This window comes from Cohnella xylanilytica (assembly GCF_014212175.1).
Lineage (GTDB): Bacteria > Bacillota > Bacilli > Paenibacillales > Paenibacillaceae > Cohnella > Cohnella xylanilytica.
Genome location: NZ_JACJVR010000088.1, coordinates 1 through 48,277, shown reverse-complemented (window position 1 = coordinate 48,277; position 48,277 = coordinate 1). Strand labels below are relative to the sequence as shown.

Annotated in this window: 50 protein-coding genes; 34 read left to right on the top strand and 16 right to left on the bottom strand. The window is 62.9% G+C overall.

Features of this window, described 5'->3' with window-relative positions; genetic code table 11:
* The first annotated feature begins 635 nt into the window (after nt 1-635).
* From H7B90_RS23140 to H7B90_RS23130, 3 genes are all read left to right on the top strand, one after another.
* Nucleotides 636-1,589: a ring-cleaving dioxygenase gene (locus tag H7B90_RS23140; protein WP_185138264.1), complete on the top strand. Its 954-nt coding sequence runs from the start codon at nt 636-638 to the stop codon at nt 1,587-1,589.
* Nucleotides 1,586-2,197, top strand: a complete 612-nt coding sequence (locus H7B90_RS23135) for an alpha/beta hydrolase (RefSeq protein ID WP_185138263.1) — start codon at nt 1,586-1,588, stop codon at nt 2,195-2,197. The genes H7B90_RS23140 and H7B90_RS23135 overlap by 4 nt, the downstream gene beginning before the upstream one ends.
* Nucleotides 2,198-2,371: 174 nt before the next feature.
* A complete protein-coding gene (locus tag H7B90_RS23130) occupies nt 2,372-4,198 on the top strand; it encodes a peptidoglycan D,D-transpeptidase FtsI family protein (RefSeq protein WP_246578648.1) in 1,827 nt (608 codons plus the stop codon).
* A 33-nt stretch (nt 4,199-4,231) separates the two neighbouring features.
* Here the strand turns inward: H7B90_RS23130 and ytvI are convergent, their stop codons facing one another.
* Nucleotides 4,232-5,413, bottom strand: a complete 1,182-nt coding sequence (gene ytvI, locus H7B90_RS23125) for a sporulation integral membrane protein YtvI (RefSeq protein WP_185138262.1) — start codon at nt 5,411-5,413, stop codon at nt 4,232-4,234.
* Between the two features lie 174 nt (nt 5,414-5,587).
* Between ytvI and H7B90_RS23120 the strand changes: the two genes are divergently transcribed.
* Nucleotides 5,588-7,138: a polysaccharide deacetylase family protein gene (locus H7B90_RS23120; protein ID WP_185138261.1), complete on the top strand. Its 1,551-nt coding sequence runs from the start codon at nt 5,588-5,590 to the stop codon at nt 7,136-7,138.
* Nucleotides 7,139-7,386: 248 nt separating this feature from the next.
* Here the strand turns inward: H7B90_RS23120 and ilvD are convergent, their stop codons facing one another.
* A complete protein-coding gene (gene ilvD / locus H7B90_RS23115) occupies nt 7,387-9,072 on the bottom strand; it encodes a dihydroxy-acid dehydratase (RefSeq protein ID WP_185138260.1) in 1,686 nt (561 codons plus the stop codon).
* An 88-nt stretch (nt 9,073-9,160) separates the two neighbouring features.
* Nucleotides 9,161-10,528 (bottom strand): polysaccharide deacetylase family protein, encoded by a 1,368-nt coding sequence (locus H7B90_RS23110; protein WP_185138259.1) that lies wholly within the window; start codon nt 10,526-10,528, stop codon nt 9,161-9,163.
* 216 nt (nt 10,529-10,744) lie between these two features.
* On the opposite strand from H7B90_RS23110, the gene H7B90_RS23105 reads away from it, so the two are divergent.
* The 6 genes from H7B90_RS23105 to H7B90_RS23085 are packed head-to-tail and all read left to right on the top strand — an operon-like array spanning nt 10,745 to nt 15,539.
* On the top strand, nt 10,745-11,047 hold the full coding sequence (locus tag H7B90_RS23105; protein WP_185138258.1) for an urease subunit gamma: 303 nt from the start codon (nt 10,745-10,747) through the stop codon (nt 11,045-11,047).
* Between the two features lie 21 nt (nt 11,048-11,068).
* Nucleotides 11,069-11,446 (top strand): urease subunit beta, encoded by a 378-nt coding sequence (locus H7B90_RS33130; RefSeq protein WP_246578647.1) that lies wholly within the window; start codon nt 11,069-11,071, stop codon nt 11,444-11,446.
* A gap of 6 nt (nt 11,447-11,452) precedes the next feature.
* Nucleotides 11,453-13,159: an urease subunit alpha gene (gene ureC, locus H7B90_RS23100; protein ID WP_376701750.1), complete on the top strand. Its 1,707-nt coding sequence runs from the start codon at nt 11,453-11,455 to the stop codon at nt 13,157-13,159.
* A 19-nt stretch (nt 13,160-13,178) separates the two neighbouring features.
* Entirely contained in the window at nt 13,179-13,874 is a 696-nt protein-coding gene (locus H7B90_RS23095; RefSeq protein WP_246578645.1) for an urease accessory protein UreF, read from the top strand.
* 56 nt (nt 13,875-13,930) lie between these two features.
* The gene (gene ureG, locus H7B90_RS23090; protein ID WP_185138256.1) at nt 13,931-14,677 is read left to right on the top strand and encodes an urease accessory protein UreG; all 747 of its coding nucleotides are present in this window, start codon (nt 13,931-13,933) and stop codon (nt 14,675-14,677) included.
* Entirely contained in the window at nt 14,661-15,539 is an 879-nt protein-coding gene (locus H7B90_RS23085) for an urease accessory protein UreD (protein ID WP_185138255.1), read from the top strand. The genes ureG and H7B90_RS23085 overlap by 17 nt, the downstream gene beginning before the upstream one ends.
* A 118-nt stretch (nt 15,540-15,657) precedes the next feature.
* Here H7B90_RS23085 and H7B90_RS23080 read toward each other — a convergent pair whose 3' ends face one another.
* The gene (locus H7B90_RS23080) at nt 15,658-16,335 is read right to left on the bottom strand and encodes a 3'-5' exonuclease (RefSeq protein ID WP_246578644.1); all 678 of its coding nucleotides are present in this window, start codon (nt 16,333-16,335) and stop codon (nt 15,658-15,660) included.
* A 194-nt stretch (nt 16,336-16,529) separates the two neighbouring features.
* Between H7B90_RS23080 and H7B90_RS23075 the strand changes: the two genes are divergently transcribed.
* Nucleotides 16,530-17,111, top strand: coding sequence for a helix-turn-helix domain-containing protein (locus tag H7B90_RS23075; RefSeq protein ID WP_185138253.1), 582 nt, complete (start codon nt 16,530-16,532; stop codon nt 17,109-17,111).
* Entirely contained in the window at nt 17,095-17,799 is a 705-nt protein-coding gene (locus H7B90_RS23070; protein WP_185138252.1) for a YhfC family glutamic-type intramembrane protease, read from the top strand. The genes H7B90_RS23075 and H7B90_RS23070 overlap by 17 nt, the downstream gene beginning before the upstream one ends.
* A gap of 77 nt (nt 17,800-17,876) precedes the next feature.
* Here the strand turns inward: H7B90_RS23070 and H7B90_RS23065 are convergent, their stop codons facing one another.
* Both H7B90_RS23065 and H7B90_RS23060 read right to left on the bottom strand, forming a co-directional pair.
* Nucleotides 17,877-19,064 carry an MFS transporter gene (locus tag H7B90_RS23065; protein ID WP_185138251.1) on the bottom strand — a complete coding sequence of 396 codons (1,188 nt, stop codon included), beginning with the start codon at nt 19,062-19,064 and terminating at the stop codon, nt 17,877-17,879.
* A 1-nt stretch (nt 19,065) separates the two neighbouring features.
* Entirely contained in the window at nt 19,066-19,290 is a 225-nt protein-coding gene (locus H7B90_RS23060; protein ID WP_185138250.1) for a tautomerase family protein, read from the bottom strand.
* Nucleotides 19,291-19,457: 167 nt separating this feature from the next.
* On the opposite strand from H7B90_RS23060, the gene H7B90_RS23055 reads away from it, so the two are divergent.
* Complete coding sequence (locus H7B90_RS23055; protein ID WP_185138249.1) at nt 19,458-19,790, top strand: MerR family transcriptional regulator; 333 nt, start codon at nt 19,458-19,460, stop codon at nt 19,788-19,790.
* Nucleotides 19,791-19,933: 143 nt separating this feature from the next.
* On the top strand, nt 19,934-21,412 hold the full coding sequence (gene zwf, locus H7B90_RS23050; protein WP_185138248.1) for a glucose-6-phosphate dehydrogenase: 1,479 nt from the start codon (nt 19,934-19,936) through the stop codon (nt 21,410-21,412).
* Nucleotides 21,413-21,452: 40 nt separating this feature from the next.
* On the opposite strand, the gene H7B90_RS23045 is transcribed toward zwf, so the two are convergent.
* The 3 genes from H7B90_RS23045 to H7B90_RS23035 are packed head-to-tail and all read right to left on the bottom strand — an operon-like array spanning nt 21,453 to nt 23,455.
* Complete coding sequence (locus H7B90_RS23045; protein ID WP_185138247.1) at nt 21,453-22,112, bottom strand: DedA family protein; 660 nt, start codon at nt 22,110-22,112, stop codon at nt 21,453-21,455.
* A 39-nt stretch (nt 22,113-22,151) separates the two neighbouring features.
* On the bottom strand, nt 22,152-22,814 hold the full coding sequence (locus tag H7B90_RS23040) for a YqaA family protein (RefSeq protein WP_185138267.1): 663 nt from the start codon (nt 22,812-22,814) through the stop codon (nt 22,152-22,154).
* Nucleotides 22,815-22,825: 11 nt separating this feature from the next.
* The gene (locus tag H7B90_RS23035) at nt 22,826-23,455 is read right to left on the bottom strand and encodes a C40 family peptidase (RefSeq protein WP_185138246.1); all 630 of its coding nucleotides are present in this window, start codon (nt 23,453-23,455) and stop codon (nt 22,826-22,828) included.
* Between the two features lie 244 nt (nt 23,456-23,699).
* Between H7B90_RS23035 and H7B90_RS23030 the strand changes: the two genes are divergently transcribed.
* Nucleotides 23,700-24,245, top strand: a complete 546-nt coding sequence (locus H7B90_RS23030; RefSeq protein ID WP_185138245.1) for an HD domain-containing protein — start codon at nt 23,700-23,702, stop codon at nt 24,243-24,245.
* 155 nt (nt 24,246-24,400) lie between these two features.
* Here the strand turns inward: H7B90_RS23030 and sigK are convergent, their stop codons facing one another.
* The 5 genes from sigK to H7B90_RS23005 all read right to left on the bottom strand — a co-directional run bounded on the left by sigK (nt 24,401) and on the right by H7B90_RS23005 (nt 29,323).
* Nucleotides 24,401-25,102, bottom strand: a complete 702-nt coding sequence (sigK, locus tag H7B90_RS23025) for an RNA polymerase sporulation sigma factor SigK (RefSeq protein WP_185138244.1) — start codon at nt 25,100-25,102, stop codon at nt 24,401-24,403.
* Between the two features lie 133 nt (nt 25,103-25,235).
* Entirely contained in the window at nt 25,236-26,357 is a 1,122-nt protein-coding gene (locus tag H7B90_RS23020) for a Ger(x)C family spore germination protein (protein ID WP_185138243.1), read from the bottom strand.
* On the bottom strand, nt 26,354-27,466 hold the full coding sequence (locus tag H7B90_RS23015) for a GerAB/ArcD/ProY family transporter (protein ID WP_185138242.1): 1,113 nt from the start codon (nt 27,464-27,466) through the stop codon (nt 26,354-26,356). The genes H7B90_RS23020 and H7B90_RS23015 overlap by 4 nt, the downstream gene beginning before the upstream one ends.
* On the bottom strand, nt 27,463-29,007 hold the full coding sequence (locus H7B90_RS23010; protein ID WP_185138241.1) for a spore germination protein: 1,545 nt from the start codon (nt 29,005-29,007) through the stop codon (nt 27,463-27,465). Before H7B90_RS23010 ends, H7B90_RS23015 begins: the two co-directional genes overlap by 4 nt.
* Before the next feature lie 79 nt (nt 29,008-29,086).
* The gene (locus H7B90_RS23005) at nt 29,087-29,323 is read right to left on the bottom strand and encodes a hypothetical protein (protein WP_185138240.1); all 237 of its coding nucleotides are present in this window, start codon (nt 29,321-29,323) and stop codon (nt 29,087-29,089) included.
* Nucleotides 29,324-29,458: 135 nt separating this feature from the next.
* Between H7B90_RS23005 and spoVAC the strand changes: the two genes are divergently transcribed.
* The 16 genes from spoVAC to H7B90_RS33740 all read left to right on the top strand — a co-directional run bounded on the left by spoVAC (nt 29,459) and on the right by H7B90_RS33740 (nt 44,305).
* Entirely contained in the window at nt 29,459-29,947 is a 489-nt protein-coding gene (spoVAC, locus tag H7B90_RS23000; RefSeq protein ID WP_185138239.1) for a stage V sporulation protein AC, read from the top strand.
* Nucleotides 29,948-29,951: 4 nt separating this feature from the next.
* Nucleotides 29,952-30,983, top strand: coding sequence for a stage V sporulation protein AD (gene spoVAD / locus H7B90_RS22995; RefSeq protein ID WP_185138238.1), 1,032 nt, complete (start codon nt 29,952-29,954; stop codon nt 30,981-30,983).
* A gap of 7 nt (nt 30,984-30,990) precedes the next feature.
* Nucleotides 30,991-31,341 carry a stage V sporulation protein AE gene (gene spoVAE / locus H7B90_RS22990; protein ID WP_185138237.1) on the top strand — a complete coding sequence of 117 codons (351 nt, stop codon included), beginning with the start codon at nt 30,991-30,993 and terminating at the stop codon, nt 31,339-31,341.
* Between the two features lie 193 nt (nt 31,342-31,534).
* A complete protein-coding gene (locus H7B90_RS22985; protein ID WP_185138236.1) occupies nt 31,535-32,488 on the top strand; it encodes an AAA family ATPase in 954 nt (317 codons plus the stop codon).
* Nucleotides 32,489-32,490: 2 nt separating this feature from the next.
* Nucleotides 32,491-33,738 (top strand): DUF58 domain-containing protein, encoded by a 1,248-nt coding sequence (locus H7B90_RS22980; RefSeq protein WP_185138235.1) that lies wholly within the window; start codon nt 32,491-32,493, stop codon nt 33,736-33,738.
* Nucleotides 33,735-35,984 (top strand): transglutaminase TgpA family protein, encoded by a 2,250-nt coding sequence (locus tag H7B90_RS22975; protein ID WP_185138234.1) that lies wholly within the window; start codon nt 33,735-33,737, stop codon nt 35,982-35,984. Before H7B90_RS22980 ends, H7B90_RS22975 begins: the two co-directional genes overlap by 4 nt.
* Nucleotides 35,985-36,350: 366 nt before the next feature.
* Nucleotides 36,351-36,875, top strand: coding sequence for a YqeG family HAD IIIA-type phosphatase (locus H7B90_RS22970; RefSeq protein WP_185138233.1), 525 nt, complete (start codon nt 36,351-36,353; stop codon nt 36,873-36,875).
* A 17-nt stretch (nt 36,876-36,892) separates the two neighbouring features.
* On the top strand, nt 36,893-37,999 hold the full coding sequence (gene yqeH / locus H7B90_RS22965; protein ID WP_185138266.1) for a ribosome biogenesis GTPase YqeH: 1,107 nt from the start codon (nt 36,893-36,895) through the stop codon (nt 37,997-37,999).
* Between the two features lie 101 nt (nt 38,000-38,100).
* Nucleotides 38,101-38,961: a shikimate dehydrogenase gene (locus H7B90_RS22960; RefSeq protein WP_185138232.1), complete on the top strand. Its 861-nt coding sequence runs from the start codon at nt 38,101-38,103 to the stop codon at nt 38,959-38,961.
* Between the two features lie 17 nt (nt 38,962-38,978).
* On the top strand, nt 38,979-39,272 hold the full coding sequence (gene yhbY, locus H7B90_RS22955) for a ribosome assembly RNA-binding protein YhbY (RefSeq protein WP_185138231.1): 294 nt from the start codon (nt 38,979-38,981) through the stop codon (nt 39,270-39,272).
* Nucleotides 39,273-39,387: 115 nt separating this feature from the next.
* Entirely contained in the window at nt 39,388-39,975 is a 588-nt protein-coding gene (gene nadD / locus H7B90_RS22950; RefSeq protein WP_185138265.1) for a nicotinate-nucleotide adenylyltransferase, read from the top strand.
* Nucleotides 39,965-40,549, top strand: a complete 585-nt coding sequence (yqeK, locus tag H7B90_RS22945) for a bis(5'-nucleosyl)-tetraphosphatase (symmetrical) YqeK (RefSeq protein WP_185138230.1) — start codon at nt 39,965-39,967, stop codon at nt 40,547-40,549. Before nadD ends, yqeK begins: the two co-directional genes overlap by 11 nt.
* Before the next feature lie 18 nt (nt 40,550-40,567).
* A complete protein-coding gene (gene rsfS / locus H7B90_RS22940) occupies nt 40,568-40,912 on the top strand; it encodes a ribosome silencing factor (protein ID WP_185138229.1) in 345 nt (114 codons plus the stop codon).
* Nucleotides 40,909-41,865, top strand: coding sequence for a CvfB family protein (locus tag H7B90_RS22935; RefSeq protein ID WP_185138228.1), 957 nt, complete (start codon nt 40,909-40,911; stop codon nt 41,863-41,865). Before rsfS ends, H7B90_RS22935 begins: the two co-directional genes overlap by 4 nt.
* Nucleotides 41,866-42,029: 164 nt before the next feature.
* Nucleotides 42,030-42,824: a class I SAM-dependent DNA methyltransferase gene (locus tag H7B90_RS22930; protein WP_185138227.1), complete on the top strand. Its 795-nt coding sequence runs from the start codon at nt 42,030-42,032 to the stop codon at nt 42,822-42,824.
* Nucleotides 42,825-43,051: 227 nt separating this feature from the next.
* Nucleotides 43,052-44,305 carry a cupin domain-containing protein gene (locus H7B90_RS33740; protein WP_185138226.1) on the top strand — a complete coding sequence of 418 codons (1,254 nt, stop codon included), beginning with the start codon at nt 43,052-43,054 and terminating at the stop codon, nt 44,303-44,305.
* A 125-nt stretch (nt 44,306-44,430) separates the two neighbouring features.
* Here H7B90_RS33740 and H7B90_RS22920 read toward each other — a convergent pair whose 3' ends face one another.
* The gene (locus H7B90_RS22920; RefSeq protein WP_185138225.1) at nt 44,431-45,672 is read right to left on the bottom strand and encodes an MFS transporter; all 1,242 of its coding nucleotides are present in this window, start codon (nt 45,670-45,672) and stop codon (nt 44,431-44,433) included.
* A 198-nt stretch (nt 45,673-45,870) separates the two neighbouring features.
* Between H7B90_RS22920 and H7B90_RS22915 the strand changes: the two genes are divergently transcribed.
* Together H7B90_RS22915 and H7B90_RS22910 are read left to right on the top strand one after the other, a co-directional pair.
* Nucleotides 45,871-46,263, top strand: a complete 393-nt coding sequence (locus H7B90_RS22915) for a VOC family protein (RefSeq protein ID WP_185138224.1) — start codon at nt 45,871-45,873, stop codon at nt 46,261-46,263.
* A 3-nt stretch (nt 46,264-46,266) separates the two neighbouring features.
* Nucleotides 46,267-47,022: a class I SAM-dependent methyltransferase gene (locus H7B90_RS22910; protein ID WP_185138223.1), complete on the top strand. Its 756-nt coding sequence runs from the start codon at nt 46,267-46,269 to the stop codon at nt 47,020-47,022.
* 86 nt (nt 47,023-47,108) lie between these two features.
* Here H7B90_RS22910 and H7B90_RS22905 read toward each other — a convergent pair whose 3' ends face one another.
* Entirely contained in the window at nt 47,109-47,693 is a 585-nt protein-coding gene (locus tag H7B90_RS22905) for an NAD(P)H oxidoreductase (RefSeq protein WP_185138222.1), read from the bottom strand.
* Between the two features lie 171 nt (nt 47,694-47,864).
* On the opposite strand from H7B90_RS22905, the gene H7B90_RS22900 reads away from it, so the two are divergent.
* Nucleotides 47,865-48,221, top strand: a complete 357-nt coding sequence (locus H7B90_RS22900) for a winged helix-turn-helix transcriptional regulator (RefSeq protein WP_185138221.1) — start codon at nt 47,865-47,867, stop codon at nt 48,219-48,221.
* Nucleotides 48,222-48,277: the final 56 nt, after the last annotated feature.

Genomic DNA, 48,277 nt, shown 5'->3' with positions numbered 1-48,277 from the left:
CGGAATTAGGGGGCCGAACCGGATCACAAAAAAACAAGTAATTTGGCACAATAGCGTCGGCTGGATTCGTTAGAGTTTTTGGCCGGTGGAAGACGGCCGCCAACTCGGTCCATCGGGATAAGCTGAGACATGCCGCTATCCCATCCGGTCAGGTCAGAGCAGAGGAGTACCATTATCACACCCGGTCAGGAAGAACAAGAGGCGTATCATTATCCCACTCGGTAAGGAAGAGCGATACGTGACTCAATCTCATCCGGTCAGGAAGAGCGGAGACAACATGCCGCTATCCCATCCGGTCAGGTCAGAGCAGAGGTGTAAAGAAGAGCGGAGACGTGCTGCATTTCTCAGCCTCGGCGGACGACGACGTGGGGGAGCCTGAGGCAAGGGGATAGTGGCAGGGCCCGGCGGATTCGAGAATGCGACCCGTGGCTGCGGCCCGTGAAGAGGCTGAAAATTGCTTAAGCAGGGCATTTACGGGGAATATAAAATAGGGGCTTGCGCAATTTGACCGAAGGGTGTATGATTATCTCAAGTTAAAGATATTAAATTTTAAGACGTCAGCTTCAAACCGGCATCGACCGCAAGAAACCTGGCTCTAAAATCTCAAATTAAAGACAATATGGAGGCGATTGATTATGACTCAACGCACGGCTGGCATTCACCACATCACTTCTTTCGTTCGCAACCCTCAGGATAACGTGGACTTCTACGCGGGAGTGCTCGGTCTTCGGCTCGTGAAGAAGACGATCAACTTCGACGCTCCGGAAGTGTACCACCTGTACTTCGGCAACGAGATGGGCAGCCCCGGAACGGCGGTCACGTTCTTCCCTTCGCCCGGAAGCCGCGTCGGCCGGGTAGGCGGCGGCCAGGTCGGCTACACGACGTTCGCGGTACCGGCCGGCGCGCTGCCGTTCTGGGAGCGGCGGCTCGAGAAGCTGGGCGTAGCGTTCGAGAAGACCGAACGGTTCGGCGAGACGTACTTGCGGCTAGCCGACCGGGACGGCTTGCAACTGGAGATCGTGGAGCGGGATGAAGGCGAGAGGAGCCAATGGTCGTTCGGCGGCGTTCCCGCGGAATACGCGATCAAGGGCTTCGGCGGCGCGGTGCTGAACAGCATCGCCCCGGACAAGACGATGGACGTTCTGCAGAACGTGCTCGGCTTGACGAGAGTCGCGGAGGAAGGCGGGCTCGTCCGGTTCCGCTCGGAAGGCGACATCGGCAACGTCATCGACATCAACGCCGAGCCGATGCCTTGGGGCGCGGGCGGCGCGGGCACGGTGCACCACATCGCCTGGAGGGCGAAGGACGACGAGGACCACGTCCGCTGGCGGGAGCTCGTCGACAGCCGAGGCCTGAGACCGACGCCGATCGTCGACCGCCAATACTTCCATGCCGTATACTTCCGCGAAGCGGGCGGCATCCTGTTCGAGATCGCGACCGACACGCCGGGATTCGACGTGGACGAACCGTTCGAATCTCTCGGCGAGAAGCTGATGCTGCCGTCCTGGTTCGAGCCGCATCGCGAGCTGATCGAGAGCAACCTGCTGCCGATCCGGGTGCGCAGCCTCGACGAGGAGGGATCGCGATGAAGCATCTGTTCAAGCAAGGCGCGAACGCATCGGCTCCGACGCTGCTCCTCCTGCACGGAACGGGCGGCACGGAGAGGGATCTGATTCCGCTCGCGGAGGCCATCGCCCCGGACGCCTCCTACCTGAGCGTTCGCGGCAACGTGTCGGAGAACGGGATGCCCCGGTTTTTCCGGCGCATCGCGGAAGGGGTATTCGACGAGGAGGACCTCATCTTCCGGACGGAGGAGCTGAACCGCTTCCTGGACGAAGCCGCCGGGCAATACGGCTTCGACCGGCGCCGCGTGCTGGCCGTCGGCTATTCCAACGGAGCGAACATCGCCGGGAGCTTGCTTTTCCACTATAAGGACGCCTTAAGCGGAGCGATTCTCCACCACCCGATGGTTCCCCGCCGCGGGATCGAGCTGCCCGACTTGACCGGCTTGCCGGTATTCGTCGGCGCGGGCACGAACGATCCGATCTGCTCCGCCGGGGAGACCGAGGAGCTGCGGGCGTTGCTGGAAGGGGCCGGAGCCTCGGTCGCGGTTCATTGGGAATCGTACGGACACCGGCTGACGGCCGGAGAAGTCGAGGCGGCCGCGGCTTGGTACCGGAGCCGGTACGGAGCTTGACCGAGGGATCGAACGCAACCCGATCCTGCGCAATCCGATCCTATATGAAGGAGATGCTCGTCATTCGCTCGAATGGCGGGCTTTTTTTCTTGCGGGGACGAAGCGTTGAGAAGCCCGAATCGTGGCTAAACTGATACATATTGAAGCAGAGCAAAGGAAAGGGAGTATCGAATCGTGAGCGGCAGGAATCGAATCCGGCTGTTGCGCGCGGCGATCGTGCTGGCCATCGCGTTCGTCATCGCGATCGTCCGCCTGGCCTGGGTGCAGCTGATCGGCGGCGGGGGAGCCAAGGAAGCGGCCGCGCTCGGAGAGCGCGCGGTAATGCAGCGGTCCGACCGGCTCGTCCTCGACAGCGGAAGGGGCCAGTTCCTGGACCGGAACGGGCGGAAGCTGACGGGAGAGACGGTATGGGCGCTGGCGGCATTCCCCGAGCCCGGCGTTCCGCGCGGGACGGAGGAATCGATGTCCCGGCTCGCGGCCGTTCTGCGGACGGAACCGGAGCGGCTGGTCAAGTGGCTGTCGGAGCTTCGGGCGGCGGACGTCTGGAAGGACCCCGGACGGGACGAAGCCAGAGGGTTGACGGACGAGGAGGCCGAGGAGGTGCGCCGGATGGACTTGACGGGCATCGCGGTGCTTCCGTATCGCAACCGGTATCCGCTGAACCTTCCCGTCTCCCCGCTGCACGCGATCGGATACGTCTCCCAGAACCCGGAACGGCTGCGGCGGCTCTACGGCGAGGAGCTGGCGGCTCGCTCGATGAGAGTGACGGACCGGATCGGCGGCGCCGGACTGGAGCTGTCCCTCGACCGTCTTCTCAAGGGGATCGGCCGGACGGAAGCGATTCAAGTGACCGACGCGGCGAGAAGACCGCTGCAAGGGTTGGGGCTGAGAGTGACGGCGCCGGACAATCCCCATTATCCGCTGCAGGTGAAGACGACGCTCGACCTCGACGTGCAGAGGAAGGTCGAGCAGGCGCTCGCCAAGCATGGAGTCGAACAGGGAGCCGTTGTCGTGCTAGACGCGGCGAACGCCGACATTCTCGCGATGGCGTCGCTGCCCGCGTTCCACCCGGACCGGATCGGGGAAGACGCGACCGACGAGAGGAATCATGCCTTGATCGCGATCCCCCCCGGCTCCGTGTTCAAGACCGTCACGCTGGCGGCCGCGCTGGAAGCGGGCGTGACGGACGAGGACGAGCGGTTCCGTTGCCAGGGAGAGTACGGCCGCTACGGCCTGCACTGCTGGCGCCGCGAGGGGCACGGCGTGCTTACGCTGGAGCAGGCGTACGCCGAATCGTGCAACGTCGTGTTCGCGGCGCTCGCCGAACGCCTTCATCCGGAGGCGCTGCGGAAGACGGCGGACAAGCTGGGCATCGGCCGGCAGATCGGCTGGCATTCCGGTTCGTTCGCCGACGGGAAGCCGCTGAGACTGCTCGAAGAAGAGGAAGCCGGAGCGGTGTTCCTGGACGCGAAGAACGGGCTGGACGGCGGCGTGCGGACGGGAACCGGAATCGGCCAGAGAGACGTGAAAATAACGCCGCTGCAAGCGGCGAATCTGGCCGTCACGCTGCTGCACGGCGGCCGGGTGTTCGCCCCGCGGATCTCAAGCGAGATCCGCTACGCCGACGGCGGCCTTCTGGCGAAGCTGCCGACGCAAGCTTCGCCTTCGGTCTACGGCGCCATCCGGCCGGAGACGGCCGCCGCGCTGCGCCGTGCGATGAAGGCGGTCGCGGCCGAAGGGACGGCCGCCCAGTCGCTGGCCGACGCGAAGCACGCGCTAGCCGGCAAATCGGGGACCGCCGAGGTGGGCGTCGGGAAGACGAGAAGCAACGCCCATTGGTTCGTCGGCTACGGTCCCGCGGACGGCACGGCCCGCTACGCGGTCGCGGTGCTGATCGAGCGCCAGCCGATCGGCCTGCGCAACCGCGCCGCCGCCTTATTCGGGGACCTGATGGAGTCTCTGCTTCCAACGGTCGACAAAAAGCCCGCCTCAGGCAAGTAGAGGCGGGCTTTTTTTGCATGCTTTTCAACCTGTTCAATCCGTGTCTCTCGTATCCTTCGTCTCCGGCCGGATCTGCTCGAGCGATTCGACGAACGGCCCGCTCTCCATCGGCGAGGGTCCCAGAGGCGAGACGGCGAACTCCTCCTTGGGCAGCCGGATCCACCGCTGAAGGTAGCCTTGGTCGTACAGCGCCTTGAGCAGAATCATCAGAATCGGCGCGAGAATGAGGCCCGCCACTCCGAAGAAGGACAGCGACACCATCATGAACGCGAGCATCGTGAACGCCGACACGCCGACCGTCTGGCCGGTAATGCGCGGCTCGAGGAATTGCCGGGTCAACGTAACGGCGACGAGCAGCGCGGTCAGCCAGATCGCCAGCACCGTGTCCCCTACGATGAACAGGTAGATGATCCAAGGGATGAACAGCGTGCTGACGCCGAGAAGCGGCAGGACGTCGAACACCCCGGCCAGCAGCGCGATCGCGAAGGCGTTGTTCACCCCAAGCAGAAGCAAGGCGATGAAGATGACGATGAACGTGACGGTGACGAGCTTCGCCTGCGCCTTGAAGTAAGCGCCGATGCCCTTGAACACGTTGGCTCGCAGGAAGTCGAACGCGGCCTTGATCGTCTTCGGAGAACGGTCGTTGGCGAGCCTTCGCCACATGTCGATCTCGACGCTCAGGAAGTAGGCGAGGATGATGGCGATCGAGAAGTTGAGAATAAACGACGAGAACGACTTGATGAACGAGATTAGCCAGGTCAAGAACGAGGTCGCGAGATCGGTTCCGAACTTGGTGACCTTGTCGACCGCATCCTTCGCCCTCTCCGTGAAGTCGGCGGGGAGCTTGTCCGAATGCTTCTTGAGCTCCTCCGTGATCTCGGCGACCTGGTTCGTAAGCGACCTCTGGTACTCCGGCAGCTTCTGGCTGAGCTGATCGATCTGCGAGTAGAAGATCAAGCCGAGCCCGGCGAGGATGGCGAGAACGACGAGAAGGAAGACGAGAACGCTGATTCCGGACGCGATCGACTTGCGGAGTCCGATTCGGTTCAGTCTCTTGGCGAGAGGTTCGATGCATAGGAAAATGAGAAAAGACAAAAATACCGGCGTCGCGATCTTGTACAGATAGCTGATGATGAACATGGTCAGCCATACTGTCAAGGCGATGACGCCGATGTCGAACGCGGTTCTCCAGTACTTCTGATAAAGCGAGAACATATCCGGCAGTTCACTCCTACGGAATAGATATTTTGCCTATATCCTCCTTATTGTACACGATTCCAAAAAAGAATGCCTGCAAACATGCCTATTTTTCGGATGCGTATGATAAAATAGTACGTGCACGTTAAGCGGCGCGATCCCAAATACAGCATGAAAAATGGTGAGGAAGGCATGGACAGAATCCTTTGGTGGATTTTTTATTTTTTGACTTTTTACGCGTTCATTCCGGGATTCGTCAGCCGCGTGTTCGGATTCCGCGTCTTCCGCCGCGGGCTCGCGAAGCGGGAGATCGCCCTGACGTTCGACGACGGCCCGGATCCGGAGTATACGCCCCGGCTGCTCGACCTGCTCAAGAGCTACGGGGCCAAGGCCACGTTCTTCGTCGTCGGCTCCCATGCGGAGAAGAACCCGGAGCTTATCCGCAGAATGCACGAGGAAGGCCATACGCTGGGCATCCATAACTACGTTCACCGGAGCAACTGGATCATGAGCCCGAGGACGGTCAAGCGTCAGGTTCGGCGGACGTCGGACATTATCGAGAGCATTACGGGCGAGCGTCCCGTCTATTACCGGCCGCCCTGGGGAATCGTCAACGTCTTCGACTTCGCGCAGCTTCGGCATATGCAGATCGTCCTCTGGACCTCGATGTTCGGCGATTGGAAGGAGAAGGTCGGGGCCGAGAACCTGTATCGGAAAATGAGAGAGAAGCTGGCGCCGGGCCAGGTGTTCCTGCTGCATGACCGCGGCGACACGTTCGGCGCGGATCCGGGAGCGCCGGCTCAAACGATCGCGGCGCTGGAGCGCATTCTGAAGGACGGGCGCGAGCTCGGTCTGCGCTTCGTCGGAATCGGGGAGCTGATCGCCGTCAGCGACCGCCAGCGCGCGGCCCGGAAGGCGGCGAAGCCTTCCGGCCCTACGGAAGCGGAGGAGGCGTCGGCGGCAAGCGCGAGCGCGAGCGCGGGGACGAGAGCCGAATCCGTCCGGAAGACGGGGCCTCTCAAGCGGATGGTCGTGGCGGCATGGATGGTGTGGGAGAAGGTGTTCCACGTCCTGTTCCGGGTTCGGCCGTTCGGCGACGGCTCCTTCATGAATTACCGGCTCGTCCGCTACAACGGGCGGGAGCTGACGCTGCGGGACGGATCCCGGCTCGTCCGCGGGGACTTGGTCGTCGAGATGCACTTCGATAACGAGAGAATGTACGAGATCGGGATGAAGTCGAAGTCCGGCGTCCACGTCGCGATCCGGCTCATCCGTGAAGTCGAGCGGGCGCTGCCGGACATCGCCCGGGAAGTCGAATCGCTGCCGCAAGCCGGCAAGATCAAGGCGCTGTACGGCGTCTCGATGATCAACCGCGGCTCCGAAGGCCTCGGCTTCGACACATTCGAGCTGCCGCGGGGAATGTTCTCCGCTTTGACGAACGTCTACTTAAAGCTGCTGATGCGCGTCATTCATCCCGACGGCGGGAAGAAGATCAGCGAACACGGCGGGAAGCTGGAGCCGCGCATCATCGTGATGAGCCGGGCAGCCTTGTCCTTCTGGAACGGGACGGACTCCTCCGAGGAAGCGCGCAAGGCCATTCGCCGGATGGGGAGCGACGCTTGCTCCGCGGATAGGCCGGAGGCGGCCGAATCGGCCGGGACGTCGAATAGATCCAAGGAGGCCGGCGCTTCCTCCGACGCCTCCGAGCTTCGCGAAGAGATCGCGCTCGAACCGCTATCGTAATCGTCATCCTAATGTATGGATTTATGGATCGATGGGATTTATGGCTCAATGGGAATTACGGATCTATGGGAATTACGGATCGAAGCCGCATCCGGCCCGCTTCTTCGCGATCGAAGGAGCGGGCCGATTGTCTTATCGGCGGCGGATAAGAAGCAACCCCCGACGGAGAACCGTCGGGGGTTGTTGTCGCGATTGTCGGACGCTGCCTCGGGAGCGAGGTCCGACGAATCGTTCGGCGCGTATTCGGATCAGAGCTTCATGACGCCGCCTTGGGAAGCGTTCGTGACCATGGCCGAGTAGCGGGCGAGGTAGCCGCGCTTGATCTTCGGCTCGAAGCCCTTCCAGTTGGCGCGGCGGCGTTCCAGCTCTTCGTCGCTCACTTCGAGCGTGATCGTGCGGTTGTTCATGTCCAGCTCGATCATGTCGCCGTCCTCGACGAACGCGATCGGGCCGCCTTCGGCCGCTTCCGGAGAGATGTGGCCGATCGCGATGCCGCGCGAAGCGCCGGAGAAGCGGCCGTCGGTGATGAGACCGACCTTGGTGCCCAGGCCCATGCCGACGATCTGCGACGTCGGAGCGAGCATCTCCGGCATGCCGGGGCCGCCCTTCGGACCTTCGTAGCGGATGACGACGACGTGGCCTTCCTTGACCTTGCCTTCCGCCAAGCCGCGCAGCACGTCGTCCTGCGAGTCGAAGCAGATGGCCGGGCCGCGGTGGTAGCCGCCGACCGACTTGTCGACCGCGCCGACCTTGATGATCGAGCCGCCCGGAGCCAGGTTGCCGAACAGGACGGACAGGCCGCCTTCCTTGGAATGCGGGTCGTCGATCGGACGGATGACGCTGTGATCCTTGATCTCGCAGCCGGCGACGTTCTCGCGCAGCGTCTTGCCGGATACCGTCAGGACGTCGCCCTTCAAGGCGCCTTCCTTCTTGAACAGCTCGTTGATGATGGCGCTGACGCCGCCCGCCGTGTGCAGGTCTTCGATATGGTGGTCGGAGGCCGGAGCGAGCTTGGACAGGTACGGAACGCGCTTCGCCACTTCGTTGATGCGCTCGATCGGGTATTCGATGTCCGCTTCGTGCGCGAGGGCGAGCGTATGCAGAACCGTGTTCGTCGAGCCGCCCATCGCCATGTCGAGCGCGAACGCGTTGTCGATCGAATCCTTCGTGACGATGTCGCGCGGCTTGAGGTCCATCTTGATCAGTTCCATCAGCTGCTTGGCCGATTGCTTGACGAATTCCTTGCGCGCCGGGTCGACGGCGAGAATCGTTCCGTTGCCCGGGAGCGCGAGGCCGAGCACCTCGGCGAGGCAGTTCATCGAGTTGGCCGTGAACATGCCGGAGCAGGAGCCGCAAGTCGGACAGCCGTATTGCTCGAGCTCGGTCAGGCTCTGCTCGTCGATCTTGCCGGTCATGTAGGCGCCGACGCCTTCGAAGACGGAGGTCAGCGAGATGGCGCGGCCGTCCTTCGTGCGTCCGGCCTTCATCGGGCCGCCGCTGACGAAGATCGTCGGGATGTTGATCCGCAGCGCGGCCATCATCATCCCCGGGGTGATCTTATCGCAGTTCGGGATGCAGACCATGCCGTCGAACCAGTGGGCGTTCACCATCGTCTCGACGGAGTCGGCGATGATCTCGCGGCTGGCGAGCGAGTAGCGCATGCCGATGTGGCCCATCGCGATGCCGTCGTCGACGCCGATCGTGTTGAACTCGAACGGAACGCCGCCGGCTTCGCGGATCGCTTCCTTGACGATCTTGCCGAATTCCTGCAGGTGGACGTGACCGGGAACGATGTCCAGGTAAGAGTTGCACACCGCGATGAACGGCTTGCCGAAGTCCTCTTCCTTGACGCCCGCCGCGCGCAGCAGACTGCGGTGCGGGGCGCGGTCGAACCCTTTCTTGATCATATCGGAGCGCATTTTGTGTGCGGCCATAGATGACCCTCCATTTCTTGATGAGACGCTATTCATATAAGCATAAGTCTATCATAAACGATGCCCTATTCGCTAGAAAAGTTGTTGCCTATTGCTGTAAGCCCTCCGCCTTGGCGTCCCGGGCCGGATCGAGCAGGTCGGCGTCCCCGAACAGGGGCTCGAGCCTCTTCGCCTGGGTACGGAGGGCGACGCCGTCGATATGCCGGCGGTCCATCTGCAGAGTGCCGTTCCTGTATATCTTGTACGGCGCGGGGCCAACCGAGCAGAAGACGTCGAAGCCCTGGGAGCGCAAGTAGGCGAACTTCGGATCCTTGTCGTCGACCCGGCTGCCGTACGGATAGATGAAGATATCGGTCGGCCCGACGAGCGGCTCGACTTCCTTCTTCCATCTCTCGGTATCCTGCTTCAGGCGAGCCAAGGATACTTTGTTCGCGTCCACGTGGCCCCAGCTGTGCGAAGCGAACAGCCAGCCGGAATCGCGCAGCCGGGCGATAACGTCCAGCGCCTCCGCCTTCTCCTTCTCATAATTCGGACTGTCCAATTCGTTCGTCCGGTAGCCGAACACGCCTTCGTAGCCGGTCAAGGCCAGCACGCCCTTCGCGCCTTCCCAGGAGAAGTCGGGATGCGCCTTGACGAAGTCGTCGACGATCGGCACGAGCTCCCAATCGCGGTCCGTCCGCTCCTCGCCGCCGGGCGTCCGGGCCCAGGCGGTGACGCTGCCGTCCGAGTCCGGCACGAGCTTCCACGCGTTCCCGTTCTGGCGCATATAGTCGTAATAGTTGATGTCGTCCACCGATAGAATAAGAGGCTTCTTGCCGGCGGGCAGCCTCAGCTTCTTCGCCTCGGCCGAGGGAAGGCCGTCGACGGTCTTCGTCTCGTAGAGCGAGGAGATGGAGACGAGCATATAATCGCGCTTGTACAGCTCCTCGAGCATCTTCTTGAATTCGGGCACGGTCACGAACCAATCGTCGTACCCCTTCGAGATGCGGTCTCCGTCGAAGGCGAGCTCGGGGAAGGCGACGAGCGGGTGGAAGAAAAGATGCTCCACCGGCCCCTTGTACTCGACCGTCTCTGCCGGCGCGGAGGGAGAAGGGGAACCGGAGGGCGACGCGGTACCGGGCGCGCCGGAAGAAGCTCCCGGGGCTCCTTCCGCAGGCGCGCCGGCAGAAGACCCGGGCGACGGAGCGTTGCCGGAATTGCCCGAAGGCTCGGCCTGGCCGTCCGAGCCGGGGTTGGCCGGGGGCGTCGCGCCCGATTCCGAACCGGACGGCGACCCTGGCTGCGAAGCCGATTCGCCCGGGGTCGCGGCCGTTCCTCCCGGCGCGTTCGTCCCCGCGTCCGTCTGCCCGGCTCCAGCCGGGGCGGAGGGCGAGGCCCCTTCGTTCGACGCGCACCCGGCCAGAAGGACTAGCGCCGTCGCAATGGCGAAGACAGATCTTAATGCTTGAGCCCTCATCCGATGATTCCCCTCTCCTGGAAGTACCTATGAAGTACCTATGAAGTACCTATGAAGTACCTATATAGACGAAGGGAACGAGGGGCAGGTTGTATCGATCGCCGTCGAATCTCGCCTTGTTAAAAGTCGATAAAATGTTATCAAACATAACACATACTCATTTACTAATGGGAGGCGATTTCCTATAATGAAGGAAAGTAGGGAAGGAGATATGACATGAACCTTACGGAGCGGGAGAAGGAGAAGCTGCTTATCACGGTGGCGGCCGATCTGGCTCGGAGAAGGCTCGAACGCGGCGTGAAGCTGAATTACCCCGAGTGCGTGGCTCTGATTACCTCCGCGATCCTGGAAGGAGCCCGCGACGGAAGGACGGTCGCCGAGCTGATGGCGTACGGCACGACTCTGCTGACGCGAGAGCAGGTCATGGAGGGCGTGCCGGAGATGATTCACGAGGTGCAGGTGGAAGCGACGTTCCCGGACGGCACGAAGCTGGTGACGGTTCACCGGCCGATCCCGTAACGGGCGAAGGGGGAGCGAAGGATGATTCCAGGAGAGATCCGGGCAGCCGCCGGGTATGTGGAGCTGAACGCGGGCCGGCGGACGATCGAATTGATCGTCGCCAACTCGGGCGACCGGCCGATCCAGGTCGGCTCTCATTTTCATTTTTTCGAAGCGAATCGGGCGTTGAAGTTCCCTCGCGAGTCGGCGTTCGGCATGCGGCTCGACATCCCGGCGGGCACGGCGGTGCGGTTCGAGCCCGGCGAAGAGAAGCCGGTGCGGCTCACGGAGCTGGGCGGGGCGCGAAGATCGTACGGCTTGAACGGCTTGACCGAGGGGCTCGCCGTCCCCGGCCCGCTGCCTGCCGAAGCGGCGGAGCGTCTGCGGGCCTGGCTGGCCCTCGAAGGAGGCGAGCGCTAGATGCGCATGGAACGCGGCAGCTACGCCGGCATGTTCGGCCCGACGACGGGCGACGCCGTCCGTCTCGCGGATACGGAGCTGTGGGCCGTCGTCGAGAAGGATTACACGGCGTACGGCGACGAGAACAAGTTCGGCGGCGGCAAGGTCGTCCGCGACGGCATGGGCCAATCGAGCCGAGCCGTCCGCGCCGAAGGAGTGCTCGACACGCTGATCACGAACGCGCTGATCATCGACCATTCGGGCATCGTGAAGGCCGACATCGGCATCAAGGACGGGTTCATCGTCGGCATCGGCAAGGCGGGCAACCCCGACATCATGGACGAGGTCGAGCCGAACCTGATCGTCGGCGCGAGCACGGAGATCATCGCCGGGGAAGGGAAGATCGTGACGGCCGGCGGCATCGACACGCACATCCATTACATCGCGCCGCAGCAAATCGAGACGGCGCTGTCGTCGGGCGTGACGACGATGATCGGCGGCGGCACGGGACCGGCGACGGGCACGAACGCGACGACGTGCACGCCGGGCGCCTGGCACCTGCGGCGGATGCTGGAGGCGGCCGAGGCGTTCCCGATGAACCTCGGCTTCCTCGGCAAGGGCAACGCTTCGGCGCTGCCGCCGCTCGCCGAGCAGATCGAAGCGGGCGCGATCGGCCTCAAGCTGCACGAGGACTGGGGGACGACGCCGGCGGCGATCGACGCCTGTCTGACGGTCGCGGACCAGTACGACGTCCAGGTCGCGATCCATACCGACACGCTGAACGAAGCCGGCTTCGTCGAGGATACGCTGCGGGCCATCGGAGGCCGCACGATTCATACGTACCACACGGAGGGAGCGGGCGGCGGACACGCGCCGGACATCATCCGCGCGGCGGCGGAGCCGAACGTCATCCCGTCCTCGACGAACCCGACGCGGCCATTCACGGTGAACACGATCGAAGAGCATCTCGACATGCTGATGGTGTGCCACCACCTGGACAGCCGGATTCCCGAGGACGTGGCGTTCGCGGATTCTCGCATCCGTCCCGAGACGATAGCGGCGGAAGACATTCTGCACGACCTCGGAGCGTTCAGCATCATCAGCTCGGATTCCCAGGCGATGGGCCGGGTCGGCGAAGTGATCCTCCGCACGTGGCAGACGGCGGACAAGATGAAGCGGCAGCGCGGACCGCTCGACGGGGACGGCGAATACCGGGACAACGCGCGGATCAAGCGGTACGTGGCCAAATACACGATCAACCCGGCGATCGCGCACGGCATCTCGCACCTGGTCGGGTCGCTGGAGGTCGGCAAGTGGGCCGACCTGACGGTATGGACGCCCGCGTTCTTCGGCGTGAAGCCGGATCTCGTGCTGAAGGGCGGCAGCATCGCGTTCGCCCAGATGGGCGACCCGAACGCGTCGATCCCGACGCCGCAGCCGGTATTCGGCCGGCCGATGTTCGCGTCGTTCGGCTTGTCGCTCGCGCGCAGCTCGATCACGTTCGTCTCCCAAGCGGCCTACGACGCGGGCATCGCGGAGCGGCTCGGCCTTCGGAAGCGGGTGGAGCCGGTCCGCAACTGCCGGGGCATCGGCAAGAAGGACATGGTCTACAACGATGCGACGCCCGCGATCGAAGTCGATCCGGAGACGTACCGCGTCACGGTCGACGGGGAGCTCGCGGTCTGCGAGCCGGCGGACGTCCTGCCGATGGCGCAGCGCTATTTTCTTTTCTAGAAGCAATGGGGGGGCCGCCGTGGAACGTTACTCCTGGCTGAACTTGCAGCTTCTGCTCGATTCCGCGCTTCCCGTCGGCAGCTTCGCCCATTCGTACGGGCTCGAGACTCTCGTCCAGGAAGGAGCGGTGGCGACCGGCGAGCAGCTGCGTCTGTACCTGGAGGCGATGCTGCGGCAGAGCTGGTCGACGTCCGACCTGATGGCCGTCAAGGCGGTTTACGAAGGGCCGCCGGACGAAGAAGCCGCCAAGGAGTACGCCTATCGCGTCGAGCGGATCGTTCACTTCCAGCGGCTCGGGGCGGAGACCCGGGACGGCGTCGAGAAAACGGGAAGGCGGCTGCTCCGGCTCGCCCCGTCGCTGTTCCCGTCCCTGCCGCTGGGCGATCTGTCCGCGGACATCCGGGAGGGGAAGGCGCTCGGTACGCATCCGCTCGTCTTCGGCGCCCTGTGCCGCAGGCTCGGCGTGCCGCTGGACCAGGCCGCGGAAGGGTACTTGTACGCGTGCGCGTCTACGTGCGTGAATGCCGCGCTGCGGCTGATGTCCATCGGGCAGAACGAGGCGCAGCGGCTGCTCGCCGGCACGTTCCCGGTTATCGCGGAGGCGTGGAACGACGTGCGCGGCATGGAGCCCGAGGACGCTTACGGGGCGATGCCGCTCGCGGAGCTGGCCATGATCCGCCACGAGAAGCTGTATTCGAGATTGTTCATGTCTTGATTCGAATTTCTATTTCTTTCGTCACCCTATCACGATCAATGGGAGGTTTTATGGATATGAACAGAAGAGAAGGCCATGCGCATCATCGTCGGTACGGGGGCTTCGAAGGCGAACGGGTCGCCGTCCGTTACCATCGGCTCGATCACGACCACGAGCATCCGGAGTGGGAGACCCCCGCGTTCGAAGGCGGGCGCCCGCTGCGCATCGGCATCGGCGGACCGGTCGGCTCGGGCAAGACGAAGCTCGTCGAGCGGCTGTCGTCCGCGCTGAAGGACCGGATCGACCTGGCGGTCATCACGAACGATATTTATACGAAGGAGGACGCGCGCATTCTGTCCGACTCCGGCTGCCTGCCCGTCGAACGGATTATCGGAGTCGAGACGGGGGGCTGCCCGCATACGGCCATCCGCGAAGACGCATCGATGAACTTCGAAGCGGTCGAGGAGCTGGAGGAGCGGTTCCCGAACCTGGAGCTGATCCTGATCGAGAGCGGGGGAGATAACCTGGCGGCCGCGTTCAGCCCCGAGCTGGCCGACCGCTTCATCTACATTATCGACGTCGCCCAAGGCGAGAAAATACCGCGCAAGGGAGGCCCGGGCATCAGCCGGTCCGACCTGCTCGTCATCAACAAGATCGACTTGGCCCCGTTCGTCGGGGCGAGCCTGCAGGTGATGGAGGAAGACTCCCGGCGCATGCGCGGCGACAAGCCGTTCGTGTTCACGAACCTGTTCGGCGGCGAAGGGCTGGACGAGGTCGTCCGCTGGGTCGAGCAGCAAGCGGGCCGCCATGCCGCCGCAGGCTGACTCGCAGGCCGCCGCGCTCCCGGGAGTCCGGGCGGAGCTGAAGGCCCGCGCCTCGCTCGCCGGGGGGCGGCCGGCGTTGACGGAGCGCTACCATACGGCTCCGCTCAAGATCGCGAAGTCGTTCGATCTCGCAAGTCCGGGCGGGGAACCGCAGCTGGCGGTCGTGCAGATGGACGTATCCCCGGGACTGCTGGACGGAGACCGGTACCTGTACGATTGGACCGTCGGAGCGGGCGTCCGGCTCTATGCGACCAACCAGGCCTACACGAGGGTCCATCCGTGTCCGTCTTCGGACGCCTGCGTCGAGACGCGGCTTCGAATCGAACGGGACGCGGCGTTGGAGTGGATGCCGGAGCCGATCTTGCTGTTCAAGGAAGCGAAGTACGCGGGCTCGACCGAGATCGAGCTGGAGTCCGGGGCGGTCGCGATCGTCTCCGATCTCGTCTGTCCGGGAAGGCTGGCGAGAGGGGAATCGTTCGAATATGCCTCCTACGACGCGAAGCTGGCCGTCCGGCTCGAGGGCGAATTGATCCATTATCAGCGGCAGCGCTGGATTCCCGCGGAGCTGCCGCTTCGGTCGCCCGGCTGCTTCGGGGATTGCACCCATATCGCCTCCCTGTCGGCGTTCTCCGACCGGATCGAGCCGTCGATGGCCGATGAGGTCGCGGGCAGGCTGGAGCGCGAGGACGTCCCGCCCGACGTTCGCTGGGCCGTCGCGCGGACGGCGCGCCACGGGCTCGTCGTCCAGATGGCGGGCAACCGGACGTGGCCGCTCCAGAGGCTTACGCGGCAAGCATGGGGAGCGATTCGCGGTCTGCTGCTCGGGTCGCCGCCGCCGAAGCTGTTCGCCGACGCGCAATAAGAATGAGCGAATAACGAATGGGCAAAAAAACATACCCTCCCGGCCCCGGCCGGAGCCGAGAGCGCGGTCCCCGAGGGCGCGCCGGCGGTTCCGGTTGGCGGCGGCTCTCGGGCCGCCGTCAGGGCGAGGAGGGTTTGTTCGGCATGAGCTTCGCCAGCGAGGCGAACGGCAGGTTCTCGTAATGGTCGGTCTTGTAGACGATCTCCGATTCGAGCTTCGTCTCGTCCGACAGCTTGTTGCGGCGGAACTGAAGCTTGTCGAACAGCTTCACGAGAATTTGCGCGGTGTTCATCGCGTCGTCGAGCGCGCGGTGGTGCGAGCCGACGAACGGAATCTCGAGCATCTCGAGCGCGTTCTTCAGTCCCATCTGCTGATGCTTCTCCAGCTTGAACGTCTTGGACAGCATCTTCTGCAGGTTGTTATGGTTCAGAATCCAGTCCGTGGCGATCTTCTGCTCGCGGCATTCCTGAACGAGCTGGCGATGGTCGTCCGGCCCCCACGCGCACAGGAAGTATTCCTCCGGGCCCATCCATTCCACCCAGCGGCGCACGACCTGGCCGAGCGTCTCCGCTCCGTTCACGTCCTCCTGCCGGATTCCCGTGAACGAGACCGTATCCTCCGACAGCTGGGGGACGACGACGGGCTTCACGAACGCCTGGAACGAATCGACGATGCCCGGAACCCCGTCCGTCACCCGGACTTTGGCGGCGCCGATCTCGATGATCTCGGCGACCTGTCCTTTTTTGCGGCGCACCGTCATTTCAAGATCGTATACGATATAAGTCAATGAAAACACCTCATGCTCGATCGGTCGAAAATATCCGTACTTCGTTATTATAGTCTTCCGCCCGTTGTTTGTCATGGCGGCATCGATGGAAATCGGCCGGACGCCGGGCCGGCCGCGGGGATTCGAAGAGTCGGGCTTGACGGGAACGTCCTTTTCAATTATTATCATTATCGAAAATGATAATATAAAAAGAGGTGTCCGCAATGGCGGAATCCAAAGCGGATTTGATTCTCCATCCGATCCGGATGAGAATCATCCAATCGTTGCTGTCGGGAGGCCGTCAGACGACGCTGCAGCTGGCGGAACGGCTGGCGGACGTACCGCAGGCGACGATGTACCGGCACTTGAACAAGCTGCTGCAGGCCGGGCTGCTGACGGTCGCCGAGGAGCGCAAGGTGAGGGGCACGACGGAGAAGGTATACGCCCTTGCCGAGAACGGCGGCGAATTGACGCCGGCCGACGTCACGGAGGCGTCGCGCGAGGAGCATCTGTCGCTGTTCATGAAGCTGGCCGCGTCCCTCATCGGGGACTTCGGCGAATACGTCGCCCAAGACCGCTACGACCTGGCCGAGGACGGCTTCTCCTTCCGCCAGCACCAGCTGTACTTGACCGACGAAGAGTATAAGGAGCTGCTCGCGGAGATGAGGAAGCCGCTCGCGCGGCATGCCGGCAACGGGCCGGGGGGCGGCCGGCGCCGCCGGACGATCACGACCGTCGTCGTGCCGGAGCAGCGGAACGGAACAACGACGACTACAAGGAGAGGGAACGATGACGACGATGAATGAACCGATTGCCAAGCCGGATATTCAATACGACCAAATTTCGGGGAGGGCGATCCGCAGCCTGCCGCTGTACGCGCTCGTCCCCGTCGCGTTCGCGCTGGTCTTCTCCGCGGCGGGATACCCGATCGATTGGAAGGCGTTCGGACTCGGGGCGCTCGGATGGCTCGTCGCCCTGTTCCTCCGGGGACCGGTGAGCGCGATCGCCATGAAGCTTCCCCAAGACCGGGCCCGGAACGTCGTCGTCGGCAGCTCGGGGGTGCTGGAGGAAGGCGTGCGGCTCGGGCTGATCGCCCTGGCTTCCACGGGCGCTTCGTGGGCCGTCTCGGCCGGCCAAGGCTGGGCGGCGGTCGAGGTGCTGTACGTCATGATTAACGTCGTGCTGATCGCCTCGCTCGTCAAGCGGACCGACGAGAAGGCGATGCAGGCGAAGCAGTTCCTCGAAGCGCAGGGCACCGTTCAAGCCCACCCGCTCTGGGGCGTTCTGGAGCGGATCTGGGCGTCCGCGTTCCATGTCGGCTGCACGCTGATCGTCTGGCGTTACGGCTGGAGCGTCGTCCTGCTGATGCCGCTGCACAGCGCGCTCAACTTGATCGCCGTCCGTCTGGCGGCGAAGAGGTCGGTTCCCGCGGCGAGCGCGTTCGTCGCCGTCGCAGGCGTCGGAACTCTCGCCGTCGGGCTGCTGACGATCTGAGGAGCCCGTCCGAATCGATCGAATAACGAAGCGCCGGAGATGATCGCCATCTCCGGCGCTGTCGCGTTTATTGGCCGTTAACTCCTTGCGCCGACGGCCGTCTTCGAGGTTCTGGAGATTAGGAAGGAGGCGGCCAGCGCGAACGCCAGAACGAGAGAGAAGGCCGCGAAGGCCAGCCCCGGTCCGGACGAGCTTAGAAGGCCGAGCGAGATCGGCGGTCCGACCGCGGCTCCGCAGAATAAGACGAAGGAGTAGAGGGTGATTCCCGCTCCGCGATAAGGGCCCGCGAGTTGTCCGACGACGGAGATGAGGGACGGGATCAGAAGCGAGATGCCCGCCACGAAGACGACGCTGGCCGCGACGAGCGCCGGAAGGCTCCGGGCCGCATAGGCGACGAGCAGCCCGGCGAACGCCAGGGCGATTCCCGCCCGAAGCACGGGGACGAGCCCCCGCTTGCGGCTCAGGACGCCGGCGAGCGGCGAGAGGAGCATGCCGGCGATGCCGATCGCCCGCACGTAGAGGAAGCCGTCGGCATCCAGGGAATACGGCGGACGGGCGAGATCGGCGTTCAAGGCGGTATACATGCCGACGAACGAGAGCAGCGCCGTCGCGGCTATGGCATAGCAGGCGAGCAGCGACCGATTCGCCAGCAGCGTCCCGATCTGCCCGAGCAGCGGCTCCGGTCGGGGCGCGCCCGGCGATGGCGCGCCTCCCGCCGATTCGCCCGGAACGAGGCGGCCGAGCAGAATCGCCGATAGGGCGTACGCGATGCCGAGCCCGAAGAACACCGGCGGCCAGCCGAGCCGTTCATACAGGAAGCCGGCGTAGAGCTGCCCGGCGATGCCCGACAGCAGGAAGGCGAAGCTGACGAAGCCGATGGCGGTCGCCCGGCGGCCCTCCGGGGACTTCGCGGCGACGTACGTGATGACGGAAGGGGCGAACGTGGAAGCCGCCAGCCCTTGAACGACGCGAAGCGCGAGGAACGCCGGGAGGCTGTCCGCGAGGCCGGCGAGCGGCGCGACCAGGGCCAGAGCGGCCAAGCCCGCGAGCATCATGCGCTTGGGCCCGACCCGGTCGGCGACCGGAGCGAAGATCAGGAAGCCGGCCGCGTAAGCCAGCGAGAACGAGCTTCCGATCCAGCCCTGCGCCGAAGCGCCCAGCTCCCATTCGCCGGCCAGCGCTCCCGCGATCGGAATGGTGACGTACACGTTGGAGACGACGGCCAAGCTGCACCAGACCAGGACGGCCAGCGCCCGATTGTTCATCCTAAGCTTCTCCTCCCGCCGCCCGGCTCTTGGCCAGGAAGTCCGGATCGGTCGCCACGACGCCTCCGTTGCCCCAATCGGAGAGCGGGACCTCTCTCAGAATAACCGTGATCTTGTCCTTCGGAATCTTGAACAGCCGGTTCGTCGTGTCCGTCAGGGCGACGATCCACTCCTTCTTCTGCTCCTCGCTGAACCCTTCCCAATGATCCACCTGAATAACGGGCATGATTCCATCTCTCCTTATCCCAATCGATCGAATGTTTGGTTTGGCGCCAACCTGCCTAGATTGTAACAAATCTACAATCATTGTCAATATGATTCATACTCTTGTGAGGAAACTTCAAATTTCGTAAACTATCATCAACAGCACATTTTCGGAAAGCAGGGGACGGTATGAGCGAGCCGACGCAGGCAGACAACGTATTAATGGACTTCGATCTTCTCAAGAAGCTGGTGGTCGGAATCGGCGAGGTGGCGGATATCAGCGGCGTCCCCCAGAGGCAGATCCGGTACTGGGAGGACAAGGGGATTATCCGCTCGGTGAAGGAAGGGGAAGGCTCGACGCGCAAGTACGACTACCTGAACATCAAGAAGGTGCTGCTCGTCAAGGAGCTGCTCGACGACGGCTTCACGCTGGACGCGGCGGCGCGCAAGGTCGAGGAACGGATGAAGACGATCAACGACGCCTTCTCGCGCCTGTCCGGCAACAAGGGGCAGAGCGAATGACCGGATATCGAAAAGGCGAATGAAAAGAGCTTGAAAAACGAACGTTATTTTTCATGAGATCTTCATGATGGCTTCCCGAATAAGTGTTATCATTCTAATTACAGTTCAGAGAGACCGAATCGGTTGGAATGGAGGAAGCCATTATGCTAGCATCTACATTCGTATTGTTCGGCGCGACCGGGGACCTGGCCAAGCGCAAGCTGTTCCCGGCCTTATACAACTTGGATCTCGACGGCAAGCTCCCCGAGCCGTTCGCCGTCTTCGCGCTCGGCCGCAAGCCGTTCGACGACGAGATGTTCCGGGAGCACGCCGCGGAGGCGATCCGCCGCTTCTCCCGCCGCGGGAACGCGGACGAAGAGAAGATCTCCCGGTTCGTGAAGCGGATCAAGTATCAGATCGCGGACGCGACGGACGCCGCCGGTTACGCGGGACTTCGGGAGACGGTCGAGAAGCGCGAGCGGGAGCTCGGACTGCCGGGCGACCGGTTGTTCTACCTGTCCGTGGCTCCGGAGCACTTCGGGCCGATCGCTTCCCATATCCGCGCCTCCGGCCTCGCGAAGGAGAACGCGCTCACCCGGCTCGTCATCGAGAAGCCGTTCGGCCGCGACCTCGCGACCGCGCGGGCGCTGAACGCCGCGCTGCTCGAATCGTTCCCGGCGGAGGACATCTATTACATCGACCATTACCTGGGCAAGCCGATGGTCCAGAACCTGCAGTCGCTTATCGCTGCGAACCCGGTGCTGAAGGCGGTGCTCAGCAACAAGTACGTCGCCAACGTGCAGATTACGGCAAGCGAGACGGTGGGCGTGGAATCGCGGGCGGGCTACTACGACGAAGCCGGCGCCCTGCGGGACATGTTCCAGAACCATATGCTGCAGCTGCTTATGATGACGGCCCGGCATTCGGAGATCTTCGATAAGAGGAGAATCATGGAGTCCGCGTATCCGATCGCGAAGGAAGCCGCGGGAAGCCACGTCGTGCGGGGGCAATACGCCGCCGGCTCCGCGGACGGCAAACCGCTGGCCGGCTATCTGGACGAGCCCGGCATCGTTCCCGGATCGCGCACGGAGACGTACGTCGCCGCGCGGGTAATGCTGGACGACCCGATCTGGAGAGGCGTTCCGTTCTACATCCGCACGGGCAAGCGAATGAGCGAGAAGTCGACGCGGATCGTGTTCGTCTTCAAGGATCCGCTCGAAGCCCATATTCAAGGCGAGCCGGTCCGGAATTACTTGACGATCCGCGTTCAGCCCGACGAGAGCGTGGACTTCCGGCTTAACCTGCACGGAATGGACGGCGGGCTGGAGCCGGTATCGCTTCGGTTCTCGACCCGCAAGGAGGAGGTGCCCGAGGCGTACGAGCGGCTGCTGCACGACGCGCTCTCCGGAGATCCGACCTTCTTCGCGCATTGGGACGAGATCGAGCTCGCCTGGAAGTGGGTGCAGCCGCTGCAGGAGGCGTTCGCCGAGAACCGGGTGCCGCTGTATACGTACCCGGCCGGATCGCGGGGGCCGAAGGAAGCGGAAGAACTGCTCGCCGAGCAAGGCTTCTCCTGGCTCGAGCAGGAGGATCTGGCGCCGGAGCCTCGCGTAGAAGCCGAGGCCGTCGCGGCCGGGCGATAAGCGAGATTATATCGAAGGGATTCGAGCGAAAAAGCCAAACCTAAGCCTCTTCGGCGGGTTCGGCTTTTTTCGCATTCCGGGAAGGGCGGCGGTTCTTCCGGGGGGCTCGTCTCCATTTTCGGAACAAGAGAACTCCGATGACGGTCAGCGCCGCGCCTGCCGACAGATAGATCAAATACCGCTCGACGACGTTCAACACGAGGGTCCACTGTTCCCCGAACCCGTAGCCAATGGCGAAGAAGAACAGCACCCACAGGGCGGCGCCCGGATAGGCGTACAGCAGCACGGCCCGATAGGGAACCCGCAGCACCCCGATGAAATACCCGATGAACTGCCGAATTCCCGGAACGAAGAAGAGGAACAGAAGCATCCGGTTCCCGTGCCTCTCGTAATAACGTTGGGTCCGTTCCACGAACGAGGGTTTGATGAACAGATACTTGCCGTAACGGTTCAATAGGGGCATTCCCGCCAGGCGGCCGATTCCGTACGTAACCGTAACCCCGATCCAAGCGCCTCCCAGGGCCGCCGCCAGCGACGGCCAGAGCGAGAGCGTGCCTTTATAGGCCAGGTAGCCGGTATACGTCAGCGTGCTGTTGCCGGGAGGGATGGGCAGCGCGATGAAGTCGAGAGGCAGGCCGAGGAGCAGCACGAGATAGGCGTATTGGTCGAACAGCCTCTCGACGAAGGCGATCAGGTTCATAAGCGAAATCCTCGCAATTCGATTGTCGTGATTCGCGCGTCAGGACGAACGGACTTCGGCGGCGTCCTCCGAAGGCGCCGAGAGGGCGGGAGCTTCCGCCGTCGCCGGATCGTCGTCGCTGTGTTCCGCGAGCGCGCCCGACGGCTTGGCGGCGTTGCGGCGCCTCTTGACCTTCCGCGCGACCAGCCAGCCCGCCGCGATGAGCACGCCGGCCCCCAGCATGATAAGGGTCAGCGAGCTGTGGACCATCGACTCCGCGGAGCGGCCGTACAAGTAGAACAGAAGCCCGACGATGTAAAATTTGGCGGCGCGCCCGATCGCGGCGTACCCCATCAGCCTCCAGAGCGGGTAGTTCATGCAGCCTGAGACGATCGTGAAAATCTTGAACGGAATCGGCGTGAACGAGCCGATCAGGATGGCCATCTCCCCGTGCTTGCGGAACAGGGCGGTGACGCGCTCCAGCCGGTCCTGCTTCATGAACTTGCGCAGAATCCGGTAGCCCGACGTCTTGCCGATCAGGTAGCCGATCGGGGTTCCGATCATGCATCCGGCGAAGCCGAGCGTGGCGAGCCACAGGGCGTTGTCGGGATTCAGGGCGCTCAGGGATACCTGTAGGAAGAAGGCGGGAATCGGGAAAATAATGGCGTCGATCATGGCGTGAATGAACAGCCCGAGAGAGCCGAAGTCGCGGAGAAAATCCATCGCTGCTTGTATCAAACGATCTGCCTCCTCCATAGGAACGAAGAGGGAACTTCTCTTCTGTTGCAGTCTATTCGCTCGGCGTCCAGCAGGGGATAGTCGTACAGGTTGCCTTCGTAGACCGTCTCGAACGAGCCGTGCTTAAGGAAGTCGTCGGGCGTGACGAGCGCCGGCGACCGGTCCCACAGCTCGATTCCGGCGCGGAGCAGCGCGTCGGCGACGAACTGGGAGCAGAAGTAGGCGTTCTTGCGATTCAGGTCGCGGTTCAGCATGACGCCGAGCAGGCCGATCAGATTGTACTTGTACGCATCCCGGTCCCGCTGGAACGTCCGGACGACCCGGATCGCTTCTTCGCGCTGGGACGGGGTCACCCGCAGTCGGAGCAGCGCGCATTGAGTGTCGGGATAGCGGCTGTACGTGCCTTCGTAGACGTCTTCCTCGACGAAGCCGGCGGACAGCGGGTTGGACGGCTGCTTCCGTCCGAAGCTGTACAGCTGGCTCAGACCCGCGTCCAGCGCGAGCGAAGCGTGGTTATAAGGGGCGGACGTGAAGTTCTGGATCATTCTCGTAAACAAAGTTCCGGTATGAGTGAGCAGGACGTACAGATCGTCCTCGGTCGTGTTGGCGTTCGCGGCATGGATCATGGCGGAGTTCCTCGCTTCCTTCGGTCGGCGCCGTCCTATCCGATGGGGCGCGCCGGCTATATCCAAAGGTTAACAAAGAAAGGAAACGAAAGGACCGACCGGGGGAACGGTTCCGATCTGGACTTAAGTCGTGGATGATGAACCGACCGATGGCTTGGTAGGCCCGCTAGACGGCCTGCTGCCGGCGAGGGGGATTATGGTAGAATGAGGTGGAACGCTCTGGGAGCTTGGAAGGAGAGATCGTATGACCATCGTAGATCAAGCCATCGAATTCGCGGCTTACGCGCATCGGAACCAGAAGAGGAAGGGGACGGACATTCCCTACGTCAGCCACCCCTACGCGGTCGGAATGATCCTGCGGCAAGCCGGCTGTCCGGATGAGGTCGTCGCGGCCGGCCTGCTGCACGATACGCTGGAGGATACGGAGACGACGGCCGAGCAGCTTCGGGATCTGTTCGGACCGGCCGTGCTGGAGATCGTCGTCGGTTGTTCGGAACCGGACAAGGGGGCTTCCTGGGAGGAGCGGAAGCGGCACACTCTCGAGGAGCTGAGGTCGGCGAGCCTGGCAATTCTCCAGGTGGCATGCGCGGACAAGCTGCACAACATCCGTTCGATCCGGAGGGACTTGGCCGTTCACGGGGAGCAGGCGTGGGATCGATTCAAGCGGGGGCGCGACAGCCAGCAATGGTACTATACCGGTCTCGTCGAGAGCCTCGGGCACGAGTCCCGCTTCGCCCTGCTGGACGAGCTCGAAGCCGAAGTGAAGGCCGTGTTCGGCTCCCCGGTTTAACTGTGGAAGAAGAGGGGGGCTTCATATCGGAACAAGCAAAACATTTGGCCGATGAAGGCAAGAGAATGCGCGATCGGAGCAGAAGCCTTCCCCATAAGAAAGCAGATCTCTCCCAGCGGTTCAGAAGGGGAGAGACCTGCTTTTTTACCGTTAGATCACTTCTTCGCCTTATAGAACTCGTGGTACAGCTTCATGAGCGCCCGCTTCTCGATTCTCGACACGTACGACCGGCTGATCCCGAGCTCGCGGGCGATCTCGCGCTGCGTGCGCTCGTCGCCCCCGCCGTCGAGCCCGAACCGCCCGCGGATCACCTCCTGCTCGCGCTCGTCGAGAATGTCCAGATTGCGGTAAATTTTGCTTTTCTCGATCTTCAGCTGGACCTTGTCGACGACTTCGTCGGGCTCGGTGCCCAGTATATCCTGCAACGTAATCTCGTTGCCTTCCTTGTCGGTTCCGATCGGATCGTGGATGGACACGTCCTTGCGCGTCTTCTTCAGAGACCTCAGATGCATGAGGATCTCGTTCTCGATGCAGCGGGCCGCGAACGTCGCCAGCTTCGTGCCTTTGTTCGGCTGGAAGCTCTCGATCGCCTTGATGAGACCGATCGTTCCGATGGAGATCAGGTCCTCCAGATCCTCCCCCGTGTTGTCGAACTTCTTGACGATATGAGCGACCAGACGCAGATTGTGTTCGATAAGAAGATTGCGGGAGCGGGGATTCCCCTCCGCCATGCGCTGCAGGTGCAACGCTTCCTCTTCGTCGGTCAGCGGTTGCGGGAACGCATTGTTTTTGACGTAGGAGACGAGCAACGACAGTTGCTTGATGAACAACGCGATAGCGGTAAAAAATCCGGGCACGGTAATGGCCACCTCCGGCAAGTTGGTCGGGAGCGCGCGGGGAAACATTACCATTCTATGTGGGTGGGAGCCCATGCGTGCCTGTACGCGGCGCGAAAAAGGAAGACCCGCCGGTCTTCCCTTCGTCTTCCCGCTATTTGACCGAGCCTTCGTCGGCGAACGAGACGAGAACCTTCACGCGGATGTCCGCTTCGGAGAACGCCTTGCCCCAATCGTCCTTTACTCCCCGGAAGGCCGCGTATTCGTAAGCTCTGGCGTATATGCCGAAGCCGACCGGGTCGACGGCGCTTGCCTGGAACTTGTCGATCAATTCCTCGAATTTGCCGCGGATCTCCCGGGCGCAAGCCGCCTCGACTTGCTTCTGAAGCTTGTCGAGGTCGATATGGGACAGCTTCTCGATCACGCTCGCCGAGATCCGGATCCGCACGTCGAACCGGAACCGGCCGCCCGAGTAGGAGGGTTTGATTCTCGTTCGCACGCGTTCGGTAACCAAGCTGATCCAGCTTTTGTCCGGGGGAGCTTTCGTCAGCGAAGACGGCAGAGGAAGCGTCAAATTGACCGCCGGTCCCGACGTCATCTGAAGCATCCTGAGGTACGTCGTTTCCCGAAGCGACAGCGTCGCCGCGTATTTCCCCTTCCTGTCGAGCAGCGCGGTCCCTTTCATTTTCGCGTCTTGTTCGATGCTCATCTCGGCCAGGTACGGCGTCTGCCCCGGGTCGTACATTTGCCGGTGAAGCTCCTGCAGCGTCGTCTTGACCGACTCGGAGCGGGAAGAGGCGGATTCGATCATGCCGATGAGCATCAAGGGGAGCATCGGCTGGTCCGGGGACTGGTAGCGGAACAGCTGCTCCAAGTCTCCGTCGAACATGACGAGCTTCGGAGTGATCGGGTTCCGGCCGTCCCGGAAGAAGACGTCCACGTAACGGAACCAGTCGGGAACCTGCTGCACGAGACGCTTGGAGAACACGATGACCTGCGCCTTCCTTCCGTTGAACGAGCCGATCGAGAAGGCATCGAACTTGTCCCGGCTCTCGCGGAGGGTTCTGGCCTCCACCTTCAGCTCCTGGGTTTTCTTCTTGGCGTTCTTGCTGAACACCGGAATCGTCGTGAAGGTACGAATGCCGTTCTCCTCGTTCGCGTCGATCCCGACGACGAGAGAGAAGGAGACGTCTTCCATATCGACTTTGTCGTAGCAGCCCGCAAGACAGACCGCGGCGATCAGGGATAAAGCCAGCTTGAACGCCGTTCGTCTCATAGGCGTCTCCGCCGGCTCCGCTTGCGCGAGATTCGGGCTTGCAGCATAAAGAAGAGGAGAAGCGGAACGGGAAGCGCGTATTCCAGGACGGTTCCGACCTTCGTCAGCTTATCGCTCAGAGCGTAGGTCGTGTTGAGGCCGGGAACGTAGAAGCAAGAGAACAAGACGATGCCGATCATGAGGACCCGCAGGAAGAGACGATGGTCCGCGCGGCCGAACAGCCACGCGGCGCAGAAGGAGGACAACAGGAACGGAGGGATCCAGGACATCGAGAAGATCAGCATGTACATAACGATAAACAACCCCTCGACCTGTTCGATAAACCGCAGCTCGATCGTCTTCAACATGTAGATGGAGGGCTGGTTGACTTCCTTCATCTCTTCCGGGCTGAAGAAGATAAAGCTTAAGATCGTAATGAACAGGTAGCTGAGCATCGTCAGCCCGTTGGCCGTCAGGATGGCGAAGGACGCCTTCTCCTTCTTCTGAAGGAACGGGTAGAAGAGAGTCGTGGCGAAGAAGCCGAGGAAGTAGAAGAACGTATCCGGAACGGCCTTCAGGATCGGGAGCCATCCCCTCTCGAGCAGGGGGAACAGATAGTTCCAATTCGTATGCCTCCATACGAGCAAGAAGACGAAAGGGATCCAGAGCGACAGCCAGATCGACAGCTCGGCGTACCGGCCGAGCACGCGGAATCCGTTGCGCGCGACGACGTAGGTAGGAATCAGAAGCAGGAACAGCGTGATGTAAGCGGGCGTCTCCTGCAGAACCCTCGCCTTGATGACCCGGGTCGAATAGACGATGCCGATATAGCCGTAGAACAGGAAGTAAGCCGCGATCACGACGGCGGCCAACCGGCCGGCCCACTTGCCGACACGGCGCGTCAGCATATCCAGAATCGTGCCGTTCGGGAATCGTCTCATGATTTGGACGACGATCAGGCTTGCCGCCATCGTGACCAGCGTGCCGAGCAGGAGCGAGATCAGCCCGCCCGTTCCGGCCTTCTTGTGAAGGTCGGCGGGAATCTCGATGAAGCCGAAGCTGACGGTCATCCCGTTGATCAGGCTGATGTATTGGATCGTCGTGATCTCGTTGAAGGCGTACTTCTTCATCGGCCGTCTCCTTCGGGGCGGGTGGGTCCTTGTCTGTCGGATTGAACGGCTCTCGAGCCTTCCGGCCGCCGGCCCATCTTCCACAGCGGCGCCCGGATGAACGTATCCTTCCAATCGGAGAAGCGGATCGGGGCGAACGAGCTGGCGAACGGCGTGCCCAGCGATTCCAGGGCGATCAAGTGGCCGATCAGAACCATCATTCCGATCATGATGCCGAAGATTCCGAACATGGCGGCGGCGATCATCAAGGAGAACCGGATCAGGCGAACCGCGGCCACCATGTCGAAGTTGGGCAGGATGAACGAGGCGATGGCGGTGAAGGCGACGACGATCACCATCAGATTGCTGATGAGGCCGGCCTGCACGATCGCTTGGCCGATGACGATGCCCCCGACGATGCCGACCGTCTGCCCGACGGGCGCGGGAAGCCGCACGCCCGCTTCGCGGATCATCTCGAGCGTCAGTTCCATGAAGATGGCTTCCACGAAGGGCGAGAAGGGGACGGAGCCGCGGTATTCTCCGATGGCGAGAAGCAGCTTGATCGGAATCAGCTCGAAGTTGAAGGAGGTGACGGCGATATAGAACGCCGGCAGGCCGATCGACACGAAGAACGCCATGAACCGAAGCAACCGAATGAACGTCGCGATCGACCATCGCGTGCTGTAGTCGTCGATGCTCTGGAAGAACGAGGTGAACGGCGCCGGAGCGACGAGCACGCCGGGGGAGCGGTCGACGAGCACGACGAAGCGGCCCTGCACGATCTGCGAGACGGCCGCGTCCGGGCGTTCGGTGACGAGCAGTTGGGGAAAAGGAGAGTACGGATTGTCCTCGATCAGCTCCGCCAGCTCTCCCGTATTGATGATGACGTCCACGTCGAGCTGCGAGATCCGGTCCTCCAGCTCCTTCAGAATCTCCGGATTCGCCACGTCGGCCAGATAGACGATCGAGACTCTCGTGTCGCCCCGCCTTCCGACCGTCAAATTGGCGAATTTCAATTGCCGATGAGGAAGATAGCGCCGAATGAGAGCGACGTTCTGCTCGATCGTCTCGACGAAGCCCTGGTGCGCCCCCTTGAGCGAGGCTTCCAGCTGCGGATCTTCGATGGAGCGCTGCGGCCAGCCTTCCGTCCCTAGAACCCGCGCTTCCGCGCGGCCTTCGACGAAGAGAACGCTCTTGCCTTTCAAGATGGCCGGCACGATGTCGGACCACTTCGTCAGCCAGCCGACGCGACCGATCGTAACCGACAGGACGCCCTCCGAATCCGTCTCGCCGAGGAGCGGCTTCAGCACGTTGTTGTTGATCGCGTTCTTGTCCGTCAGCCCTTCCAGATAGACGACCGCGGCTTCCTCGCCGGTCGAGCGGATTCGCAGGCGCCGCACGTTCAGGTCGCTGGCGTCTCCGAACAGCTCGCGAATCCTGCCGAGATTCTCCTCCAAGGCGTCCGAAGCTTCTTCGCCGGACGAGAGCGGCGCGGTGGCCGCCGGCTTGCGGCCCTTCGCGGGTCTGTACTTCCTCTGGCCGAAGAGGGAAGGGAACTTCATGATGGCACCTCGCGGGTTGGGCGGTTAAGAGATAAGGACCGGCACGAGAATAAAAGAAAGAGGCCCCTGGGGCCTCCCGTTATTGCCACGGACGATAAGAGAGCGGCGCCTGAATCGTGTCGTTGAACGACAGCTGCCGCCCGCAGCTCATCCCCGTATGGAAGCCGCTGTTGTACGACCATTGAAGGATGGTCTCGATCTGGTTCGTCTGCTCCTCGGTCAACCGGAACCGCTCGCGCAGTCCCTCCATCTCCTTCTTCATGTCGCCGATGAAGAATTTGCGGCTCTCCGCCTTCCAGCCTTCGGAATCCAACATTTGCATCCCCTCCTCGTGTATCAGCATAACCAGTTCCGGCCGGACCTAACCTTCGGGGACTGACATACTTCGCCCCCCTTTGGCAAATAATGAAGCGGACGCCGCCCGATTGCGGAAGGAAAGGGGAGAGTCCGTATGGCAACCAAGGAAGCGCAGCGAGGGGCCTACAAGCCGTTGTCCATGTCGCCCAAAGAGTATAAGGCGTTCGCCAAAAACCGCGAGCCCGCCCGATCGGTATTCAAAAATTGCGTCCGGGCGTTCGTGATCGGAGGACTCGTCTGCTTGATCGGGCAAGGAGTCCAGCAGTTCTTCATGGCGGCGTTCCACATGAACGAGCGGCAAGCGGGCAATCCGACCGTCGCCGTCATGATCCTGATCTCCGTCATCCTGACGTGCCTGGGGGTTTACGACAAGATCGCCCAGTGGGCAGGCGCCGGAACGGCCGTGCCCGTCACCGGCTTCGCGAACGCGATGTGCTCGGCGGCGATCGAGCATCGGAGCGAAGGGCTCGTGCTGGGAGTCGGAGCGAATATGTTCAAGCTAGCGGGGTCGGTCATCGTGTTCGGAGTCGTAGCCGCGTTCTTCGTCGGCATCGTTCACTGGCTGCTCGGACTGGGAGGGTGAGCCTATGCGGAGCGGAGAGCGAACGTGGCTGTTCCCGGCTCCTCCCGTCATCGTCGCGACCGGCACCGTCGTGGGTCCGGACGAAGGAGAAGGGCCGCTGGCCTCGGATTACGACCTGGTCCATCCCGACATGGAGCTGCAGCAGCCTTCCTGGGAGAAGGCGGAGCGGCTTCTTCTGGAGCAGGCGTCCGATATCGCCGTGAGCAAGGCGGGGCTGAAGAAGGAGCAGATCCAGTTCTACGTCGGCGGGGACCTGCTGAACCAGATCATCAGCAGCACCTTCGCGGCCCGCTCGTTCGGGGCTCCGTACATCGGAGTGTTCGGAGCGTGCTCCACCTCGATGGAGTCGCTGGCCCTCGCTTCCTTGATGGTCGCCTCCGGCGCCGCGGATACCGTCATGGCCGGGACGAGCAGCCACAATTGCACCGTGGAAAAGCAGTTCCGCTATCCGACCGAGTACGGTTCGCAGAAGCCCCCGACCGCCCAATATACGGTGACGGGAGCGGGCGCCGCGATCGTCGCGAAGGCGGGATCGGGGCCGCGGGTGACGGCCGCCACGATCGGCAAGGTCGTGGATCTCGGCATCAAGGACCCGTTCAACATGGGGGCGGCCATGGCGCCCGCGGCCGTCGATACGATCCAGGCCCACCTGCAGGATACGGGCCGGGAGCCGGGTTATTACGATCTGATCGTGACCGGAGACCTGGCGGGCGTCGGCCATCCGATCGCGGCGGAGATTCTGGAGCGCAACGGCGTTCCGATGGAGCAGACGCTGTTCCGGGATTGCGGCCTCATGGTCTACGACGTCGCGAAGCAGAAGGTGCAGGCCGGGGGGAGCGGCTGCGCCTGCTCGGCCGTCGTCGCCTACGGGCACCTGCTCAAGCGGATGGCCAAGGGCGAGCTGAAGAGGATTCTGGTCGTGGCCACCGGGGCGCTCCTCAGCCCGCTCTCCTACCAGCAGGGCGAGACGATTCCATGCGTCGCTCACGCCGTCGCCATCGAAGCGGACGCGTCGCTTGAAGGAAAGGAGGCATAACGATATCATGCAATACTTGTGGGCGTTCATCGTCGGCGGAGGAATCTGCCTGATCGGCCAGCTGCTGTTCGACGTCGCCAAGCTGACTCCGGCCCATACGATGGCGATTCTCGTCGTGGCGGGAGCGGTCATCGACGGCATCGGCTGGTACGAGCCGCTGATCGACTTCGCGGGGGCGGGGGCGACCGTGCCGATCACGAGCTTCGGCAACTCGCTCGTTCACGGGGCGCTGACGGAGCTGAAGCGGGACGGGTGGATCGGGGTCATCACCGGCATCTTCGAGGTGACCAGCGCCGGCATCTCCGCGGCCATCATCTTCTCGTTCCTGGCCGCCTTGGTCGTGAAGCCGAAGGGCTGAGCCTCGCTTTTTTTGTCGGCCGCCGTCGAATCTCCATAAGTTACCGAACGTCGTCCAAAGCCTGCCGCGCCGCGGTTTGGCTTTTTTTATATGCAGATTTGTAGGATTGCAAAATTTACGGCCCCCTCCAAAATCAGGTATAATAAGATAGGTTTTATAAAGGTTATCCAAGATTCCATAGGAGGATTCGGGCATGGAACAACAGCAAGCGATGCAATTGTTGGATCTCATACGGCGCAATATGGAATCTTGCATCTTCGGCAAAAAAGACGAAATTACGTGGATGCTCACCGCTCTGGCGGCGGGAGGACACGTTCTGATCGAGGACGTGCCCGGCACCGGCAAGACGCAGATGGTCAAGTCGCTCGCGCGCTCCATCGGGGGCGAATTCCATCGCATTCAATGCAATCCGGATCTTCTTCCTACCGATATAACGGGAGTCTCGATCTATCATCCGAAGCAGGAGCAATTCGTGTTCCGGCCGGGGCCGGTCATGGCGAACGTCCTGCTCGCCGACGAGATCAACCGCGCGACGACGAAGACGCAATCCGCCCTTCTGGAGGCGATGGAGGAGCGCCACGTCTCCGTCGACGGCGTCACGTACCCGCTGCCGCGGCCGTTCGTGCTGTTCGCGACGCAGAATCCGATCGAATTCGACGGCACCTACAGCCTCCCGGAAGCGCAGCTCGACCGGTTCCTGATGAAGATCTCCCTGGGCTACCCGGACGAAGCGTCCGAGAAGCGCCTCATTACCGAGCCTGGGGCCGGGCGTTCGGCCGACGGCCTCGCGGCGGTCGCGTCCGTGGAGGACATCCTGGAGATCCAGGCGGCGACGGAAGCCGTCCATCTGGAGGGCAGCGTCGCGGACTACCTGATCTCTCTCATCCGCGGCACGAGAAGCCATCCGTCCGTCCTGCTCGGAGCGAGCCCGCGGGCGGGAATCGCCCTCGCGTCGTGCGCGAAGGCGTTCGCCCTGCTGCAGCGCAGATCCTTCGTGCTGCCTGACGACGTGAAGGCGGTCGCTCCTCTCGTGCTCGGCCACCGGCTTCACCTGAAGTCCGAAGCGCGCATGCAGGGGGCGAACGCGGCCAGCGTCCTGCAGGACGTGCTGCGCCAGATTCCGGTGCCCGTCGGGATGGAGCGCTGACGATGAACAGGCTTCTGGCGGCCCGCATCGGGTGGTGGAGCGCCGCCCTGTATTTATTCTCTTTATTCTTCCTCGTCTTCCAGGGCGGCAAGACGTCGTTAATGCTGTTCGTCATGCTGAACGCCCTCGGCTTGTATTTGCTGTTGGGCCGGTGGAGCGGAATCGGCCAAGTCCAAGGGACGCGCACGCTGGAGGACGCCGCTCAAGCGTCGCTGGCGACGATTCCGGCCGGAGCGCGGCTGCGGATCAAGCTGCAGATCCAGATTCCGGGCTTCTGGCCGCTCCCTTATATCATCGTGAGAGAGAAGCTGACCCGCCTCTCGGGCTCCGACTCCCAGGATTACGAGCTGTCCGTCGTTCCCGACTACCGCAGGCGCGGCACTCTCGTCTACGAGACGGCTCCGCTAAGACGGGGGCGGTATCGGTTCCAGCGGACGCACTGCTCGACGAGGGACATCTTCGGCTTGTTCGAGCATAAGGGCTCCTTCGAACAGCCGCTCGAGGTCAAGGTCTCGCCCCGGACGGTGGCTCTGCGCGACTGGAAGATGCTGCAGCGGTCGAGGACGGGCGTCGTCCAGCAGAAGCTGCTGTCGGCGTGGTCCCGCGAGACGACGCAGATCGACGGAGTCCGGGAATATATCCACGGCGACAGGATGTCCCGCATTCATTGGAACGCGACGGCGAGAACGGGCGAATGGAAGTCCAAGGAGTACGAGAGGGAGGCGCTGCCCCGGCTCGTCGTCGTCCTGGACCGTCGTTCCTCTTCGTACCGGACGTCCGAAGCGTTCGAGCTGGCCGTGTCCGTCTCGGCCTCGCTTCTCGAGATGGCGGCTCGCAAGAACATGCCGCTCGGCTTCGTCTCCGCGGGCGCGGAGAGACGCTGGTTCGGGGTCGGCCGCGCCTCCGGAACCCGGGAAGAAGCGCTCGACCACTTGATCGACGCGGAGGCCGACGGGACGGGAGAACTCGGCGACGTGCTGTGCGAGGCGTCCGAGCGGTTCGAACCGGGCGCTTACTTGATCTTCGTGAGCCCCAAGACCGAGGATTCCGTCGCGCGGGCTCTCGAGACGCTCGACTCGCGGAAGCAGATCGCCAGCCACGTCCATATCGCGGACCGGACGGCCGGCGACGCGGAAGGACAGAAGCGGCTGCTTCAGTGGCAGCGAATGTTCCGCGTGAAGGGCTGGGACTGCTGCACCGTGTCCCGCCTGGACGATCTGCCGCAGGCGCTGGAGGTGGGAGCCGTATGAACCAAGCCGCGCAGCCCGCCTCCGCCCGGAGGAAGGAAGCCGTCCTCTGGCGCAAGCTCCTGCTGGAGCGGCTGCACCGATTGTTCTCGCTAATTCTCGTGCTTCAATTAATCCATTGCTTCGGCGATTACTGGTGGACGGAGACGTACCGCGTCGTCTACGCGACGCTCGCCGTCTACGGAATCACCGAGCTGCTCATCTCCCGCGCGCTGGCGCTGCGCCTGATCTTGCAGGTCGCCGCGGCGCTCGTCGCGGCCGCCGTCTACGCGCCGGTGCGATGGCTCGGCTGGCCGCTGTCCTGGCGCAGCTGGGACGAGGTCCGGCACTTCTTCGCCGCGCACGGAGAGCAGTTCCATCCGTTCGCGGAGCTGGCCTTGGGCGCCCTGCTCGTCGCGCACGCGCTGGCGGCATGGGGAACGAACCGGGCGCGGACGATCGCGATCGTCCTGGTCACGGTCTTCACCCTGGCGGCGATCGACTCCTACTTCCCTTACGAGCTGTGGCCGAACATCGCTTGGGCCGTGCTCGCGGGACTGGGCTGGCTCGTCGTCATCCATCTCCGCCAGCTGAGGGACCGGCATTACGACAGCTGGGAAGCGCTGGCCGAGAGGCCGCTCGAGCTGATGCTGCCCGCGGTCGTCGTCATCGGCGTTCTTATCCTGGCCGGCGTCCTTATGCCGCGCGCTCCGGTTCTGCTGGAGGATCCGTATACGATCTGGATGGAAGCCCAGAACAAGGAGGTTCCGAGTCTAGCCGGCGAGGGCGGGTACCTCATCAACGGCTCGCCTTTGTCGCCGGGAAGCTCCGGCTCCGCCAAGTCGGGGTACGGACGCAACGACACGCAGATCGGCGGAGGCTTCCAGTTCGATTATTCCCCCGTCATGCAGGTTACGACGACGCAGAAGGCGTACTGGCGGGGAGAGACGAAGGCGGTGTATACCGGCAAGGGCTGGAGCGACCGCAAGGGCATGGAGACGGTGCCGGCTTCCGCCGGCGACAAGAACCTGCCGCTCGACCCCCCGAGGGAGAAGAAGGAGGGGGTTCGCGAAGTCGTCCAGACCGTCACGATGATCCGCAAGGACCGGGTACCGGTTCTGTTCGCCGCGGGCCCGCCTTCGGGAATCGAGGAGATCAAGGGCGGGAACAACCCGAAGCTGTTCTGGAATTCGGAGGAATGGGAGCTGCGATTCCAGCGGCCGACGCAGCTCGAGTCGTACACGGTCGTCTCCGAAGTCCAGGAGCTGGACGAGAACCGTCTCCGCTCGCTGTCCGCCGTTCCGAAGGACGGCCGGGCTTCCGTCGACCTGTCGCCGTACCTGCAGCTTCCGACCTCCGTGCCGAAGCGGGTGCGCGATCTGGCCGAGCAGGTGACGGAAGGAGCGACCGACGACTACGACAAGCTGAAGAAGCTGGAGTCGTACCTCAGCACGACATACCCGTATACGAACACGCCGGACACGGGCAAGCAGAAGAGCTCGGACGTCGTGGACGCGTTCCTGTTCGAGATTCAGGAAGGCTATTGCGATTACTACTCGACGGCGTTCGTCGTGATGGCCCGCACGCTCGGCCTTCCGACCCGCTGGGTCAAGGGCTACACGTCCGGCTCCAATCCGGCGGACGAGGAGAGGGCCCGGTACGGGGGCGGCTACACCCCGGACCCGGACGGCGCCGGCACGTACACGGTTCGCAACGCCGACGCCCACTCCTGGGCCGAAGCCTACTTCGAGGGCTACGGCTGGGTTCCGTTCGAGCCGACCGCCGGGTTCAGCATTCCGCTTCCGCTGCCCAAGGATGCGCCGCTCCCGACGAGCGACGTTACGGAGACGATTCAGACTCCCGACGAAGAGACGGTCGAACCGGCGTCGGCGGACTGGTCGAAGCCCGTCGCTATCGCGGCCGGAGCGCTTCTCGTCGTGTTGGCGGCGGCATGGGCCGTCTGGAAGCGCCGCAGCCTGCTCGCTTCCTGGAAGCGGCTGCGCCACCGCGGGGCGACGCCGAACCAGCGGATCGTCCGCGAGATGGAGAGCCTCGTCTCGTTCATGCAGCGAAGAGGGTTCAAGCGCAATCCGCACGAGACGCTCCGGGAGACGTTCGCGGGCTGGAGCGGTCGCTTCGGATCGCTGAGAGCCGAATTCGAAGGCGTGCTTCAGCAATTCGAGTCGGCCCGCTACGGCGGCGAACGGGTGGACGAGGAAGCCTGCGCCCGGTTCGCGGAGACCGCGGAGAGAATTCGCAAGGCGCTCTGATCGGGTAAACGAATAGATCGGCGGCAGTCATGGACGGGTTCCAAGTCTTGGGCTGCCGCCGCTTTTTTTTTCAGGAAGGCGTAGTTCGATATTTATCCTGATCCTGGTTGCGTGCGCGACGGTCTTCGTTGAATCGTTAGCATGGCGGCTGGAGACCTTATTCTACAAATCGGCGCCCGCTCGGCTCCGCGGCTCGAAGCGGAATCTTGGGACCGGCCGGGAAATTCCGCCGCGGACGCAGCGAGGCGGGGGGCGCAAGTCAAGCAAGCGCCTCGGCGAACGAGGCTTTCCCGCCTTTTGCAAGGAATCGCGGGGTGTGGTATATTTTGTTCAATCATTTCGATAGAGACAGGGGATTAATCGGGAATGTTCCAACGGTTGCTGCCGGATCAAATCGTGAACACCGTTTTTGATATCGATTTGCAGGCCTTGAAGACCCGCGGCGTCCGCGGCATTATCACCGACCTGGACAATACGCTGGTCGGAGCCCGCACGCCTCTCGCGACGCCGGAACTGATCGCTTGGCTGGAGCGGGTGAAGCAGCAGGGGTTCCAGGTCGTGATTCTGTCCAACAACAACCAGACCCGGGTATCCACGTTCGCGAAGCCTCTCGGCATCCCGTACATACCGGCCGCCCGCAAGCCGTTCGGAGGAGCGTTCCGCCGGGCGCTCGCGCAGCTGAAGCTCGAGCCGAAGCAGGCGGTCGTCGTCGGCGACCAGATGCTGACGGACGTGCTGGGAGGCCGAAGGATGGGGCTGCACACGATTCTGGTCACGCCCATCGCTCCCGGCGAGGAAGGCTGGGGAACGCAGATCAACCGGCGAATCGAGAAGATCGCCCTGTCCCGGCTGCGCAAGAAGGGCTTGTGGCCGGAGAAGGAGGGACGCTGATTTTGCCTGAACCAACCATGACGAAGAATCGCTGCGCCGGCTGCGGCATCGCTCTGCAGACGAGCGAGAAGGATCGGCCGGGGTTCGTCCCGGAAGGGGCGCTGGCCCGCGAGCCGGTCATCTGCCAGCGCTGCTTCCGGATCAAGAATTACAACGACGCGTCTTCGGTCGCCATCGACCAAGACGATTTTCTGCGTTTGCTCGGAGGCATCGCCTCGACGAGCAGCCTTGTCGTGCACATCGTCGACCTGTTCGACTTCGAAGGCAGCCTGATCTCCGGCTTGCAGCGCTTCGTCGGGAGCAACCCCGTGCTGCTCGTCGTGAACAAGATCGACCTGCTGCCCCGGGTGACCAATTGGAACCGGCTGCGCAACTGGGTGCAGAAGCAGGCTCGCGCGAACGGGCTGAAGGTCGCCGACGTCGTTCTATGCAGCGCCCGGCGCAACATCGGCTTCGACCGCGTCGTCGAGACGATCGCCGAGCTGCGCGGCGACCGCGACGTGTACGTCGTCGGCGCCACGAACGTCGGGAAGAGCACGCTCGTCAACCGGCTTATCGCCGATTACAGCGATCTGCACCGGGAGCTGACCGTCTCCCGCTATCCGGGGACGACGCTCGACGCCGTCCATATTCCGCTCGAGGACGGACGGAGCATTATCGACACGCCGGGAATCGTCTACAAGTCCCGGCTGTCCGAGGTCATTCCGCGCGAGAGCCTGCAGGCCGTCCTGCCGGAGAAGCCGCTCAAGCCGATGACCTATCAGCTGAACGCCAAGCAGACGCTGTTCTTCGGCGGCCTCGCCCGCTTCGACTTCGTCGAGGGAGACCACCAGTCGTTCACGGCGTACGTCTCCCAAGGCTTGCCGATTCACCGGACGAAGCTGGAGAAGGCCGACGAGCTGTACGAGGCGCACAAGGGAGAGATGCTGTCCCCGCCTTCGCGCGAAGGCCTGGAGAGCGTCCCGCCCTGGACCCGCCATACGCTGAGAATCCAGCCGAACTCCGACGCGGACGTGTTCGTGTCCGGCCTCGGCTGGATCCGGGCGAACGGCAAGTCCGGAGCGCTCGTGGACGTCTACGCGCCCAAGGGCGTCAAAGTGCTGCTTCGCGAAGCGATCGTGTAGGGCGGCAACCCGCTGTTTTTCCAATTGAATGTCTTGTCCGGAACGATCGCCGGGAAGAAGTTCCGCGGGGAGAAGAGGAGATTAAAAGGGGAACTTAGGCTATGGACAGTCATACGGTGTTATACGGAGTGATCGGGGACCCGATCCGCCATTCCCGGTCGCCGGTCATGCTCAACCGCGCGTTCCGGGAGGCGGGAATCAACGGCGCGTACGGCGCCTTCCACGTCGCTCCGGAACGGCTCGGGGAAGCGATCGCGGGCATTCGCGCCCTCGGCTTCCGCGGGCTTAACGTGACGATCCCGCACAAGATCGAAGCGATGGCGCATCTGGACGAGATCGACGAGGGAGCCCGCGCGATCGGCGCGGTGAACACGATCGTGAACGAGAACGGGCGCCTGATCGGCTACAACACGGACGGAATCGGCTACGTCCGTTCCTTGAAGGAAGAGGCGGAGCCGAATCTGGCCGGGAAGAAGATCGTCGTCGTCGGATGCGGAGGCGCCGCCAGGGGAATCGTCTGGGCGCTCGCCCGCGAGAATCCGGGAGCGATCGTCCTGACGAACCGGACGGCGGAGAGGGCCCGCGAGCTGGCGGCGTTCTTCGCGCGGCCGGACGTAACCGCCGCGGATTGGGGCCGGCTGAAGGACGAGTGCGCGGACGCGGACGTCGTCGTCAACACGACCTCGGTCGGCATGTCGCCGGACGTGGACGCGACTCCGCTCGACCCCGCTTGGCTGAAGCCGGGCGCCGTCGCCAGCGACCTGATCTACAATCCGCTGAAGACCGCCTTTCTGAAGGGGGCGGAAGAACGGGGCTGCCGCGTTCACGGCGGGCTCGGCATGTTCGTTTACCAAGGCGCGTACGCCTTCGAATATTGGACGGGACGGCCGGCTCCGGCCGAGGCGATGCGCGCCGCGGTGCTGGAATCGTTCGATCGGCCGACGTCCCCACTTACAAGATGAAAGCAGGTTCAACGCTTATGCTAACCGGCAAACAAAAGAGATTTCTTCGCTCGCAGGCGCACCATCTCGACCCGATCTTCCAGGTCGGCAAAGGCGGGGTCAACGATCAATTGATCCGCCACATCGAGGAAGCGATCGAGGTGCGCGAGCTGATCAAGGTGAACATTCTGAACAACAACGACGACGACCGCTTCGAAGTGGCCGAGGAGATCGCGGAGCGTTCGGGCTCCGAGCTCGTCCAGGTCATCGGCAAGACGATCGTCCTGTACAAGGAGTCCCGGGACCACAAGCAGATCGAGCTTCCCCGATAGAAGGGCTTCGAGCCGCGTCCGGAAGAGCGGAAGCGCTCGTCCGGGTTCGGTCCGGGCTTAAGGGAGGCTCCGCTCCGCTGCCGGAGGGAGTCCGCAACGAATGGAGAAGAAGACCATGAAGCGAACGGGATTGATGGGCGGGACGTTCGACCCGATCCATCTCGGCCATCTGATCGCGGCCGAAGCGGCCAGAGAGGCGGCGGGGCTGGACGAAGTCTGGTTCATCCCGACTTCCGTCCCTCCCCACAAGCCGCAGCCCGGAGCGGACGGGAGCGACCGGCGCGCCATGGCGGAGCTGGCGCTCGAAGGCCATCCTTCGTTCCGGGTGGAAGACGCCGAGCTCGCGAGAGGCGGCGTCTCTTATACGATCGATACGGTGACGGCGCTGCGGGAGCGGTATCCGGACAGGGACTTCCATTGGATCGTCGGAACGGACATGATGAACGATCTGCCCCGTTGGCGGCGCATCGAGGAGCTGGCGGAGCTCGTTCGCTTCGTCTGCCTGAAGCGAGAAGGGGAGGAGAGCGAGGAAGCGGTTCTGCCCGCTTTTCTAAGAGAACGCTTGCTTCATGCCCCGATGCCGCCGATCGGCATCTCGTCGACCGACATCCGCCTCAGGCGGAGAGAGCGCCGCTCGATTCGCTACCTGGTGCCCGAGGCCGTTCGCGAATATATCGAGGGGAAGGGCTTATATGAATCGTGAAGCGTTGATGGAAGCGACGAAGAGCCAGATGCCCGAGCGCCGGTGGAAGCACGTTCTCGGCGTCGTGGACACTGCGGTAGAGCTGGCCGACCGGTTCGGAGGCGACCGGGACAAGGCTTGGCTGGCGGCTCTGCTCCACGATTATACGAAGGCGTGGCCCATCGAGAGGATGGAGAAGATCATCCGCGAGCAGGGGCTGCCGCCCGAGCTTCTGGAACACGACAAGGAGCTGTGGCACGCCCATGTCGGTGCCTGGGTCGTGCGGACGGAGCACGGCATCGACGACGAGGAAGTGCTGGACGCGATCCGCTATCATACATCCGGAAGGGAAGGCATGACGAAGCTGGACAAGATCGTCTGCCTCGCCGATTACATGGAACCGGGAAGAGACTTCCCGGGCGTGAATAAGATACGCGAACTGGCCCAACATAATCTGGAAGAAGCGCTGCTCGCCGGGTTCGATTCGACGATCCGGCTGCTGCTGGACAAGGGGAAGCGAATCTTCCCGTTGACGATGCTGGCGCGCAACGATCTGCTGCTGGATGTCGAGAGGCGCAAGCAAGAACGAGACTAATTCATGGGAGGCTGGGATATGGCATTATCTTCGGACAAATTGCTGCAATCGGTCGTCGAAGCGGCCGAGGAGAAGAAGGCGTACGAGCTGGTGGCGCTTAACCTGCAAGGAATCTCGCTGGTGGCGGACTACTTCCTCATCTGCCACGGGAACTCGGATACGCAGGTGCAGGCGATCGCGAACGAGATCCGCAAGCGGGCGGAGGAGCACGGAGCCCGAGTGCGTCTGGAAGGAATGGACACCGCCCGTTGGGTCTTGATCGATATGGGCGACGTCGTCGCTCACGTGTTCCATCGCGACGAGAGAGAATATTACCATCTGGAGCGGCTGTGGTCCGACGCCAAAGCCGTCACGCTCGCATGACGACGCCGGCCGCGGGAACGATCGTTACGCTTCGGGTGCGCCGGGAGAAGCCGCCTTACGGTTGGTTCCTCGGATTGGACGGGGAGGAAGCCGGACCCGAAGTGCTGCTTCCGTACGGAGAGGCCGAAGGCGCGCGCCCTGCGGAGGGCGAAGACGTCGAAGTCTTCCTGTTCCACGACGACAAAGGAAGGCTCGCGGCCACCCGGCGCAAGCCTCTTCTGACGTTGGGGCAGATGGGAAGACTGCGGATGGCCGACTTCCATCCCCGGTTCGGCTGCTTCCTGGAGATGGGGATCGGCCGCCAGCTGCTTCTGCCGATCAAGGAGCTCGGGGATCGCAGGGAGCGGTGGCCGCAGGAAGGCGACGAGCTTCATGTCGTCATGAAGCATGACAAGGAAGGGCGGATGCTCGCCCGGCTCGCGAAGATCGAGGACTTCCAGGCCGTCGCGTTCCGCGCCCCGAGCTCCTGGCATCACGAGCAGAAGGACGCCTGGGTGACCGAGACGTTCCGGGACGGCGTGTTCGTGCTCGTGGAAGGCGGAGTGCTCGGCTTCGGCGCGCTCGGCTACATCCCGGACGCCGCGATGACCCGCCCGCTGCGGCTGGGCGAGAAGGTGAGCGGCCGCGTCACGCAAGTGCGGGAAGACGGCCGGGTGACGCTGTCGATGAAGCCGCCGAAGGAGAAGGGGCGGCTCGAGGACGCCGACCGGCTGCTGGCGTTCCTCCGGGAGCGCCCGGGCGGCGCGATGCCGTACAGCGACGAATCGCCCGCGGACGTTATCCAGCGCCGGTTCGGGCTGAGCAAGTCCGCCTTCAAGCGGGCCGTCGGCAAGCTGATGAAGGAAGGGCTCGTCACGCAAGAGGGGAGCTGGACGAAGCTGACGGAAGCCGGCGCTGCCGGTGCGGAAGGCGCGGACGGCGCAGACGCTCAGGAAGGCGCGCCGCAGCTGTAGCGCGTCTGGGCTCGCGCCGGAGCGGCCGCCCGCCGAATCCGGTGAGAGCCCGCGCGAAGTCGCGAATAAGCCGGAAAAACCGTCTTGCTGGGCCCTGACCTTGTCGAGTAAAACCCGTCGCTGCAGCCGCCACCCGTCGCAATTTATCTTCTGGGGGAGAAGGAATGCGTACATACCGCCAATTCGCGTCGGTCTACGACCGGCTTATGGAAGAGATGCCCTACCCGCAGTGGCTGAACTTCGCCCGCCGCTGCTGGGAGAAGTACGGGATGCCGAAGACGGTCGTCGACTTGGGCTGCGGAACCGGCAACGTCGCCATTCCTCTCGCCAAGTCGGGGTTCTCCGTCTTCGGCATCGATCTGTCGGCCGACATGCTGGCCGTCGCCCGCAGCAAGTGGGAGGCGGGCGGAAGAACCGCCCGGACGCCCGGCGAGGAAGGCTCGATCCGCTGGCTGCAGCAGGACATGCGGGACTGGGAGCTGCCGGAGGAAGTCGACGCGGTGCTCTGCTTCTGCGACAGCCTGAATTACTTGACGGAGCATCGCGACGTGGCGGACACGTTCCGCCATACGTTCAATAATTTGGCCCCCGGAGGGCTGTTCGTCTTCGACGTGCACGCTCCGGCCCAACTGGAGAGATACGCCGACGAGCAGCCGTTCGTCCTCGACGAGAAGGACGTCGCCTACTTGTGGACGTGCGAATACGATCCCGTCCGGCGGGAGATCGATCACGATCTGACGTTCTTCGTCCGCGAGGAGGAGGAGGGGGCGGCCGGTGGAGCCGGACTCTACCGCCGCTTCGAGGAATCCCATACGCAGCGGGCTTACGAGCCGGACTGGTTGGCGGAGCAGCTGCAGGCGGCCGGCTTCGAGCTGCTGCACCGGTTCGCGGACTTCGAGTGGAAGTCGCCCGACGAGGATTCCGAACGGCTCTTCTTCGTCGCCCGCAAGCCGGCCTGAGCCCGTTCAGGTTCATCTGATCGTGGCTCCATATGATCGCGCGAGTCCGCTCGATATTTCGAAGCGGGCTTTTGGCGTTTTATAGCGTGGTCCCGAACCGGAAGAGCCGGCGCACGGGGCTGGATACCGCTAGGAGGAATCCGAAGGCCGTCGGGAATTGAAGTCATGTCTATCCGAAAAGGTCATATCCTTTACCGTCGACCCTATCACGGAAAGGATGGTCCCATTTGGCGGTATCCTACATGGATTTCACTTCTCCCGACGTCCAGTTCTTCTTCGACGTGAACAAGAACAGGGCTTTTACGACGAACAGCCGCAACTACATCAATTCTCTCGGGGTTCAGCAGCTCAACACGCTTGGCAACGCGTCGATTCTGGACATTTTTTTCTCCAAAGGCCACTACGTCGAACCCCACTACCACCAGAACGCGACCGAGCTCGTCTATTGCGTGTCGGGTGCCGTTAACGTCTCCTTCCTCAATCCGTTCACCCAAAAGCTGCAAACCGTCGTCATCCGTCCCGGGCAAGTGGCGAATGTGCCTCAAGGCTGGTGGCACTACGAAGAAGCGACGGAAGACGATACGCATCTCATCGCGATCTTCGACGCGCCTACGCCGCAAGTCATTCTCGGCTCGGATATTCTCCGCCTGACGCCGGCCCGGGCGATGGCGGAGGCGTACTGCCTCGATGAAGCGAAGTGGAAGGAAGCCGTCGCGCCGATCCGGCAGACGGTCGGAATCGGCCCCCTCGACGATTGCAGGCAAAGCCACGTCGCCGGCAAAGGCGGTTCGAAGGACACGCGTCAGCCGGCGCCCGCCAAAGATTCGCAGACCGCCGCATCCGCCACCTTTTACGGCGCTTACGCTAATTCGCCGTACCCCGGCCAGGCGGCGCCGATTCGCGTTCCGGCGACTCCATTCGCGGCGTGGGCAGGGAACGGGGGGCCGCAAGGGAACGACGGCCAGCCGGGTTACGTCCATGCGGCCTCTTCGCCGTATCCGTATCCGCCGGCGCAGGGATACTCTTACCCGAGTTATCCGGCGAATGTATACGGGCAGCAACCGCCGCCGCCGCCGTTCGCCCAAGCTAGCCCCCAGCTACGGTCGCAACCCTACTCCGTTCCCGCGCCGCAGTCCCCGCCCCAGTCATACGTCCAATCCCGGCAGAACCGCACTGCGCCATTTTCGCCACCGTACGCCCAAGCTTATCCGCAGCCCCAACCCCAATCGCAGCCATACGCTTCGCCGCAGCCCCATCCGCAACCATTCGCAGCCTCTTCGCCGCAGCCCCAACCGCAGCCATACGCCATTCCTTCGCCCCAATCCCCTGCGCAGGCATACGCTGGCGCCCGTTCCCAACCCCGGCCTCAGCCCGAGCCTCAGCGCCGGCCCCAAGCCCGGCCGGAACAGCCGAACTCGCCGCACCGCTCGGGAGACAAGGGAACCTCCGGCGACTCGAGAACCGGGAACAAGAGCGTCTAATCGAATTCGCCGACGATCCCATCTGCACGCATAGTAACACGCCAACGGCTCGACCGGCCTCGCCGGCCGGCTTTTCTTTTTGCCGTTCGGAAGACGAGCATCCGAGCCGGCGCGGTTCCTTCCGCCTAGCCTATCTCCGTCGGCTCCCCGCGGTCTTCTCTTCGATGAAGAGGAAGCAGCAACCCGAATCCGCCCACAAAACAAATTCCGGCCAATGCGTAAACGACGGGAAGCGAGAGCGTCTTCGCCGCCACGCCCGCCGCGCTCATCGCCAGGAGCATCGCCCCGGTCATCAGCGGCGTCCGAATGCCCATGACCCGGCCGATATAGGCCGGGTCGACCTGCATCATGACCAAGGCGTTATTGCCGACGAAGATGGCCGGCTGCAGCAGGGCAATGGCGAATTGCGCCGTCATCGTCAGCCACAGGACGGGGGACAGCCCGGCCAGGACGATCCCGATCCCGTCGACGAGCAATCCGATCATGAGGAGGCGCCGCGGAGCGATTTGGGCCGCGAGAGCGAAAGTCGCGATTCCTCCGATCACCTCGCCCGCTCCATACGGAATGCTGATCCATTGGACAGCCTCCGGAGGCAGACCCAATCGTTCCGTGACGAGGAAGATGCCGAGCGGCGAGATCCATCCGGCTCCGAATCCTACCAGCGTAAAACAGACCGTCAGCTTCAACAGCGTCTTGTTTGCCCAAACGTATCGAATCCCGTCCCTCATCTCCCGAAGAAGCGAAGGAGCCGGGGACTCCCGATTGGTCGACGCGTTCGACGGCTTCGGATCGGGCGGAACGAACGTCAGGGCAACGGCGGACAGAAGGAAGCAAGCGCCCGTCGCCAACACCGAGACGTCCATTCCAAGCCGCTCGTACGCCAACGTTCCCAGGATCGGACCTATGACCATAAATACGGACGTCAAGGTTTGGAGCAGAGACATGGCGGCTGTCGCCTCTTCGTCGCGGACGCAATTCTTGAACAGCTTCATGCCGGAAGGCAACGCGAACTGGGATAAGGCGGAGGAACAGAAGGCAGCGAGAAAAACGGCGCGCCAAGCGCCGGCCTCCAACAGGGCGAAGACGGCGAACACGGACAAGGAGCTCAAGCATTCGCACCAAACGATCGTTCTCTTCGGCCTCCACCTGTCCGCGAATACGCCGCCGACGAACGAGAACGCGAATATCGGCGCATACTCCGCGACGGAGATCATGGATACGGCCAAGGCATCGCCGCCCGTCGTCTCCGCCACATCCAAGAGGACGGCGAAATTGCGAATCCAGATCCCCGTCTGCGAGAACAGAGTCGACATCAGTACGGTCCGAATATAGCCGTTTCGAAGCAATGGAATGATTCCGGTCGACATCGCGAAGAACCTCCCCTGACCTTTAATCGGAATCATCTTAAGGCCTGCCTCAAGGTCAGAGTCAATCGGATTCCCCGGCGTTCTGTGCGAGTCTCCCTTTGCCTTCTTCCGAATTATGGATTATGATAAAGTTGATAAAATGAAACGAAGTTTCGCAGAATGGAACAACAAAGCGACAAACGGAGGAGGAAAAGCGGGATGGCATTCCGATTCGAAGGAATCGATCATGTGCAGTTGGCCGCCCCGGAAGGCTGCGAGCCGGAAGCCCGGTCGTTCTACGGAGGCCTGCTCGGCTGGCCCGAGCTTCCGAAGCCCGAACGGCTGCGGCCGAGGGGAGGCGTCTGGTTCCGCTGCGGACCGCACGAGGTTCATATCGGCGTGCAGCGCCCCTTCGTTCCCGCCGCCAAGGCCCATCCGGCCTTCGTCGTGCGCGATCTGGCAGCGCTCCGCCTTCATCTGGAGGGAAGCGGCGTCCGGATCGCCGAAGACGATTCGAGGGACGAGGAAGGAATCGGCCGTTTTTACGCCGAAGACCCGTTCGGGAACCGTCTGGAATTTATGGAGAGAATAAAGTCGATGAGGGAGGTTTAAGCCATGCGGAACACGGAACGGTTCACGGACCGGGTCGAGGCGTACGTCAAGTACCGTCCGGGATACCCGAAGGAAGCGATCGACTATCTGTACGGTCCCGTCGGCTTCGGGAAGGAGTCCGTCGTCGCCGACGTCGGCGCGGGGACGGGCATCTTCTCGAAGCTTCTGTTGGAGAGGGGAAGCCGGGTCGTCGCCGTCGAGCCCAACGCGGCCATGAGGGAGGCGGCGGTCGACGCTCTGGGGGACTTCCCGGGCTATCGGGCCGTCGACGGGACCGCCGAAGAGACCGGCTTGGCCGGCGGATCCGCGGATCGGGTCGTCTGCGCCCAGTCGTTCCACTGGTTCGACAGGGAGCGCGCGCGGGAGGAATTCCGCCGGATTCTGAAGCCGGGCGGCTTGACGGTTCTGATCTGGAACACGAGGCTCTCCGAGGGCACGCGGTTCCTCGAGGAATACGAATCGCTGCTGAGGACGTACGGAACGGATTATGCCGAGGTGTCCAACAAGAATATCTCGAGGGAGGCGCTCGCCGAATTCTACTTGCGAAGCCCGATGTCGGAAGCGCGCTTCGCCAACCGCCAGCTGTTCGGCTTCGAAGGATTGGCGGGACGCCTGCTCTCCTCGTCCTACGCGCCGCTGCCGGGCCATCCGAATTACGAGCCGATGATGAAGGAGCTTCGGAAGCTGTTCGACCGGAACGAGAGGGACGGGCAGGTCGCGTTCGAATACGAGACGGAGATTTACTGGGGAGAAGCGTAACAGACGATCCTGGCAAGGCGGCCTTCGTCCCGGGCTTCTCGGGATGCGAAGGCCGTTTCGTTTGGCCGCGATAAGGATCGATCGCTTCAGGTGCCGTCGCCGTAATGCAGACCAAGCTCGTAAGCCCGCGTCAGAATCCGATCGAAGACTTCCGGCCTCGAGTCGAGAGTGTCGTACAGGATCTCGAGCTTGCTGTCCGAGATTCCGCAATAGCTGGCCATTCCCACGTTGAGGAGCAAGGACATCATCTCGTCGTACTTTCTTTTCTCGAAGTGTTCCCGCGGAGCCCCCGCCAGCCCGAGCCACAGCACCTTCTGATGCGGGAGCCGACCGGTTCCGTACGCGAACCCGTCGTTCCACACCCGGTCGATATATCCCTTCAGCATAGCCGGCAGCCCGTACCACCAGATCGGGAAAATAAAGGCGAGAGCGTCGTGCCGCTTCAACCGTTCGATCTCGGCCTCCACCTCGGGCGAGTAGATTTTGCGATCGCCTCCGGCTGCCCAATCCGGCTCGTCCGCTTCCCGCAGCACGGGGTCAAACCCGCTGCGATGCAGGTCCAGCAGCTCCGTCTCGTGTCCCGCGTCGGCGAGTCCTTGAACGAATCGGGACGCCGCGGCGAACGTTAAAGAATTTTCCCTCGGATGCGATACGACGGTCAATATGTTCATAGACGCACCTTCCTTGTCTCGTCTTTTGCCTTCGGCCGAAGTACGATAAAATTATCGAGGATGCGGCGATAAATGGGAAGTACGTACTTTAAAGTGTTATAAACACTCCGAAGTGATATAGTTACCGGAAAGTAATTTTTGAACCGTGTCGCATGGGAGGAAGGTGAACCGATGGAGAGGCCGACCGCGCGAACGTACAACATCCCCGCGGAAGCGACGCTGGAGGTGATCGGGGGGAAGTGGAAGCTGTTGATTCTGTGCCACTTGAACTGCGTCCCCGAACCGATGAGAACGAGCGAGCTGAAGAAGGCGATCCCCGATATTACGCAGAAGATGCTCATTCAGCAGCTTCGGGAGCTGGAGGAGGACGGCATCGTTACGCGAACGGTCTACAATCAAGTGCCGCCGAAGGTCGTCTACGGGATGAGCGAGCTCGGTCAGTCGCTGAAGACCCTACTGGATCAACTGGACGAGTGGGGCGAGCGATATATCGGCAGTCGAGAAGGGAGAACCGTTTGTTCGGACTGAAACAACGACAAGATTTTTGGTTCTCTAACGAACCCAATGAGGCTGTCTATAAACTG

Bases quoted from the DNA above. Each gene is read 5' to 3' on its own strand.
- H7B90_RS23140 (WP_185138264.1), top strand. From the start codon at position 636: ATGACTCAACGCACGGCTGGCATTCACCACATCACTTCTTTCGTTCGC.
- H7B90_RS23135 (WP_185138263.1), top strand. From the start codon at position 1,586: ATGAAGCATCTGTTCAAGCAAGGCGCGAACGCATCGGCTCCGACGCTG.
- ytvI (WP_185138262.1), bottom strand. From the start codon at position 5,413: ATGTTCTCGCTTTATCAGAAGTACTGGAGAACCGCGTTCGACATCGGC.
- H7B90_RS23120 (WP_185138261.1), top strand. From the start codon at position 5,588: ATGGACAGAATCCTTTGGTGGATTTTTTATTTTTTGACTTTTTACGCG.
- ilvD (WP_185138260.1), bottom strand. From the start codon at position 9,072: ATGGCCGCACACAAAATGCGCTCCGATATGATCAAGAAAGGGTTCGAC.
- H7B90_RS23110 (WP_185138259.1), bottom strand. From the start codon at position 10,528: ATGAGGGCTCAAGCATTAAGATCTGTCTTCGCCATTGCGACGGCGCTA.
- H7B90_RS23105 (WP_185138258.1), top strand. From the start codon at position 10,745: ATGAACCTTACGGAGCGGGAGAAGGAGAAGCTGCTTATCACGGTGGCG.
- H7B90_RS33130 (WP_246578647.1), top strand. From the start codon at position 11,069: ATGATTCCAGGAGAGATCCGGGCAGCCGCCGGGTATGTGGAGCTGAAC.
- ureC (WP_376701750.1), top strand. From the start codon at position 11,453: ATGGAACGCGGCAGCTACGCCGGCATGTTCGGCCCGACGACGGGCGAC.
- ureG (WP_185138256.1), top strand. From the start codon at position 13,931: ATGAACAGAAGAGAAGGCCATGCGCATCATCGTCGGTACGGGGGCTTC.
- H7B90_RS23085 (WP_185138255.1), top strand. From the start codon at position 14,661: ATGCCGCCGCAGGCTGACTCGCAGGCCGCCGCGCTCCCGGGAGTCCGG.
- H7B90_RS23075 (WP_185138253.1), top strand. From the start codon at position 16,530: ATGGCGGAATCCAAAGCGGATTTGATTCTCCATCCGATCCGGATGAGA.
- H7B90_RS23070 (WP_185138252.1), top strand. From the start codon at position 17,095: ATGACGACGATGAATGAACCGATTGCCAAGCCGGATATTCAATACGAC.
- H7B90_RS23065 (WP_185138251.1), bottom strand. From the start codon at position 19,064: ATGAACAATCGGGCGCTGGCCGTCCTGGTCTGGTGCAGCTTGGCCGTC.
- H7B90_RS23060 (WP_185138250.1), bottom strand. From the start codon at position 19,290: ATGCCCGTTATTCAGGTGGATCATTGGGAAGGGTTCAGCGAGGAGCAG.
- H7B90_RS23055 (WP_185138249.1), top strand. From the start codon at position 19,458: ATGAGCGAGCCGACGCAGGCAGACAACGTATTAATGGACTTCGATCTT.
- zwf (WP_185138248.1), top strand. From the start codon at position 19,934: ATGCTAGCATCTACATTCGTATTGTTCGGCGCGACCGGGGACCTGGCC.
- H7B90_RS23045 (WP_185138247.1), bottom strand. From the start codon at position 22,112: ATGAACCTGATCGCCTTCGTCGAGAGGCTGTTCGACCAATACGCCTAT.
- H7B90_RS23040 (WP_185138267.1), bottom strand. From the start codon at position 22,814: ATGGATTTTCTCCGCGACTTCGGCTCTCTCGGGCTGTTCATTCACGCC.
- H7B90_RS23035 (WP_185138246.1), bottom strand. From the start codon at position 23,455: ATGATCCATGCCGCGAACGCCAACACGACCGAGGACGATCTGTACGTC.
- H7B90_RS23030 (WP_185138245.1), top strand. From the start codon at position 23,700: ATGACCATCGTAGATCAAGCCATCGAATTCGCGGCTTACGCGCATCGG.
- H7B90_RS23020 (WP_185138243.1), bottom strand. From the start codon at position 26,357: ATGAGACGAACGGCGTTCAAGCTGGCTTTATCCCTGATCGCCGCGGTC.
- H7B90_RS23015 (WP_185138242.1), bottom strand. From the start codon at position 27,466: ATGAAGAAGTACGCCTTCAACGAGATCACGACGATCCAATACATCAGC.
- H7B90_RS23010 (WP_185138241.1), bottom strand. From the start codon at position 29,007: ATGAAGTTCCCTTCCCTCTTCGGCCAGAGGAAGTACAGACCCGCGAAG.
- H7B90_RS23005 (WP_185138240.1), bottom strand. From the start codon at position 29,323: ATGTTGGATTCCGAAGGCTGGAAGGCGGAGAGCCGCAAATTCTTCATC.
- spoVAC (WP_185138239.1), top strand. From the start codon at position 29,459: ATGGCAACCAAGGAAGCGCAGCGAGGGGCCTACAAGCCGTTGTCCATG.
- spoVAD (WP_185138238.1), top strand. From the start codon at position 29,952: ATGCGGAGCGGAGAGCGAACGTGGCTGTTCCCGGCTCCTCCCGTCATC.
- spoVAE (WP_185138237.1), top strand. From the start codon at position 30,991: ATGCAATACTTGTGGGCGTTCATCGTCGGCGGAGGAATCTGCCTGATC.
- H7B90_RS22985 (WP_185138236.1), top strand. From the start codon at position 31,535: ATGGAACAACAGCAAGCGATGCAATTGTTGGATCTCATACGGCGCAAT.
- H7B90_RS22980 (WP_185138235.1), top strand. From the start codon at position 32,491: ATGAACAGGCTTCTGGCGGCCCGCATCGGGTGGTGGAGCGCCGCCCTG.
- H7B90_RS22975 (WP_185138234.1), top strand. From the start codon at position 33,735: ATGAACCAAGCCGCGCAGCCCGCCTCCGCCCGGAGGAAGGAAGCCGTC.
- H7B90_RS22970 (WP_185138233.1), top strand. From the start codon at position 36,351: ATGTTCCAACGGTTGCTGCCGGATCAAATCGTGAACACCGTTTTTGAT.
- yqeH (WP_185138266.1), top strand. From the start codon at position 36,893: ATGACGAAGAATCGCTGCGCCGGCTGCGGCATCGCTCTGCAGACGAGC.
- H7B90_RS22960 (WP_185138232.1), top strand. From the start codon at position 38,101: ATGGACAGTCATACGGTGTTATACGGAGTGATCGGGGACCCGATCCGC.
- yhbY (WP_185138231.1), top strand. From the start codon at position 38,979: ATGCTAACCGGCAAACAAAAGAGATTTCTTCGCTCGCAGGCGCACCAT.
- nadD (WP_185138265.1), top strand. From the start codon at position 39,388: ATGAAGCGAACGGGATTGATGGGCGGGACGTTCGACCCGATCCATCTC.
- yqeK (WP_185138230.1), top strand. From the start codon at position 39,965: ATGAATCGTGAAGCGTTGATGGAAGCGACGAAGAGCCAGATGCCCGAG.
- rsfS (WP_185138229.1), top strand. From the start codon at position 40,568: ATGGCATTATCTTCGGACAAATTGCTGCAATCGGTCGTCGAAGCGGCC.
- H7B90_RS22935 (WP_185138228.1), top strand. From the start codon at position 40,909: ATGACGACGCCGGCCGCGGGAACGATCGTTACGCTTCGGGTGCGCCGG.
- H7B90_RS22930 (WP_185138227.1), top strand. From the start codon at position 42,030: ATGCGTACATACCGCCAATTCGCGTCGGTCTACGACCGGCTTATGGAA.
- H7B90_RS22920 (WP_185138225.1), bottom strand. From the start codon at position 45,672: ATGTCGACCGGAATCATTCCATTGCTTCGAAACGGCTATATTCGGACC.
- H7B90_RS22915 (WP_185138224.1), top strand. From the start codon at position 45,871: ATGGCATTCCGATTCGAAGGAATCGATCATGTGCAGTTGGCCGCCCCG.
- H7B90_RS22910 (WP_185138223.1), top strand. From the start codon at position 46,267: ATGCGGAACACGGAACGGTTCACGGACCGGGTCGAGGCGTACGTCAAG.
- H7B90_RS22905 (WP_185138222.1), bottom strand. From the start codon at position 47,693: ATGAACATATTGACCGTCGTATCGCATCCGAGGGAAAATTCTTTAACG.
- H7B90_RS22900 (WP_185138221.1), top strand. From the start codon at position 47,865: ATGGAGAGGCCGACCGCGCGAACGTACAACATCCCCGCGGAAGCGACG.